This is a genomic window from Streptomyces sp. NPDC004732 (assembly GCF_040609235.1).
In the GTDB taxonomy this organism is placed as follows: Bacteria; Actinomycetota; Actinomycetes; order Streptomycetales; family Streptomycetaceae; genus Streptomyces.
On record NZ_JBEXJR010000020.1, the window covers coordinates 1 to 57671 of the forward strand.

General features: G+C 71.7%; 45 protein-coding genes, 1 tRNA gene, 1 other RNA gene and 1 pseudogene (1 of these 48 running past the window's edge). 12 read left to right on the top strand and 36 right to left on the bottom strand.

The window, feature by feature from the left end; genetic code table 11:
* Positions 1–253: 253 nt before the first annotated feature.
* From ABZV77_RS38710 to ABZV77_RS38720, 3 genes are all read left to right on the top strand, one after another.
* Positions 254–328, top strand: a tRNA-Cys gene (locus tag ABZV77_RS38710).
* Between the two features lie 101 nt (positions 329–429).
* A complete protein-coding gene (locus tag ABZV77_RS38715; protein WP_356267406.1) occupies positions 430–1167 on the top strand; it encodes a hypothetical protein in 738 nt (245 codons plus the stop codon).
* A 243-nt stretch (positions 1168–1410) separates the two neighbouring features.
* Positions 1411–4671, top strand: a complete 3261-nt coding sequence (locus ABZV77_RS38720) for a S8 family peptidase (RefSeq protein ID WP_356267568.1) — start codon at positions 1411–1413, stop codon at positions 4669–4671.
* Between the two features lie 25 nt (positions 4672–4696).
* On the opposite strand, the gene ABZV77_RS38725 is transcribed toward ABZV77_RS38720, so the two are convergent.
* The 7 genes from ABZV77_RS38725 to ABZV77_RS38755 form a co-directional block, all read right to left on the bottom strand.
* On the bottom strand, positions 4697–5236 hold the full coding sequence (locus ABZV77_RS38725; RefSeq protein ID WP_356267408.1) for an AAA family ATPase: 540 nt from the start codon (positions 5234–5236) through the stop codon (positions 4697–4699).
* Positions 5233–7536 carry a molybdopterin cofactor-binding domain-containing protein gene (locus ABZV77_RS38730; protein WP_356267410.1) on the bottom strand — a complete coding sequence of 768 codons (2304 nt, stop codon included), beginning with the start codon at positions 7534–7536 and terminating at the stop codon, positions 5233–5235. Before ABZV77_RS38730 ends, ABZV77_RS38725 begins: the two co-directional genes overlap by 4 nt.
* A complete protein-coding gene (locus ABZV77_RS38735) occupies positions 7533–9359 on the bottom strand; it encodes a (2Fe-2S)-binding protein (protein WP_356267412.1) in 1827 nt (608 codons plus the stop codon). Before ABZV77_RS38735 ends, ABZV77_RS38730 begins: the two co-directional genes overlap by 4 nt.
* Positions 9356–10261 carry an FAD binding domain-containing protein gene (locus ABZV77_RS38740; RefSeq protein WP_356267414.1) on the bottom strand — a complete coding sequence of 302 codons (906 nt, stop codon included), beginning with the start codon at positions 10259–10261 and terminating at the stop codon, positions 9356–9358. Before ABZV77_RS38740 ends, ABZV77_RS38735 begins: the two co-directional genes overlap by 4 nt.
* A 281-nt stretch (positions 10262–10542) precedes the next feature.
* Positions 10543–12171, bottom strand: coding sequence for a beta-N-acetylhexosaminidase (locus ABZV77_RS38745; RefSeq protein WP_356267416.1), 1629 nt, complete (start codon positions 12169–12171; stop codon positions 10543–10545).
* Between the two features lie 144 nt (positions 12172–12315).
* Positions 12316–12612: a DUF3039 domain-containing protein gene (locus tag ABZV77_RS38750; protein ID WP_356267418.1), complete on the bottom strand. Its 297-nt coding sequence runs from the start codon at positions 12610–12612 to the stop codon at positions 12316–12318.
* A gap of 15 nt (positions 12613–12627) precedes the next feature.
* On the bottom strand, positions 12628–13812 hold the full coding sequence (locus ABZV77_RS38755; RefSeq protein ID WP_356267570.1) for an MFS transporter: 1185 nt from the start codon (positions 13810–13812) through the stop codon (positions 12628–12630).
* Positions 13813–13923: 111 nt separating this feature from the next.
* Here ABZV77_RS38755 and ABZV77_RS38760 point away from each other — a divergent pair, with 111 nt between their 5' ends.
* Positions 13924–14802: a LysR family transcriptional regulator gene (locus tag ABZV77_RS38760; RefSeq protein ID WP_356267419.1), complete on the top strand. Its 879-nt coding sequence runs from the start codon at positions 13924–13926 to the stop codon at positions 14800–14802.
* Here the strand turns inward: ABZV77_RS38760 and ABZV77_RS38765 are convergent.
* Complete coding sequence (locus ABZV77_RS38765; RefSeq protein ID WP_356267421.1) at positions 14775–15392, bottom strand: YqgE/AlgH family protein; 618 nt, start codon at positions 15390–15392, stop codon at positions 14775–14777. The two genes, ABZV77_RS38760 and ABZV77_RS38765, sit on opposite strands and share 28 nt — an antisense overlap.
* A 255-nt stretch (positions 15393–15647) precedes the next feature.
* Between ABZV77_RS38765 and murA the strand changes: the two genes are divergently transcribed.
* On the top strand, positions 15648–16991 hold the full coding sequence (murA, locus tag ABZV77_RS38770) for a UDP-N-acetylglucosamine 1-carboxyvinyltransferase (protein ID WP_055566701.1): 1344 nt from the start codon (positions 15648–15650) through the stop codon (positions 16989–16991).
* A 79-nt stretch (positions 16992–17070) separates the two neighbouring features.
* On the opposite strand, the gene ABZV77_RS38775 is transcribed toward murA, so the two are convergent.
* The 10 genes and pseudogenes from ABZV77_RS38775 to ABZV77_RS38820 all read right to left on the bottom strand — a co-directional run bounded on the left by ABZV77_RS38775 (position 17071) and on the right by ABZV77_RS38820 (position 27779).
* Positions 17071–17352 (bottom strand): HU family DNA-binding protein, encoded by a 282-nt coding sequence (locus ABZV77_RS38775; RefSeq protein WP_016645140.1) that lies wholly within the window; start codon positions 17350–17352, stop codon positions 17071–17073.
* A gap of 299 nt (positions 17353–17651) precedes the next feature.
* Positions 17652–19082, bottom strand: a complete 1431-nt coding sequence (locus tag ABZV77_RS38780; protein WP_356267423.1) for an NAD-dependent malic enzyme — start codon at positions 19080–19082, stop codon at positions 17652–17654.
* A gap of 411 nt (positions 19083–19493) precedes the next feature.
* Positions 19494–21845, bottom strand: a complete 2352-nt coding sequence (locus tag ABZV77_RS38785; protein ID WP_356267425.1) for a UvrD-helicase domain-containing protein — start codon at positions 21843–21845, stop codon at positions 19494–19496.
* An 88-nt stretch (positions 21846–21933) separates the two neighbouring features.
* Positions 21934–22728 (bottom strand): zf-HC2 domain-containing protein, encoded by a 795-nt coding sequence (locus tag ABZV77_RS38790; protein ID WP_356267427.1) that lies wholly within the window; start codon positions 22726–22728, stop codon positions 21934–21936.
* The gene (locus tag ABZV77_RS38795) at positions 22725–23300 is read right to left on the bottom strand and encodes a sigma-70 family RNA polymerase sigma factor (RefSeq protein WP_150218265.1); all 576 of its coding nucleotides are present in this window, start codon (positions 23298–23300) and stop codon (positions 22725–22727) included. The genes ABZV77_RS38790 and ABZV77_RS38795 overlap by 4 nt, the downstream gene beginning before the upstream one ends.
* A gap of 161 nt (positions 23301–23461) precedes the next feature.
* On the bottom strand, positions 23462–24055 hold the full coding sequence (locus ABZV77_RS38800) for a CGNR zinc finger domain-containing protein (protein WP_356267429.1): 594 nt from the start codon (positions 24053–24055) through the stop codon (positions 23462–23464).
* Between the two features lie 143 nt (positions 24056–24198).
* Positions 24199–25353, bottom strand: coding sequence for a uroporphyrinogen-III synthase (locus ABZV77_RS38805; RefSeq protein WP_356267431.1), 1155 nt, complete (start codon positions 25351–25353; stop codon positions 24199–24201).
* A 179-nt stretch (positions 25354–25532) separates the two neighbouring features.
* Positions 25533–26873 (bottom strand): nitrate/nitrite transporter, encoded by a 1341-nt coding sequence (locus tag ABZV77_RS38810; RefSeq protein WP_356267572.1) that lies wholly within the window; start codon positions 26871–26873, stop codon positions 25533–25535.
* Between the two features lie 164 nt (positions 26874–27037).
* Positions 27038–27205: pseudogene (locus tag ABZV77_RS38815) on the bottom strand (hypothetical protein); the annotation flags it as partial.
* A 58-nt stretch (positions 27206–27263) separates the two neighbouring features.
* A complete protein-coding gene (locus tag ABZV77_RS38820; protein ID WP_356267433.1) occupies positions 27264–27779 on the bottom strand; it encodes a MarR family transcriptional regulator in 516 nt (171 codons plus the stop codon).
* Between the two features lie 144 nt (positions 27780–27923).
* On the opposite strand from ABZV77_RS38820, the gene ABZV77_RS38825 reads away from it, so the two are divergent.
* Together ABZV77_RS38825 and ABZV77_RS38830 are read left to right on the top strand one after the other, a co-directional pair.
* Entirely contained in the window at positions 27924–28892 is a 969-nt protein-coding gene (locus ABZV77_RS38825) for an EamA family transporter (protein ID WP_356267435.1), read from the top strand.
* 49 nt (positions 28893–28941) lie between these two features.
* Positions 28942–29589, top strand: a complete 648-nt coding sequence (locus tag ABZV77_RS38830; protein WP_356267437.1) for an NAD(P)H-binding protein — start codon at positions 28942–28944, stop codon at positions 29587–29589.
* Here the strand turns inward: ABZV77_RS38830 and ABZV77_RS38835 are convergent.
* The 6 genes from ABZV77_RS38835 to ABZV77_RS38860 all read right to left on the bottom strand — a co-directional run bounded on the left by ABZV77_RS38835 (position 29583) and on the right by ABZV77_RS38860 (position 36880).
* Positions 29583–30020, bottom strand: coding sequence for an Imm50 family immunity protein (locus ABZV77_RS38835; protein ID WP_356267439.1), 438 nt, complete (start codon positions 30018–30020; stop codon positions 29583–29585). The genes ABZV77_RS38830 and ABZV77_RS38835 overlap by 7 nt on opposite strands.
* A 105-nt stretch (positions 30021–30125) precedes the next feature.
* On the bottom strand, positions 30126–30722 hold the full coding sequence (locus ABZV77_RS38840) for a hypothetical protein (protein WP_356267440.1): 597 nt from the start codon (positions 30720–30722) through the stop codon (positions 30126–30128).
* A 358-nt stretch (positions 30723–31080) separates the two neighbouring features.
* The gene (locus tag ABZV77_RS38845) at positions 31081–32346 is read right to left on the bottom strand and encodes an acyltransferase (RefSeq protein ID WP_356267442.1); all 1266 of its coding nucleotides are present in this window, start codon (positions 32344–32346) and stop codon (positions 31081–31083) included.
* A complete protein-coding gene (locus ABZV77_RS38850) occupies positions 32343–34463 on the bottom strand; it encodes a glycosyltransferase (RefSeq protein ID WP_356267444.1) in 2121 nt (706 codons plus the stop codon). The genes ABZV77_RS38845 and ABZV77_RS38850 overlap by 4 nt, the downstream gene beginning before the upstream one ends.
* 469 nt (positions 34464–34932) lie before the next feature.
* A complete protein-coding gene (locus ABZV77_RS38855; protein ID WP_356267445.1) occupies positions 34933–35682 on the bottom strand; it encodes a hypothetical protein in 750 nt (249 codons plus the stop codon).
* 214 nt (positions 35683–35896) lie between these two features.
* Positions 35897–36880 (bottom strand): LysR family transcriptional regulator, encoded by a 984-nt coding sequence (locus ABZV77_RS38860; RefSeq protein WP_356267447.1) that lies wholly within the window; start codon positions 36878–36880, stop codon positions 35897–35899.
* A gap of 113 nt (positions 36881–36993) precedes the next feature.
* Between ABZV77_RS38860 and ABZV77_RS38865 the strand changes: the two genes are divergently transcribed.
* On the top strand, positions 36994–38238 hold the full coding sequence (locus tag ABZV77_RS38865; protein ID WP_356267449.1) for an MFS transporter: 1245 nt from the start codon (positions 36994–36996) through the stop codon (positions 38236–38238).
* Here the strand turns inward: ABZV77_RS38865 and dacB are convergent.
* From dacB to ftsE, 8 genes are all read right to left on the bottom strand, one after another.
* Positions 38159–39754: a D-alanyl-D-alanine carboxypeptidase/D-alanyl-D-alanine-endopeptidase gene (dacB, locus tag ABZV77_RS38870; protein WP_356267451.1), complete on the bottom strand. Its 1596-nt coding sequence runs from the start codon at positions 39752–39754 to the stop codon at positions 38159–38161. The genes ABZV77_RS38865 and dacB overlap by 80 nt on opposite strands.
* 126 nt (positions 39755–39880) lie before the next feature.
* Positions 39881–40687 carry a collagen-like protein gene (locus tag ABZV77_RS38875; RefSeq protein WP_356267453.1) on the bottom strand — a complete coding sequence of 269 codons (807 nt, stop codon included), beginning with the start codon at positions 40685–40687 and terminating at the stop codon, positions 39881–39883.
* Positions 40684–40956, bottom strand: a complete 273-nt coding sequence (locus tag ABZV77_RS38880; RefSeq protein ID WP_356267455.1) for a hypothetical protein — start codon at positions 40954–40956, stop codon at positions 40684–40686. The genes ABZV77_RS38875 and ABZV77_RS38880 overlap by 4 nt, the downstream gene beginning before the upstream one ends.
* Positions 40957–41185: 229 nt before the next feature.
* Positions 41186–41574: a transfer-messenger RNA gene (ssrA, locus tag ABZV77_RS38885) on the bottom strand.
* A 137-nt stretch (positions 41575–41711) separates the two neighbouring features.
* On the bottom strand, positions 41712–42233 hold the full coding sequence (smpB, locus tag ABZV77_RS38890; RefSeq protein WP_356267457.1) for an SsrA-binding protein SmpB: 522 nt from the start codon (positions 42231–42233) through the stop codon (positions 41712–41714).
* A gap of 18 nt (positions 42234–42251) precedes the next feature.
* Positions 42252–43469, bottom strand: a complete 1218-nt coding sequence (locus tag ABZV77_RS38895) for a S41 family peptidase (protein ID WP_356267458.1) — start codon at positions 43467–43469, stop codon at positions 42252–42254.
* A gap of 78 nt (positions 43470–43547) precedes the next feature.
* The gene (gene ftsX / locus ABZV77_RS38900) at positions 43548–44465 is read right to left on the bottom strand and encodes a permease-like cell division protein FtsX (RefSeq protein WP_356267460.1); all 918 of its coding nucleotides are present in this window, start codon (positions 44463–44465) and stop codon (positions 43548–43550) included.
* A 52-nt stretch (positions 44466–44517) separates the two neighbouring features.
* Positions 44518–45207: a cell division ATP-binding protein FtsE gene (gene ftsE / locus ABZV77_RS38905; RefSeq protein WP_055569411.1), complete on the bottom strand. Its 690-nt coding sequence runs from the start codon at positions 45205–45207 to the stop codon at positions 44518–44520.
* A 274-nt stretch (positions 45208–45481) separates the two neighbouring features.
* Between ftsE and ABZV77_RS38910 the strand changes: the two genes are divergently transcribed.
* A complete protein-coding gene (locus ABZV77_RS38910; protein ID WP_150168511.1) occupies positions 45482–45673 on the top strand; it encodes a hypothetical protein in 192 nt (63 codons plus the stop codon).
* A gap of 111 nt (positions 45674–45784) precedes the next feature.
* On the opposite strand, the gene ABZV77_RS38915 is transcribed toward ABZV77_RS38910, so the two are convergent.
* The 4 genes from ABZV77_RS38915 to ABZV77_RS38930 form a co-directional block, all read right to left on the bottom strand.
* Positions 45785–46459, bottom strand: coding sequence for a hypothetical protein (locus tag ABZV77_RS38915; protein WP_356267462.1), 675 nt, complete (start codon positions 46457–46459; stop codon positions 45785–45787).
* Between the two features lie 283 nt (positions 46460–46742).
* Complete coding sequence (gene prfB / locus ABZV77_RS38920) at positions 46743–47849, bottom strand: peptide chain release factor 2 (protein ID WP_356267464.1); 1107 nt, start codon at positions 47847–47849, stop codon at positions 46743–46745.
* 750 nt (positions 47850–48599) lie between these two features.
* Entirely contained in the window at positions 48600–49841 is a 1242-nt protein-coding gene (locus ABZV77_RS38925) for a serine/threonine-protein kinase (protein WP_356267466.1), read from the bottom strand.
* Between the two features lie 130 nt (positions 49842–49971).
* Positions 49972–51639, bottom strand: coding sequence for a serine/threonine-protein kinase (locus tag ABZV77_RS38930; RefSeq protein ID WP_356267468.1), 1668 nt, complete (start codon positions 51637–51639; stop codon positions 49972–49974).
* A gap of 437 nt (positions 51640–52076) precedes the next feature.
* Between ABZV77_RS38930 and ABZV77_RS38935 the strand changes: the two genes are divergently transcribed.
* The 3 genes from ABZV77_RS38935 to ABZV77_RS38945 form a co-directional block, all read left to right on the top strand.
* Positions 52077–55535: an FHA domain-containing protein gene (locus tag ABZV77_RS38935; protein ID WP_356267470.1), complete on the top strand. Its 3459-nt coding sequence runs from the start codon at positions 52077–52079 to the stop codon at positions 55533–55535.
* Positions 55536–55749: 214 nt separating this feature from the next.
* On the top strand, positions 55750–57141 hold the full coding sequence (locus ABZV77_RS38940; protein ID WP_356267472.1) for an extracellular solute-binding protein: 1392 nt from the start codon (positions 55750–55752) through the stop codon (positions 57139–57141).
* A gap of 73 nt (positions 57142–57214) precedes the next feature.
* On the top strand, positions 57215–57671 hold the 5' end (the start) of the coding sequence (locus ABZV77_RS38945) for a sugar ABC transporter permease (RefSeq protein WP_356267574.1). The gene runs 824 nt beyond the window's last position; 457 of the gene's 1281 nt are visible here — the first part of the coding sequence; its start codon is at positions 57215–57217; its stop codon lies beyond the right edge, outside the window.

Genomic DNA, 57671 nt, shown 5'->3' on the forward strand with positions numbered 1-57671 from the left:
CAGCCGACGCGACGCAGGAGCGCCCTTTACTCCCGGCCCGGAACCGCCACACTCCGCAAAAAACCGGGCGGCCCCGGCAACCATCAAAGACACCGAGCGGCCACGGTGACAGCAGCGGTCGCGGTACGACCAGGTCACCCCTTTCGTGAACGCCGTATGGCAGTCCCATTGCGGCACCCCGTGATCGCTTGAGGCGGCCGCAGGGCCACGGCTACGTTCAACGAGTCAGGTCGACGAGTTCAGTCGGCGACTTGGCCGTGTGCCCGAGAGGCTCAGGGGCTGGACTGCAAATCCAGTAACGCGGGTTCGAATCCCGCCACGGCCTCCACAGCGGCGTCATCGCGCCGCACCGCAGCAACCGAAGGGGTGGTCCCTCACAAGGGGCCACCCCTCTCGCGTTTCCCGCGTCAGTATGGGACGGGGGTGCCTGTGGAAACTGGGGACTACATCGCGGCGGGCAGCGCATTGGTGGCCGCATCCGCGGCCTGTATCGCCTCCTGGCAGGTCGTGGTGGCCAGACAGGCCTCCCGCGCGGCCGACCTGCAGGCCCGCGCGGCACTCGCCCAAGTGGAGCTACTGCGCGAGCAGTTCACTCACGAGCGCGTCATGCGCGACCAGGCCGACAGCCCGGTCTTTGCCGTCCGGGAGACCGACGTCCAGCACGGCAACGGCTCACCGGACATCATCGCCGTCATCAAGCAGACCGGCGGCTCACCCGTGGCCGAGGCCCGCGTATCGGTACATCTGAACGGCGAGCCCGCCGACATCGTCGACGCCGCCGACGACGGCGTACTGACCTGGCGGCACACCGCGCCCGGCGCCACCAGGACCCTGAAGATCCGGACGGCGGACCGGCACCGGGGCGAGCTGGAGATCCGCGTCGACCTCCAGTGCCGGGAGGGGGACGACGACGGGCGGGAGTGGTCGTGCCGCGTCATCGGATACGCCCGCGAAGGCTGGCGCAGGAACGACTGGACCGCGGGCTACACGCATTACGGCAGCGAACCCCGGCTGCTCGAACTGGCGGTCGCGCGGCCCGGGCCGGACGAGTACCGCATCTCGGCGGTGGCGCATCCCGAGGATCGCGGGCTCCTGTCGGTGACGCCGGTGGCGGTCCCGCCGTCCGTCCTGAGCGCCGCGGAGTTCATGGACGAAGAGATCTGGTAGCTCGCCCGGGGACGCGTGGCGGGACGGGCCCGAACCCACGGGTTCCCGTGAACCATCTCTCAGAATCTCATGGGAACCACACGGACGTGTAACCCCAACTAGCCGATTCGGTAACGGAGTTCGGCACGCGGCCCGGCGCTCTGCATACTCCCCGGACAGCACCTCGGACCACGATTCCAGGGGGAGAACTTGCGCAACCACGCCAAGAGAGCGGGCGCGGCCACCGTCGCCGCGGCCGCCGCCATGGCCCTTGCCGCGGGCACGACCGGCCCCGCGTCGGCCACACCGACGACCACCAAAGCCCCGGCGGCAGGGGCAGACCTCACAGGGCCCACAGAGACCACAGAGACCACAAACCTCACCCTCCTCACCGGCGACCGCGTCACCCTCGACCGCTCGGGGCGCGTCACCGCCTTCCGGCCCGCGAAGGGCCGTGCGCACATACCCGTGCGGACCCAGCGCCTGCCGAACGGCCACACACTCGTCCTGCCCTCCGACGCACGGCGCCTGATCGCCGAAGGCACGGTGGACCAACGGCTGTTCGACACCGCCGAGTTGAAGAAGTTCAAGAGCAGCCTCAAGCTCATCGTCGGCTACACGGGATCCCGCACCGCCGTCACCACCGCCAAGGCCGACGTCCGCGCCGCAGGTGACACCACCGTCCGCAGGACCCTGAAGACGCTGAACGCCGAAGCCCTCACCACCCCGCCCCAGGACGCCGCCGCCCTGTGGAAGGCGCTCACCAGCAGCAAGGACGGCATCAGCCACGTCTGGCCCGACGCCACCCGTAAAGCCACCCTCGACAAGAGCGTCCCGCAGATCGGCGCCGACAAGGCGTGGGCCGCCGGGTACGACGGCAAGGGCGTCAAGATCGCCGTCCTCGACTCGGGCGTCGACGCCACGCACCCCGACCTCGAGGGCCAGATCCTCGCCGAGAAGAACTTCTCCACCTCTCCGGGCACCGCGGATCATTACGGCCACGGCACCCACGTCGCGTCCATCGCGGCCGGGACGGGCGCCAAGTCCGGCGGAAGGCTCAAGGGCGTCGCGCCCGGCGCCAAGCTGCTCAACGGCAGGGTCCTCGACGACGCGGGCGAGGGCGAGGACTCCGGGGTGCTCGCCGCCATGGACTGGGCGGCCGCAGAGGGCGCCGACGTCATCAACCTCAGCCTCGGCGGCTACGACCAGCCCGGCATCGACCCCTTGGAAGCCGCGGTCAACAAGCTCTCCAAGGACAAGGGCGTCCTCTTCGCGATCGCCGCGGGCAACGACGGCGCCGCCAAGACGGTCAACTCCCCCGGCAGCGCGGACGCCGCCCTCACCGTGGGCGCGGTCGACGACAACGACAAGCTCGCCGACTTCTCCAGCCAGGGCCCGCGCAACGGTGACCGCGCGATCAAGCCCGACGTGACCGCGCCCGGCGTCGACATCACGGCCGCCGCCGCACCCGGCTCCGTCATCGAGAAGGAGGTCGGCCAGAACCCCGACGGCTATCTCACGATCTCCGGTACGTCGATGGCGACCCCGCACGTGGCGGGCGCCGCCGCCCTGCTCAAGCAGCAGCACCCGGAGTGGAAGCACGACGAGCTCAAGGGCGCGCTCACCGGTTCCACGAAGGGCGGCAAGTACACGCCGTTCCAGCAGGGTTCGGGACGTATCGCCGTCGACAAGGCCATCAAGCAGACCGTCGTCGCCGAACCCGTCTCCCTCAACTACGGCCTCCAGAAGTGGCCGCACACCGACGACAAGCCGGTCACCAAGAAGGTGACCTACAAGAACCTCGGCAAGGACGACATCACCCTCGACCTGACGACGACCGCCACCGACCCGAAGGGCAACCCCGCCCCCGCCGGGTTCTTCACCCTCGGCGCCAAGAAGGTGACCGTCCCCGCGGGCGGCACCGCCTCCGTCGACCTCACCGCGGACACACGACCCGGCGGCACCGTCGACGGCTCCTACTCCGCGTACGTCGTCGCGGAAGGCGGCGGCCAGACGGTCCGTACCGCCGCGACCGTGGAGCGCGAGATCGAGCGGTACGACGTGACGCTGAAGACGATCGGCCGCGACGGGCGGCCCACCGCGCACCACGACTCCTCGATGTCGGCTATCACCGGCAAGGACAAGGGCCTCAACCTCTTCCCACAGGGCACCACCACCAAGGTCCGGGTGGCCAAGGGGAGTTACCTCCTGGACTGGTCGATCCACGTCGACCCGGACGACGCCGACAAGGGCACCGACTGGCTCCTCCAGCCCCGCCTGGCCGTCGACAAGAACATGACGGTGACGCTCGACGCCCGCAAGGCGAAGCCCGTCGACATCACGGTCCCGGACCGTGCCGCCAAACCGGTGTCGGGCGAGCCGCGCTACCTCTACAAGGGCTACGAGTCCTCCCCCACCAACGCCACGTTCAAGGGCCTGCGCACCGCCCACCTCGGCCCCGAGGTCCCCGAGGGCTTCAGCGAGCAGTGGCTCGGCACCTGGACGAAGGGGGCGGGCACCCGCTACGACATGCTCGTCGGCGGCATGGTGAAGAAGCTCTCGACGGGTTACACGAAGCACCTGAAGCGCGCCGACTTCGCCACGGTCAAGGTCCGTTCCGGTGCCTCGGCCCCGGGCCGGTCGGGCTCCCTCGCCGTCGCCGGATACCTCCCGGAGGCGGGCGGGATCTCGCACATCTTCGACCCGGAGAAGCTGCCGCGCACCACGACCGTGCACGCGACCGCGCTCGGCGCCACGAAGTGGGGCATCGGCTTCGATCAGTACGGCGACAAGGACGAGGACGGCGAGCCGGCCTTCGAGGGCTTCTACGAGATGGCTCCCCGGGCCCTCAAGGCGGGCCGGAGCTATACGGAGACCTTCAACACCGGAGCCTTCGGGCCCGCCCTGAACGCCCCCGACGACGGCATCTTCCGCGAGGGCAACAAGCTGGGCGGCCGCATCCCCGTCGTCGCCGACGGCCAGGGTCACCCGGGCTGGAGCGCGTACTCCGCGGAGAAGTCGACGCTCTACCGCAACGGCACGAAGATCGCCGAGAACAAGGACGCGGTGACCGGCGCCGAGACGTTCGAGGTGCCTGCGGGCGACGCCGAGTACCGGCTGACCGCGTCCGTGCGGCGTGACCCGAAGGTGGCCACGGCCTCCTCACGCGTCGAGGCCTCCTGGACGTTCCGCTCCGCGAAGACGGCGAACCGCACCGAACTCCCCGCCTCCACGGCACGGTTCACCCCGAAGCTGGACCTGGCGAGCCGCGCCCCGGCGGGGGCGACCCAGTCCGTCCCGGTGACGGTGGAGGGCGCGGCGGCAGGTCCCGGGAACCTCAAGTCCCTTGCCGTGTACGTCTCGTACGACGACGGCCGCACCTGGAAGAAGGTCACCGTCCGGGACGGCAAGGTCTCCGTGCAGAACCCGGCGAAGGGCAAGGGCGTCTCGCTCCGCGTCAGGATCACGGACAAGGACGGCAACAAGTCGTCCGTGTCCCTGCACAACGCCTACTACGGCAAGTAACACGCACGACGGGGCCCGGGTGGAGTCACACCACCCGGGCTTCGTCGAGCCCCGCGAGAATCGCGTCCACGGCCTCCTCGACCGTCAACTCCGTGCTGTCCAGCCAGAGTCCGAGCCGCGGCGTCCGCTCGCGCAGGATCGCGTCCAGGTCCTCGACCGTCCACGCGCCATACCCCGTCTTGCCGCGCGCGTCCTCGCGGGCGGCGACCGCTTCGGGGCGCGGGGCGAGCACGACGACGTACGCAGGGCGGGTGCGCACGAGGTCCACGTACGTCTTCAGCTCCTCGCCCAGGATGACGTCCTGGACGACTGCGGTGAATCCCGCGTCGGCGTACGCGTCGGCGGTCGACGCCGACAGCCGGTAGCGGAGCCGGAGTTGGGCCTCGCCCGCACCGCCCGGCACACCCTCGTACGGCACCCCGCCCGACACGATCATCCGCCGGAACGCGTCGCCCCGCACGTGCACGGCCTTCGGCAGCCGCTCGGCCAGGGCCTGCGCGACCGTGGACTTGCCGGACGCCATGATGCCGGTGACGACCAGCACCGCGCTCCCGGGGAGCGTCACGTCGCGACCGCCGCCTGCGGGCGGATCGGGAGGCGGTTGACCGGGCGGCCCGTTGCCGCGCGGACCGCGGAGGCGATGGCCGCAGGTGACGTCACGACCGGGATCGCGCTGGCCGCCTTCGCGCCGAACGGCGCCACGACGTCCCGCTCCTCGACCAGCTTCACGATGCGGATGTCCGGCGTGTCCAGGGCGGTCGGCAGCGCATAGCCGGTCAGGTCCGGGTGGCGGACGAGACCGCGGGGCGTGCGGAGGTTCTCCGTGAGCGCCGCGCCCACGCCCTGGGTGACGCCCGCCTCGATGCGGGCCTTCAGCTGGGCGGGGTTGAGGATGCGGCCCACGTCCTGCGCGACGGCCAGCTCCACGACCCGCACGGAACCGATCTCGATGTCGACGTCGACGACCGCGCGGATCGCGCAGAACGCCATGCCCACGAAGGCGTCGCCCTGCCCGGCCTCGTCCAGCGGCTCGGTCGGATGCGGGCGGCACTGGGCCGTGGCCCAGAGCTCCTTGCCCTCCAGGGCTTCGGTGACGGTCGTGGAGAGCACGCCGTCGTACGAGGTGATCTTGCCGTCGGTGATCTGGAGCAGCTCGGTCGACATCCCGAACTTGTGGGCGAGCGGCTGCAGGAGCTGGGTGCGGACCATCTTCGCCGCGCGCTCCACCGCCCCGCCCGACACCCAGGTGTGGCGGCCGCGGCAGCTCGGGCCCGCGGGCGGCTGGTCGGTGTCGACGGGCGCCACGCGGACGTCCTCGATGCCCAGCGTCTCCTGGACGATCTGGCGGGCCAGCGTGGTGAAGCCCTGGCCGGTCTCGACGGCCGCGCAGATCACCGTCGCCCCGCCGTCGTGGACCTTCACGGTGGCCGTGGAGACCTCGTCCGTGCCCTCGGCGCCCAGGAGCTGGACCATGCCGAGGCCGTAGCCGACGCCGCGCCGGACGGCGGCCGGTTCGCCCGCGCCCTCGGGACCGCCGGGCAGCAGCCACTCGTCCTCGGGGGTGTCCTTGGGCAGCTCGGGCAGCGGGGCGTCCCGCACGGCGGCGAGGAGTTCGGCCACCGGGGCGGGGCACGTCACGGTCTGCCCGGTGGGCAGGATGTCGCCGGTCGCCATGGCGTTGCGCATCCGCAGCTCCGCCGGGTCGACGCCCAGCTTCTTGGCGATCTTGTCCATCTGGGCCTCGTAGGCGGCGCACACCTGCAGTGCGCCCTCGCCACGGACGTGCCCGGAGGGCGGGTTGTTCGTACGGACCGCCCAGCCCTCGATGAAGGCGTTCGGCACGACGTACGGACCGCAGGCGAAGGAGACCGCCGCGGCCAGCGCCTCCGACGACGTGTCCGCGTACGCGCCCGCGTCGAGCAGGATCTGCGCCTCCACCTTGACCAGACGGCCCTCGGCGTCCGCGTGGTGGCGGTAGCGCAGGAGCGTCGGGTGGCGGTGGGCGTGGCTGAGGAAGGACTCCTCGCGGGTCGCGGTGAGCTTGACCGGGCAGCCGGTGCGCAGCGCCAGGAGGCCCAGCGGAAGCTGGAAGCCCGCGTCCTCGCGGTCGGCGGTCGCGCCCGGCACACCCGTGACGACCACCTTCACGCGGTCCGGGCTGATGTCGAAGCAGGCGGCGGCCCGGTCGCGGTCGGCGTGCGGGTCGGTGGAGGCGATGTACAGCTCCACGCCGCCGTCGGGGCGCGGCACCGCGAGGCCCGCCTCCGCGCCGATCGGCGCCGGGTCCTGGCGGCCGATGCGGTACAGGCCCTCGACTACGAGCTCCCCCGCCGCCTCGGCGTCGCCGTGCCGCAGCGGGATGTGGCGGATGAGGTTGCCGTCGGGGTGCAGCGGTTCGGCCTCGAAGGCCTTCTCCGGGTCGGTGACCGGTTCGAGCACCTCGTACTCGACGATGACGGCCGCGGCGGCCATCCGTGCGGTGTCGGGGTGGTCGGCGGCCACGGCGGCGATGGGCTCGCCGTGGTGGCGTACGACATCGGAGGCGAAGACCGGCCGGTCCGCGGTCCTGCGGCCGTGCAGCTGCTCGCCGGGGACGTCCTCGTGCGTGACGACCGCGCGGACACCCGGCATTTCCAGGGCGTGGCTGGTGTCGACGGAGACGATGCGGGCGTGCGCGTGCGGGGAGCGCAGGACCGCCGCCCACAGCAGGCCCTCGGCCCACAGGTCGGCGGCGTAGGGGAAGGTGCCCTCCGTCTTCACGCGGGACTCCGCGGACGGCAGCGAGGCGCCGATGCCGCGCGGCGGCGGCTCGGCCGCCTGACGGTCGGGGGCGGGCGTGGTCGCGGTGGTGGCTTCGGTGCTCACGCGTGGCCTCCGTCCTGGCCGTAGGGGCCCTGCGGTCCTTCGGGTCCGGGTCCGGGTCCGCCGTCGTACGCGGTCGGGTGGACGCCGCCGTCGCCAGGGCCTGCCTGGTGCGGGATGCGGGCGTCCGCATGACCGTGCCCGTGCCCGTGCTCATGGCCGTGGTCGTGCTCGTCCTGCGCCGAGGCCTCGGCCGCGGCGGTCGAGGTCGCCTCGCGCTCGGCGACGACCTCGCGCACGGCGTCGAGGACACCGCGGTAGCCGGAGCAGCGGCAGAGGTTGCCGCACAGGGCGCGGCGGGCCTCCAGGTCGCTGGGAGCGGGGTTGCCCTCCAGGAGGTCGTGCACGGTCATCGCCATGCCCGGCACGCAGAAGCCGCACTGCACGGCTCCGCACGCGGCGAGCGCGCGCTGCACGTCGGAGGGCTGCCCGTCGGCGGCGAGGCCCTCGACGGTACGGACCTCGCTGCCCGCGGTGGTCGCGGCGGGGACGAGGCAGGAGGCGACGAGACGGCCGTCCACCTGGACGTTGCAGGCCCCGCACTCGCCCTGCGAGCACCCGTCCTTGGCCCCGGCGAGACCGAGCCGCTCCCGCAGGACGTAGAGCAGGGACTCGCCGATCCACGCGCCGGTGACGGGACGGTCGGTGCCGTTCACACGAAGGACGTAGGAGACGAGGGGGTGGTCGTCGTGGAGGGGGGTGAGGGCGGGCTCGGGGTCGGGGTCGGGCTCCGTGGCGTCGAGCTCGGCGGGGTCGGGGTCGGTGACGACGGAGGCTTCGACCTCGGCTTCGGCTTCGGCTTCGGCTTCGGTGGTCTCGTCCGGGGCGGTCGCTTCGAGCGCTTCGAGCGCTGCGTCCGCTTCGACCGGTGCGTCGAGTACGTCGGGTACGTCGAGTACGTCCTCGGGCTCGACCTCTTCCGGGGCTTCCACGGTCGGCTCGGGGTCCGGTACGACCTCGACCGGCTCGGGCTCCGGCTCCGGCTCCGCGACCGGCGGCTCCTCCGACGGCACCCTGATCGCCCGCAGCAACTGCGTCTTCTCGAACCGGCTCTCGGCCTGGGGCTCCTGCTCCGCGACCGGCTGGGGCTGCGGCTCCGGCTCCTGGACGTAGCTCTCCTGAGGAACGTCGAGGACGGGCTCGTGCACGACCTCCTGCGACTGCGTGCTCCAGGGCGCACCGGCGCCCGCCCCGGTCGCCCAGGGCGCGGCCGCGCCGCCGGGCAGCGTCGCGGGCGGCGTGCCGCCCCACTGCGCGGCGAGCGAGGACGCCGTGAACTCGCCCGATTCGTCCGGCAGATCACCATCTGCGACGGGGATCGACCACTGCCCGGTGACGTCGGAAACCCCGGGCGCGGGAGCCGGTGCCGCCTGGCCGTACTGGTGGCCGTACTCCTGCCCGTAGGCCTGCTGCTGTCCCGCGGGCTCCGCCTCGGGGAAGCTCCACTGGCCGGTCGCCCGCGGGTCGTACCCGTGCGGATCCGCGTGCGCGTGCGGATCAGCGTGCGCGTGCGGCTCCGCGTGCGCGTGCGGCTCCGGCTGCTCCTGGGCCGTGCCCGCGCCCGCCTCGGGCCAGCGGACCGCGCCCGTCACCTCGGGCGGCATGACCCAGGCGCCGGTGGCCGCCGGGTCGGTGGCGGCCGCGGTGGTGGGGTTGACCGTTATCTGCGGCGGTACGTAGCCGTGCCCGGGGGCGGCGAGCGGGGCGTCCAGCATGCCTTCGGGGAGTTGTACGAACGCCGTGGCGTCCGAGTCGTACTCGCCCTGCGGGTGCGGCTGCCAGCCGCCGCCGTCGGCCGTGTTCTCATCGTGCCGGTCGTCGCTCACGACAGTGCCCTCCCCAGTGCTCGTCGGGCCAGCGCGGCGACGGTGCGCCGCAGGTGCAGTACGGCGGGCGCCAGCGGCTGTTCGGTGCCGTCGGCCGCCGGGGGGTGGTCGGGGATGCACGCGGTGGCCACGTACTCACCGAAGGCGGTGACCGCCTCCGGGACGAGGCTGCCCCGCTCCCCGTCCCAGTCGATCAGGGAGGCCACCCACTCCTCGGCCTCCAGCGGCCGCAGCGGCATGGGCGCGATGGCGCCGACCGCGCACCGCACCCCGCGCCGCGCGGGGTCGAGGACCAGCGCGACGGAGGCCGAGGCCCGGCCGGGGCCGGTGCGTCCGGTCGCCTTGAGGAAGACCTGGGGGGCGTGCAGCAGCGGCACGCGCACGAAGCCGATGAGCTCGCCGGGGCGGAGCATCTCCATGCCCGCGAGCAGGTGTGAGACGGGGATCTCGCGGCGGGCGCCGCCGGGTCCCGCGATGATCAGCACGGCTTCCAGCGCGGCGAGGACGGGCAGCGCGTCGCCGGTCGGCGCGGCCGACGCGATGTTGCCGCCGAGGGTGCCCGCGTTGCGGATCTGGGGCGGCCCCGCGGCGCGCGCGGCGGCGGCCAGGGCGGGGATCAGCGCGGCGAAGTCGGGGCGGCCCATGCGGGCGTGGGTGAGACCGGCGCCGAGCAGGGCGTGGCCGTCCTGGTACTGCCAGCCGCGGATCTCACTGATGCGGGCGAGGCCGACGAGGGCGGCGGGGCGCAGCTGTCCCGAGTTGACCGAGGCCATCAGGTCCGTGCCACCGGCGACGGGCACGGCGGCGGGCATGGCGGCGAGTGCCGCCACTGCCTCGTCCAGCGTGGCGGGCAGCGTCACCGATTGCGGTGTCTGTGCCGCCTGCGGTGCGTGCGTGCTCAAAACCGGCTGCCCCTTCCCGATGCCCGGCCGCGTACTCCACGTACATCGCGTAGGTGAAGCGCTCGCCGTTTCGCGACGTGTCACCGTTACGCCTGTTCCGCCGTACGGTACGTGCTCACAACCCGGACGTGGCAACTCTGGCACATCTTCCCCGGGCCCCGACGCGGGGGTCCGCTAGGAGGCATTCGTCCGCGAACCAGGCGGATGTGGCGATTTCGCACGGCTTCCGGCGGCGCGTGCTCCCGGCGTGGGCCGCCGGGAGCACGCGCCCGGGGCCCTGCTCACAGGTTCGGGGGCGGCCCCTCGATCGGGCGTCCGAGCACGCCGGGGCGCTGGTGCCGCGGCAGCGGACCGCTCGGCGGCCGGTAGTCGACGCCCAGGGCGTCAAGTCGCGGGTAATGGGCGGCCATTCGCCGCTCGAAGTCGGCGAAGTCCCGTTCGGCGGGGGCGGGCAGCTTCCGCCACGCCACTTCGCAGAAGGCCGCGAGGCGCGGGAACACCTGATAGTCGACGCGTCCCTGGTGCTCCATCACCTCGGTCCAGACGTTGGCCTGGGTGCCCAGGACGTGGGCAGCCTCCTCCTCGGTGAGCTCGTCGGGGACGGGCTCGAAGCGGTAGACGTCCTCCAGGGTGCGGACGTACGCGATGGGCATCGGCTCGTCGGGGCCGCCGTCCTCCCGGAAGTTCAGATACACCTGCTGCTCGGGGCACATGACGACGTCGTGGCCCGCCTTGGCCGCGTCGATGCCGCCCCGGTAGCCGCGCCAGGAGGAGACGGTGGCGCCTTCGGCGAGGCCGCCCTCCAGGATCTCGTCCCAGCCGATGAGCCGCCGCCCGCGGTCGGCGAGCCAGCGGTCGAAGTGCCGGATGAACCAGCTCTGCAGCCCGTCCTCGTCGCCGACCCCGAGCTCCTTGATGCGGGCCTGCGCGGTGGCCGAGGCCTTCCACTGGTCCTTGGGGCACTCGTCGCCGCCGACGTGGACGAAGGTGGAGGGGAAGAGGTCGAGGATCTCCTCGAAGACCCCTTCGTAGAAGCGGAGTACGTCTTCGGTGGGGGCGAGGACGTTCGGGCTGACGCCCCAGCTGTCCCAGACCGTCATCGCCTCGGTGTCGACGACGTCGCTGTTGCCGAGGTACGGGTAGGCGGTGATGGCGGCCTGCGAGTGCCCGGGGATGTCGATCTCCGGGACGACGGTGATGTGCAGGGAGTCCGCGTACGCGACGATCTCGCGGATGTCGTCCTGGGTGTAGTAACCGCCGTGCGGGTGCTCCGTCCAGAGGGGCGAGGCGCGGTGGCCCCACCTGGTGCGGGACCGCCAGGAGCCGACCTCGGTGAGCCTGGGGTGGCGCTTGATCTCCACGCGCCAGCCCTGGTCGTCGGTGATGTGGAAGTGGAAGACGTTGAGCTTGTGCGCGGCGAGCAGGTCGAGGTAGCGCAGGACCCCGTCCTTCGGCATGAAGTACCGGGAGACGTCGAGCATCATGCCGCGCCAGCCGAAGCGGGGCGCGTCCTCGATCACGCCCGCGGGAACGGACACCTCGGCGCCGCCGGGCCGCAGCCGGGCGCGGCGGAAGGCGTCGGGGCCGACGAGCTGACGCAGCGTCTGGGCACCCCAGAAGACACCGGCGGCCGCGCCGCCGCGGATCTCGACGCGGTCGCTGTCGATGGTGAGCCGGTACGCCTCCGGCTCCAGGGAGTCGTCGACGCGCAGGGCAAGGGAGTTGGCGGCGCCGTCGGAGCCGTTGTGGAGGGACAGACCGAGCGCGCCGCCGAGCGCGGCCCGCAGCCACCGCTCGGTGGACTCGGTGCCGGGCCCGGCCCAGAGGGTCGTGGCGGCGTCGATGACGAAGGACGAGCTCTGCGTGGCCTCGGCGCGTGCGGGCGCCGGGATGAGGTGCTCAAAGGTCATGAAACCGTAGGCTGTCACGCGATTGCACAACGCAAAAGGGGCGTTGCGGCAGGCGCAACGCCCCTCGGGCGAGTGGCCTCGTCGGGTGACCGGAACCGGTCTCGTCAGGGGCCGTGAAGGGGTCTCGTCAAGGACCGGAAGGGACTACTTCTTGCCGTCCTTGCCGCCCTTGTCCTTGTCGCCGCCCGCACCCATGGACTCGTAGATCTCCTTGCACATGGGACAGACGGGGTACTTCTTCGGGTCGCGGCCGGGGACCCACACCTTGCCGCAGAGCGCCACGACGGGCGTGCCGTCGAGCGCGCTCGCCATGATCTTGTCCTTCTGGACGTAATGCGCATAGCGCTCGTGGTCGCCGTCACCGTGCGACACCTGCGGCGCCGGCTCAACGAGGGTCCCCGTACCTGCCCCGCGCTCGGGCTCGGGCTCAAGAGTGCTCATAACGGCCAAGGGTACTCACGCCCGGGGCGTCCCGGCAGCGGCAGTGTCGGGTGAGGCGGCGGCCGGGGGCTGCGCGGGGGCCCGGTGCAGCAGGTGCAGGGCCAGGCCCGCCGCCGCCACCGCGGCCGCCGCCCAGGGCAGGTACTTGGGTGCGAGTCCCCCCGCGAGGGCGAGCCCGGCCGCCCCGGAGCCGACCGCGCTGCCCAGATAGAGCGCGGAGTTGTTGAGGGCGAGGGCGACCGTGCCGCGTCCGGCGCGCAGGGCGAGGAGGCGGTGCTGCTGCGGGACCTGGAACGCCCAGCCCGCGGCGCCCCAGACGACGAGCGCGGGGTAGGCGGCGGCGCCGAGCAGCGGCAGGACGCCGATCGCGACGACGAGGGTGGCGACGATCCCGGTCACCAGGGCGAACACCCGTCCTGTGCGGTCCACGAGCGGCCCGGCGACGACGCTGCCGAGCACGCCGCCGATCCCCCACGCCCACAGGTACGGCGCCACCTGCCCCTCGCCCACGCCGCCCGACGAGTCGAGCACCGGCGCGAGGTAGGTGTAGAGGCCGAGGCTCGCCACCGCGCCCAGGAAGGAGACGCCGACGACGGGCAGCACCTTCCGGTCGGTGAGCGCCGCGAGCCGCGCCCGCATCGGCACCGACGGCGCGGCGGGCACCTCGGGCAGCCCCACCGCGAGACCGCCGAGTGCGACCGCGCCGAGCCCCGTCACCAGCCACATCGTGGCCCGCCACGACGTGTGGTCGGCGAGCAGCACGCCGAGCGGCACCCCGAGGACCGTGCCCGAACTCATCCCGCCCATCACCAGCGCGAGCGCCCGCCCGCGCCGCTCCTCCCCCGCGAGCGAGGCGGCGGCCGCGGTGGACAGCGCCGAGTAGACCCCCGCGCCGACCCCCGCCACCGCACGCGAGACGAGCAGCACGGCGAGCCCCGGCGCGAGCGCGGTGAGCCCGTTGCCGAGCGTGAAGACGGCGAGCGAGGCGACGATCAGCACGCGCGGCCGCACCCCGGAGAGCAGCCCGGCGACGAGCGGCGCGCTCACCGCGTACGCGAGGGTGAAGACGGTGACCATCTGCCCGGCGAGCGAGACGGTCGTCCCCAGGTCGTCGGCGACCACCGGCAGCAGCCCCGCCATCACATAGGCGTCGAGCCCCAGCGTGAAGGACCCCACCATCAACAGCCACACCTTGCGCACAGCGCTCAACTCCCCTGTTTCCTCGCGCCGCTTCGGGCGACGAGTGGGAAACGTAGGCACCCTCCGCATCCCGGGGGAAATGCCTGCGGCGCTCATTTATGCTGGGGCGGCATGGATCACGTACCGGACGGTGTCGAGCTGCGCCACCTGCGAGGCTTCCTCGCCGTCGCCGACGAGTTGAGCTTCACGCACGCCGCCGCGGCCCTGCGCATCGGGCAGCCCGCGCTCACGCGGACCGTGCGGGCCCTGGAGGACGCCCTCGCCACCCGCCTCCTGGAGCGGACCACCCGGCGCGTCGAACTCACCGAGGCAGGCAGCCGCCTGCGCGACGAGCTGGCGCCGCTGCTCTCCCGGATCGACGGGGCGCTGCGCACCGCGGGCAGCGAGCCGCCCCTCCTGCGGCTCGGATTCACCTCGCTCCTGCCGCAGGCCTGCGCCGAGCTCGTCCACGCCTTCAAGGCGGCGACCGGCGCGGGGGTGCGGCTCGTGCGGCGCGACGAGCCGCTCGCCGGGCTCCTGTCGGGCGCGTGCGACGTCGCGGTCGTACGGGGCGACGTGCCGTCCGGCGCCGCGGTCCGCACCCGGGTGCTGCTGCGGGAGCCGCGCGTCGCCGTCGTCGCGCGCGGGGCCGCGGAGCTGGCGGGGCGCCGCGTGGTCGACTGGTCGGAGCTCGCCGATCTGCCGCTGGTCGTGAACACGGTGACCGGCACGACAAGACCGGAACTGTGGCCCCCGGAGCGTCGGCCCCGGCTCGCCTGCACCGCCGACAACCTCGACGAGTGGCTGGAGGCGGTGGCCGCGGGGCACGGGGTGGGCATCGCCCCCGAGCCGGTGGCCCGCAGGAACACCCACCCGTCCCTGCGCTGCGTACGCCTGAAGAACGCCCCGTCCGTCACCGTGCACCTGGCGATCCCCGCCAGGGACGCCCATCCGCTGGCCGAGCGGTACCTGCACCAGTCCCGTCAGTTCAGCGACGGGTCGTCCGGATAGGTCGCCACCATCGCGAGCTCGCTGCGCTGGCGCCGCAGCACCGCCCGCCACAGCCGCTCCGGGTCCGGCGACGAGACGTCACCCGGCTCGGACTCGACCACGTACCAGGCGCCGTCCGCCAGCTCGTTCTCCAGCTGCCCGGGGCCCCAGCCCGAATAGCCCGCGAAGATCCGCAGGGAGCCGAGGGCCGCGGCGAGGAGCTCCGGCGGGGCCTCCAGGTCGACGAGGCCGATCGCGCCGTGCACACGGCGGAAGCCGATGGGGTCCGCGGGGACGGGGGACCGCGCACCGGTCCGCCGCCGGGCGGCGCGCGGCGGCGCCCCCTTCTCACCGGGGATCACCGCGATCCCGAGCGCCGAGTCCAGCGAGACGGGACCGCCCTGGAAGACCACACCTGGCGCGCCCGCCAGCTCCCCCCAGCCCTCCAGGATGTCGGCGACGTCCACCGGCGTCGGGCGGTTCAGGACAACGCCGAGCGAGCCCTTCTCGTCGTGGTCGAGGAGCAGCACCACCGCGCGGTCGAAGTTCGGGTCCGCCAGGGCCGGTGTGGCCACGAGCAGCCGGCCTGTGAGCGAGGACACCTCGGTCATGGACCACATGATCCCGCATCTTTGCCCTGCGCGGGGAGGCAATGCGCATACCGGAGTGAATGCAGCTCAGGGCCCGGAAGAGGCGGCCGGGACGCACGTCGCGGGTGGTGACCCGGTGTGTCCGGTTCCGCACGGTTCGTGTTGTCACGAACTCATGACGTGGTTTGTGCGTCCGCAGCCTTACGGAAGGGGGGTACGCGGCCATTACGCTTGGCCCTTTGGTCCCCCCGTCCAGCCAATCGGAACGCGAGATTCATGACCGTCACCGATGATGTCCTGCTTGTCCATGGCGGTACCCCGCTCGAGGGCGAGATCCGTGTCCGCGGCGCGAAGAACCTCGTGCCAAAGGCCATGGTGGCCGCGCTGCTCGGCAGCGCCCCGAGCCGGCTGCGCAATGTCCCCGACATCCGTGACGTACGCGTCGTGCGCGGCCTGCTGCAGCTGCACGGCGTCACGGTCCGCCCCGGCGAGGAGCCGGGCGAGCTCATCATGGACCCCTCCCACGTGGAGAGCGCGAACGTCGCCGACATCGACGCCCACGCGGGCTCGTCGCGCATTCCGATCCTCTTCTGCGGCCCCCTGCTGCACCGCCTCGGGCACGCCTTCATCCCCGGCCTCGGCGGCTGCGACATCGGCGGCCGTCCGATCGACTTCCACTTCGAGGTGCTCCGCCAGTTCGGCGCCACCATCGAGAAGCGCGAGGGCGGTCAGTACCTGGAGGCCCCGCAGCGCCTGCGCGGCACCAAGATCCGTCTGCCGTACCCGTCCGTGGGCGCCACCGAGCAGGTCCTGCTCACCGCCGTGCTCGCGGAGGGCGTGACCGAGCTCTCGAACGCCGCGGTCGAGCCGGAGATCGAGGACCTGATCTGCGTCCTGCAGAAAATGGGCGCGATCATCGCCATGGACACGGACCGGACCATCCGGATCACCGGTGTCGACAGCCTCGGCGGCTACAACCACCACGCCCTCTCGGACCGCCTGGAGGCCGCCTCCTGGGCTTCCGCGGCCCTGGCGACCGAAGGCAACATTTACGTCCGCGGCGCCCAGCAGCGCTCGATGATGACGTTCCTGAACACCTACCGGAAGGTGGGCGGTGCCTTCGAGATCGACGACGAGGGCATCCGCTTCTGGCACCCGGGCGGCTCGCTCAACGCGATCGCCCTGGAGACGGACGTGCACCCCGGCTTCCAGACCGACTGGCAGCAGCCGCTCGTCGTGGCCCTGACGCAGGCCGCGGGCCTGTCCATCGTCCACGAGACGGTCTACGAGTCCCGGCTCGGCTTCACCTCGGCGCTCAACCAGATGGGTGCGCACATCCAGCTCTACCGCGAGTGCCTGGGCGGCTCCGACTGCCGCTTCGGCCAGCGGAACTTCCTCCACTCGGCGGTCGTCAGCGGCCCCACGAAGCTCCAGGGCGCCGATCTGGTCATCCCCGACCTGCGCGGCGGCTTCTCGTACCTCATCGCGGCCCTGGCGGCGCAGGGCACCTCCCGTGTCCACGGCATCGACCTGATCAACCGCGGCTACGAGAACTTCATGGAGAAGCTCGTGGAGCTCGGCGCGAAGGTCGAGCTGCCCGGCAAGGCCCCGCTGGCCTGACGCCGAGCACGACAAGCACCACGGCACGCGAAAGGGGCGGCCACCCGAATGGGTGGCCGCCCCTTGGCGCTGCTCGGGGCTACTTGCCCTTCGCCGCTTCCTTCAGCTTGGAACCAGCCGAAACCTTGACGCTGTAACCGGCCGGGATGTTGATCGGCTCGCCGGTCTGCGGGTTGCGGGCGGTGCGAGCGGCACGGTGGGTGCGCTCGAAGGTCAGGAAGCCGGGGATGGTGACCTTCTCGTCGCCCTTGGCAACGATCTCGCCGACGGTCTCGGCGAACGCGGCCAGCACGGCGTCGGCGTCCTTGCGGGTCACCTCGGCGCGGTCGGCCAGCGCGGCCACCAGCTCACTGCGGTTCATGTTTGTACTCCCGTGTTCTTTTGCCGTTGAGGCGTGCCACGCGGCAGAGCCGCATGATGGGCACAGCGAAGACGATGCTGCCAGGGTCCTCGGACAGTCCCCGGACCCGGGTCTGACCTCAGACCCTCGCGCCCGATTACGCATCCTGCCCCCACCTGCGGCGGGAAAGCCAATCCGGCGCCCTTGGGGGTCACACGAAAAGCGTCCGCCGCCCCTGAAATGCCGGGGGCCGGGGGGCTGTCTGCCAAGCCACCCTAGAGGGGCCCCGTGGGGCCCGGGTCCTTCGACGCGCCGTGTCCCTAGGCCGTGGCGCCTGTCACAGCGCCGCCGGCGGCCTTCGCGGCGGTGCGCACGGCGTCGGCCACGGCGGGTGCGACCTTGTCGTTGAAGACGCTGGGGATGATGTAGTTCCGGTTCAGCTCGTCCTCGGCGACGACGTCCGCCAGGGCGCCCGCGGCGGCCAGCATCATCTCCGTGTTGACCGTGCGCGACTGGGCGTCCAGGAGGCCGCGGAAGACGCCGGGGAAGACCAGGACGTTGTTGATCTGGTTCGGGAAGTCCGAGCGCCCGGTGGCGACGACTGCCGCCGTCTGGCGGGCGATCGCCGGGTCGACCTCGGGATCCGGGTTCGCGAGCGCGAACACGATGGCGTCATCGGCCATCGCGGCGACATCGTCGCCGTTCAGCACGTTGGGAGCCGACACGCCGATGAAGACGTCGGCGCCGACGACGGCCTCCTTGAGGGTGCCCGTGAGGCCCTCGGGGTTGGTGTTGTCGGCGATCCAGCGCAGCGGCGAGTCCGCCTCGGCGCCCACCAGGTCCTCGCGGTCGGCGTGCACGACGCCGTGGATGTCGGCCACGACGGCGTTCTTGACGCCCGCGGCCAGGAGGAGCTTGAGGATGGCCGTACCGGCCGCGCCCGCGCCCGACATGACCACGCGCACGTCGCCGATGCCCTTGCCCACCACGCGCAGGGCGTTGGTGAGGGAGGCGAGGACGACGATGGCGGTGCCGTGCTGGTCGTCGTGGAAGACGGGGATGTCGAGGGCCTCGCGCAGCCGGGCCTCGATCTCGAAGCAGCGGGGCGCCGAGATGTCCTCCAGGTTGATGCCCGCGAAGCCGGGGGCGATGGCCTTGACGATCTCGACGATGGCGTCGGTGTCCTGGGTGTCCAGGCAGATCGGCCAGGCGTCGATACCGGCGAAGCGCTTGAAGAGGGCCGCCTTGCCCTCCATGACGGGCAGCGCGGCCTTCGGGCCGATGTTGCCGAGGCCCAGAACGGCCGATCCGTCCGTTACGACCGCAACGGAGTTGCGCTTGATGGTCAGACGGCGCGCGTCCTCGGGGTTCTCGGCGATCGCCATGCAGACGCGGGCGACACCCGGCGTGTAGACCATGGAGAGGTCGTCACGGTTGCGGATGGGGTGCTTGGACGCCATCTCGATCTTGCCGCCGAGGTGCATCAGGAACGTACGGTCGGAGACCTTGCCGAGGGTGACGCCCTCGATGGTGCGCAGCTGCTCGACGATCTCGTCGGCGTGCGTGGTGGAGGACGCCGCGATCGTCACGTCGATCCGCAGCATCTCGTGGCCGGAGGCCGTGACGTCGAGGCCGGTGACCGAGCCCCCGGATGACTCGACGGCCGTGGTGAGCTGGGAGACCGCCGTTCCGCTCGCGGGCACCTCCAGCCGGACCGTCATCGAGTAGGAGACGCTGGGCGCCGTTGCCATGGCCGACTTCCTCTGCTTTCACCTTGTAGCTCTTGCCGTCCGATGGTCGCACCTACCGCCGAGTACGTGGTAGCCGCCCCGGATTGAGAACGTTTTGTTCACCGGCCAGTGCGCTGCGTTTTTGGAAACTTGTTTCCACCATACGAGAAGTTGTCCAAAACAGAAAGAGGCCCACGTCACTTGGTGACGTGGGCCTCTCGAACGCTTATGACACCGACCCGCCATGCTCGCCTCGCGGCAAGTGGTCGCTCGTAGCGACGATGGTTGGGCCCGGGGGCTTGGATCGAGCCGGTGCCACGTCCAAGGTAACAAACGAACCCCGTAAGGCAATTCCCGTCCCGGGCATCCGTGCGTTCTCTTTGCGATCGGCCCCCCGAACGCCTCGCGGCCGGTGCTCCGAACGCCTCGCCGTCAGTCCCTCAGGAGGTCCGGCACGCCCTCCGCGTCCGGCTCGTCGCGCTCCCCCGAAAGGACCGTGAGCTGCTGCGTCGCACGGGTCAGCGCCACGTACAGCACCCGCAGGCCCGCCGGTGACTCGTCCGCGATCTCCGCGGGCGAGACGACGAGCGTCGCGTCGTACTCCAGGCCCTTGGCCTCCAGACTGCCGAGCGCCACGACCCGGCCGCCGAGCCCCGCGAGCCAGCGCGCCGCCTGCTCGCGCCGGTTCATGGCCACCACGACACCGACCGTCCCGTCGACCCGCTCCAGGAGCCGCGCCGCCTCCTCGCGCACGGACGCGGCGAGGTCCCGGTCCCGTACGACGGCGTAGCGGGGCTCCACACCGGTCGAGCGGACCGCCGACGGGGACTCGGCGCCCGGCATCGCCAGGGCGAGCACCTTGGCGGCGAGCTCCGCGATCTCGGCGGGGTTGCGGTAGTTGACGGTGAGGGTGAAGCGGCGGCGCGGCCGGGTGCCGAGGGCCTCGTCGCGCGCCGCGCCCGCCTCGTCCGGGTCCGACCACGAGGACTGCGCCGGGTCGCCGACGACGGTCCAGGTGGCGTGGCGGCCGCGGCGGCCGACCATGCGCCACTGCATGGGGGTCAGGTCCTGCGCCTCGTCGACGATGACGTGCGCGTACTCGGTGCGCTCCGCCGCCAGGCGCTCGGCGCGCTCGCGCTGGGACTCCTCGCGCTGCGGCATCAGCTCTTCGAGCCCGGTGAGCAGGTCGAGCGGGTCGAGCTCCTTCTTCTTGCGCGGCCTGTGCGGCGTGCCGAGGATCGCCTGGAGCTCGTCGAGGAGCGCCACGTCGTGCACGGACAGGGCGTCGCGGCGCAGCGAGCGGGCGACCTTGCGGACCTCGCCCGGGTTGAGGATGCGGCGGGCCCAGCGGCCTAGGCGCTTCTCGTCGCTCATCGCGGTGAGCACCCCGCGCGGGGTGAGCTCCGGCCACCAGGCGTCGAGGAAGTGGATGAAGTCGTCCTCGGACGTGATGTCGTCGTCGAAGGAGGAGCGGAGTTCGGCGGCGAGCTCGGGGTCGCTGTGGCGTCCCGCCGCGCCGGACTGCGACCACAGGGCGTCCAGGAGGAGCTTGCGGGCGCGCGGGCGCAGCAGGTTGACGGGGGCGGTGCCGCTCAGGGCGTTGCGGCGGATGCGGTTCAGGTGGTCGGCGTCCAGTTCGAGACGGCGGCCGAAGGCGACGACGCGGAGGCGGGTGGGGGTGGCGGGCGCGGCGGTCTGCGGCTCGGTGGGCTCGTCGCCGAAGGACAGCTGGCCGTCCTGGGGGGCCGGGGCCCGGACCGGGGCCGCCACCCCTTCCAGGGCCCCGCGCGCCGCCTTCCGCAGCACGTTCAGCATCCGCGACGAGCCCTTGGCCCGCGCCACCGCGGGGCTGTCGTACTCGGTCGCCTCCACGCCCTCCACCAGCGAGCCGACCGCGCGGATCGCGACCTGCCCCTCCTCGCCGAGGGACGGCAGCACGCCCTCCGTGTAGGCGACCAGGAGCGGGGTCGGGGAGACGATGAGGATGCCGCCCGCGTACCGGCGGCGGTCCTGGTAGAGCAGGTACGCGGCCCGGTGCAGGGCCACCGCGGTCTTGCCGGTGCCGGGGCCGCCCTCCACGTACGTCACCGACGCGGCGGGCGCGCGGATCACCATGTCCTGTTCGGCCTGGATGGACGCCACGATGTCGCGCATCGAGTGGCTGCGGGCCTGGCCGAGCGCCGCCATCAGGGCGCCGTCGCCGATGACCGGGAGCACCTCGCCCGCGAGGCGTGCGGTGAGCTCCGGGCGCATCAGGTCGTCCTCGACGCCGAGGACCTTGCGGCCCTTGGAGCGGATGACGCGGCGGCGCACGACCCGGCCGGGGTCGACCGGGGTCGAGCGGTAGAACGGCGCGGCGGCGGGTGCCCGCCAGTCGATGACCAGCGGCGAGTAGTCCGCGTCGAGGACGCCGATGCGGCCGATGTGCAGCGTCTCCGCGATCTCCGCGTACTTGCCGCTCTCGTCCTCGCGGACCGCGCCCTCCGCGGGCTCGATCGCGGTGTACGCGCCGTCGGGCCCCTTCTTGCCGTCCTTGCCCTGGAGCAGGTCGATACGTCCGAAGAGGAAGTCCTCGAACTCGTTGTTGAGCCGGTTCAGATGGACACCGGCGCGGAAGACCTGCGCGTCACGCTCGGCGAGCGCACCCGGCGTACCGACCTGGGAGCGCTTGGCCGCGTCGTTCATCAGGAACTCCGCCTCGTGGATCTTCTCCTCGAGACGTCGGTAGACCTGGTCGAGATGTTCCTGTTCGACGCTGATCTCGCGGTCGCGTACGTCGGCCACCGAGGCCCCTTTCACACCGTGCTGCTGCCCCAACCGAGCAGCCGTCCACCTTAGGCGAAAGGGGCCCATCCTGTGCACTTGTCGTGCGCTACACGTCCACCTTGACCAGCCGGTCACCCTCGAACGTGGTCACCTCGAAGTGGTCGATGTCGTTGCGGTCCATGGCTGCGCCCCCGTGGACGTACAGCGGACCGCGTGCCCATTTGTCCGGGCTGCCCTTGATTCCGTACCCCCACGCGGGCACCGACCAGCTGCTGACCGTCTCCTTCTCGCCGTCCTTGCCGACCGCGATCAGCGAGCACTTCAGCGGGCCCTTGACGTTCTTCAGCTCCAGGACGGTGTGCGTGCCCCAGGGCTTCTCCTCCGTGCCGACCGTGGCGCTGACCTTGGTTATCGGGTCCGTGGCCCGCGCCTTCTGCGCCATGTGGTGGAAGAAGGCGTCCTCGGCGGGGCTGGTGGGGTGCGGGTCGGCCGCCACGTCCTGCGAGCCGCCGTCACCGGTCGCCGCGAGGACCGCGAGCGGACCGCCGACGATCAGCGCGACCGCCGCCGCCACCAGGTACAGGCCGCGCCTGCGCCCGCGCTCCCGCTTGACGGACACCTCCGCGACGAGGCGCTCGGCGAGGCGGGGGCTCGGCCGGGCGGCGAGCTGCTCGCCGATCGCCGGTACGCCGCGCGGGCCGGGGAAGTCCGCGAGCGCGGCCAGCATCGGTTCCATGCCGGAGAGCTCGTCCAGCTGCTCCCTGCACGGCCCGCATCCGGCGAGATGTGCCTCGAACCGCGTGGCCTCCGCGTCGTCGAGCACCCCCAAGGCGTAGGCACCGACCGTCTCGTGGAGGTCGTCGTCATGGTGCGCGCCGTGGTGGCTGTGGAAATCGGTCATGCCGTCACCCCCCGCTCCTCAAGCGCCAGCTTCATCGAGCGAAGCGCGTAGAAGACCCGTGAACGGACCGTCCCACTGGGTATGCCCAGCGTCTCGGCCGCCTCATTGACCGTACGCCCTTTGAAGTAGGTCTCGACAAGTACCTCCCGATGTGCGGGAGTCAGGTCCTCCAGTGCGTCCGAAAGCGTCATCAGCCACAGCGCCCTATCGATCTCGTCCTCCGCGGGGATGACCTCCAGCGGCGACGGATCGACCTCCTGCGGCCGGGCCTGCCGGCTGCGGTGACCGTCGATGACGATGCGCCGGGCGACCGTCACCAGCCAGGGGCGTACCGAACCGGTCGCCCTGTTGAGCTGACCGGCGTTCTTCCAGGCACGGATGAGCGTCTCCTGCACGACGTCCTCGGCGCGCTGCCGGTCGCCCGCCACCAGCCTGAGCACATAGGCGAGAAGGGGTCCCGCGTGCTCCTGGTAGAGGGCGCGCATCAACTCCTCGTCCGGGCCCGGGGGCCGGCCGAGGCGATGGCGGTGCGGCTGCGGGCGCTCATCGGCCACGGCGGAATCCTTGCGCACGCGTACCTCCGGTGTCCGCACTTTCGGCGGGTCGGGCTGGTCTCACGACGGAGGTACGTAGGAGGGGAGCGGGGCGTTCAACGGCTGCGTACGTTCGTACGGTTGGGGCGTGCGGGCAGGGAGGGAGTCGTGCGTGGGGCGGAGCGGGAGCGGGGCCCGGCTCAGGGCCGGGCGAGTGCCGCCCTCCGGCGGTGTCTGGCCACCCGCTCGCGGTTGCCGCACACCTCGCTCGAACACCAGCGGCGACGGCGGCCGCGGGACGTGTCGAGGTACACGATCGGGCAGTTGTCGCCCTCGCACTGCCGGAGCAGGGCGCGGGCGACCGGGTCGGTGAGCAGGTCGACGGCGTCCCTGGCGACGGCGGCGACGAGCGCCGCGCAGCCGGGTTCGCCCCGCAGAACGCGGATCAACGTGCCGTCGGCGGCGCGAACCGCACACGGGGCCGGGGGTGCCGCGGCGGCCAGCGCGTTGACGCGGTCGAGCGCGGCCGCGGCGGCGCGGGGACGGCCCTCGATCTCACCGCACACCAACTGGCCTACGTGGGCGCGCAGTTCATGGAAGGCGGCGAGCCACTGCGGGCCCGCGCCGTGCAGTAACGCTTCCGCGGGGACGAGGCCCGTGCCGACGAGCCAGGCGCGCAGCCGCGCCACGGAGTCGAGCCGTTCCACGGGGTGGTTCGTCGCCACGAGGTCCAGACAGCTCCGCCCGGAGTCGAATCGCAGCTCGTACGGAGCCGGGGCCGTGCCCAACGCCATGCGCGTGTCACCGCCTTGGGGGTTACCGGTGAGTGAATGCCGTTGCGTACCCCTACAGTGCCCTTCCCCGGCCGGGTCCGGAACCCGGCGCACCAGGTTCCCCCAAGAACCCACACCCCCGGTCGCCGGGGGCCGCAGGCGCCTCACCCCGCGTACTTGGACCCCGAAGACGGGTCGATCGCCAGCCGGTACCCGCGCTTCACGACCGTCTGGATCAGCTTCGGCGTGCCGAGTGCGGTGCGCAGGCGGGCCATCGCGGACTCCACCGCGTGCTCGTCGCTGCCCGCGCCCGGCAGTGCGCGCAGCAGCTCGGCGCGGGCCACCACCCAGCCGGGGCGGCGGGCGAGCGCGCCGAGCAGCGACATGCCCGCGGGCGGCACGGCCCGCAGCTCGTCGTCGACCAGGACGGCGTGTCCGCGGATCTCCACGCGGTGTCCAGCAACGGTCAACGCCCTGGCCCGCCCCGGCAGTTCCCGGCACAGCACCTGGACGAGCGGCCCGAGCCTGAACCGCTCCGGCTGCACGGTGTCGATGCCAAGGGACTGCAGGGGCAGCGCGGTGACGGGCCCCACGCAGGCGGTCAGCACGTCGTGGCGCAGGACGGCGAGGAGCTCGTCCGTCATGCCGCGCTCCGCGGCGCGGGCGAGCAGGGACGCGGCGGCGGGCGCGCTGGTGAACGTCAGCGCGTCGACGCCCCGCCCGACGACCGCGTCGAGCAGCCGGTCCACGGGCGTGAGGTCCTCCGGGGGCAGCCACCGGTAGACGGGCACCATGACGACCTCGGCCCCACCGGCCCGCAGCGCCTCGACGAAACCGGGCAGCGGCTCCCCGTGCAGCTGCAGGGCGACGCGCCGCCCTTCGACCCCCTCGCCGAGCAGCCGGTCCAGCACCTCCGCCATGGATTCGGACGAGGGGGACCACTCCTCGGTGAGCCCGGCGGCACGCACGGCCCCCTTCACCTTCGGCCCGCGGGCGAGCAGTTCGACCCCGCGCAGACAGCGGAGCAGCGCATCCCCGTACCCCCAGCCGTCGGCGGCCTCGATCCAGCCGCGGAACCCGATGGCGGTGGTGGCGACGACGACGTCGGGCGCATGGTCGATCAACTGCTTGGTCGCGTCGAGCAGTTCGCTGTCGTCGGCGAGCGGCACGATGCGCAGGGCGGGCGCGTGCAGCACGGTGGCGCCGCGCCGCTCAAGGAGCGCGCCGAGCTCGTCGGCGCGCCGGGCGGCGGTCACGCCGACGGTGAACCCGGCGAGGGGGCTGGGGGCGGTCGGGTCGTTCCTGGCTGGGCCGTGCATAAGCGACTCTCGTTTCAAGTCCTGTCAGTCCCGTCAGTCCTGTCAGTCCCGTCAGCGCCAAAAGTCTCGCCGGTCCCATCAGTCCCATCGGTCCCGCTTGTATTGCGTGGACGGCGGACGACCGAGCCTGTCAACGGCGCGTGACGGGCCCGGTTCGCTCCGATGTCCGCCGTGTTACGTCACACCTCGGCGTAGCTGAGCTGCGACTTCTCCTCAGTGTCGGTCGTCGCGGCCGTACGGGCGACCGGCCGCCGAAGGTATACGGCCCAGGTGACGCCCGCACACACACCGTAGAAGGCGAGGAAGGCGACGTACGCGCCGGTACCGGAGCCCACCGTCTGGAAGGACTGCCGCAGCGCGAGGTTGATGCCGAGCCCGCCGAGCCCGCCGACGGCGCCGATCAGCCCCATGGCCGCCCCGGAGAGCCGCCGCCCCTGGGCCGCGGCCGCCTCCCCCACGAGCCCCGCGGCCTCCGCCTTGGCCTGGAAGATCCCGGGGATCATCTTGTACGTGGATCCGTTGCCGAGCCCCGTCAGTACGAACAGTGCGACGAAGGCGCCGACGAACAGCGGCAGCGACTCGCGCAGGGACGCGATCACGACGACGCCGGTCGCGGCGCCCATCCCGAGGAAGTTCCACAGGGTGATGGGGGCCCCGCCGAACCGGTCGGCGAGCCGTCCGCCGACGGGCCGGACGAGCGAGCCGAGCAGCGGCCCGACGAAGGTCAGCTGCGCGGCCTCCAACGGCGTACGCCCGAACTGCGTCTGCAGGACGAGCCCGAAGGCGAAGCCGTACCCGATGAACGACCCGAACGTCCCCACGTACAGGAGCGACATGATCCACGTGTGCGCGTCCCGCGCCGCGGCCTTCACCGCGCCCGTGTCATTGCGCACGGAGGAAATGCTGTCCATGAAGAGGAACGCACAGACGGCGGACACGACAATGAGCGGCACGTACACCCCCAGCACGGCACGCGGCCCACCCCCGCCCCCGATGACGGCAAGCCCCACGAGCTGCACGACGGGCACGCCGATGTTGCCGCCCCCCGCATTGAGCCCGAGCGCCCACCCCTTCTTCCGCAGCGGGAAGAAGGAGTTGATGTTGGTCATGCTGGAGGCGAAGTTGCCGCCACCGATGCCGGTGAGCAGGGCACACAGCATGAACGTGCCGTACGAAGTCCCCGGCTCCATGACGACGAAGGCGGCGACGGTGGGCAGCAGCAGGAGCGCGGCGGCGATGACGGTCCAGTTCCGCCCCCCGAACCGCGCCACGGCAAACGTGTAGGGAACCCGGACGACAGCCCCGACCAGGGTCGCCATCGACACGAGGAAGAACTTCCCGGCCGCGTCGATCCCGTACTCGGGCCCCATGAACAGCACCATCACCGACCACAGGCTCCACACGGAGAACCCGACGTGCTCGGACAACACGGAGAACGCCAGATTCCGCCGGGCGACCTTCTCCCCGCCCTCCTCCTTCCAGAACCTCTCGTCCTCCGGTTCCCACCGCTCGATCCACATCTCACGCCTCCAGGGGTAGTCCGCGGGCAGCGGCCGACGGTCCCGAAGGTAGGGAGATCGCATTTCAGCCTTGTGCCGCGCGATGACCACGGCGGAACGTTGCTCTCACGGGGGTGGGGGTGGGGGCGGTGAGGGGGACGAACAGGGGCGACGCCTGGTGCCGGTCACCGGTTGATGGACTGCACCTCTTCGACCTCGACCTGCTGGTCCGCGCCGAACCGTCCGTCGGGAAGGTCACCGCCCGCGCCCGTGGTGCTGGTCCAGGTGATCTTCCAGGTGACGGTGGCCTGCAGGTTGTACGAGTCGCCCCCGGAGGACCGCAGATACCTCACGAGCAGTTCGTCGTAGGCGGCCCCGCACCCTCAGTCCCGCGCCCTCACCCTCGCACCCTCAGCCCAGATGCGTGTCCCCCAGCGAAACCAGCAGCCGTCGCAGCACCCCGTCGATCGTGGCGCGCTCCTCCGGGGACAGGGCGGACAGCATGCTCTCCTCGTTCGCGATGTGGTCCACCACCGCACGGTCGACCAGGTCGCGGCCGGACTCGGTGAGGCGGACGCGGATGGCGCGGCGGTCGTTGGGGTCCGGGTTGCGTTCGATCAGGCCCTTGCGTTCCAGCTTGTCGAGGCGGTTGGTGATGGCGCCCGAGGTCACCATCGCGGTCTTGAGGAGGCCGCCCGCGGTGAGTTCGTGCGGGGCGCCGACGCGGCGCAGCGTGGCGAGGACGTCGAACTCCGCGAACTCCAGGCCGTACTCGACGAAGACCCGCTTCATGCCCTTGCTCAGCAGGTGGTCCGCCCGCTTGATGCGGCCGACCAGGGCCATCGCGTCCAGCTGGGCGAGATCCAGGTCGGGGCGCTCGCGGCGCCACTGGCTCCGCAGTTCGTCGATGGCGTCGTCCTCGGGCATCGTGTCTCCGCTCCTGGCTGGCGTCTCGGGCTCCGTCAACGCGAATCTCTCAACGTTGAGATACTTGACGTTCGTAGACCTGGGGTCCATATTTATCTCAACGTTGAGAATAACAGCGTTCAGGGGAACGACGAGGGGAACGTCATGTCCAATACCAGGACCAAGAGCACCAGGATCAGCACACCACTCCCGGCGCAGGGTTCAGGTGTGAACCAGCACCTGACCGCCCCGCCCTCCCGCTCCCCCGCCAAAGCCGCCGCAGGCTTCGCCGCGCTCGCCGCCATCGGCCCCGCCACCTGGGGCACCACCTACGTCACGACCACCGAACTCCTGCCCCCGGACCGCCCGTTGCTCGCCGCCGCCCTGCGCGCGCTGCCCGCAGGACTCATCCTGCTCGCCCTGACCCGGCGACTGCCCAGCGGCGACTGGTGGTGGAAGGCGGCCGTGCTCGGCCTCCTCAACTTCGGCGCCTTCTTCCCGCTCCTCTTCTTCGGCGCCTACCACCTGCCCGGCGGCGTCGCCTCGACGGTCAGCGCGGTCATGCCGCTGCTCGTGGCGGGCTTCGGCATCGGCGTCCTGAAGGTGCGGCCCACCCGCCGTACGTTGATCGCGGGCCTGGTCGGCGTCGGCGGCGTCGCCCTCCTCGTCCTGCGCGGCAGCGCCACGGTCGACCTCGCGGGCATCGTGGCCATGCTGACGGCCACCACGCTGATGGCCCTCGCCGTCGTCCTCAGCAAGCGGTGGGGCCGCCCCGAAGGCGTCTCGCTGCTCGCCCTCACCGGGTGGCAACTGACCGCGGGCGGACTGGTCCTCGCACCCATCGCCCTCACCGCCGAAGGCCTCCCGGACCACTTCACCGGGGCCAACCTCGCCGGATACACCTACCTCGGCATCATCGGCACGGCCCTCGCGTACGCCCTCTGGTTCCGCGGCATCGAACGCCTGCCCGCCTCCTCCGTGTCCTTCCTCGGCCTGGCCAACCCGGTCGTCGCCACGCTCGCCGGGCTGGTGATCCTGGGACAGACACTCACCGTGTGGCAGGTCGTCGGACTCGTCCTCGTCCTGGGCAGCGTGGTGCTCGGCCAGGGCCGCCGCCAGCCCCGCCGCGCGTAACTCAGCACGCCCTCACCGGTAACCCCTCACTCACTCAAGGAGCCCACCCATGCGCATCACCGTCTTCGGAGCAGCCGGAAACGCCGGAAGCCGCGTCGTCACCGAGGCCCTCGCCCGCGGCCACGAGGTCACCGCCGTGGTCCGCGACCCCGCACGCTTCACCGAGCTGCACCCGGAAGCCACGCACCGCACGGGCGACGCCGAAAACCCGGACCAGGTCGCTGAGTTGAGTGCCGGACAGGACGTCGTCGTCAACGCCACCAGACCCGCCCCCGGCCGCGAGCGCGAACACCCCGCGATCACCAGGTCGCTCCTGTCCGGCCTCGCCCGCACGGACGACGTACGCCTCATCGTCATCGGCGGCGCGGGCAGCCTGACGGTCCCCGGCACGGAAGGCCGCCTCGCCATCGACGACCCGCGCTACGTCCCCGCAGCCTGGCGCCACATCGCCGAGGCGTCCAACGCCCAGTACGCGGCGCTCCACACGGCGGACACCCGGGTCGCCTGGACCTACCTCAGCCCCTCGGCCCACTTCGAACCCGGCGCGCGCACGGGCGAGTTCCGACTCGGCAAGGACGAACTCCTGGTGGCCGCGGACGGCACCTCGTCCATCTCCATGGAGGACCTGGCGGTGGCGCTCCTGGACGAAGCGGAATCCCCGAACCACCACCGCGCCCGCTTCACGGTCGGCTACTGAGCTCCTCGATCGGCCTGTTCACCTTGCCGGTCCTCAAGTCCTTGGGGCACGTCCGCGTACGCGGAGAGATCCGAGATGTACGCGGATTGCGCTGATGCGCGGACCTGCACGTCCGCCGACATGACCTCGAGGGACAGCCTCGCACCGCCGGTCAGAAGGATGTCCCCAACCGGGTCGACGGAAAAGCCTCGCAGTTCCACGTCGTCCAGCCCGCCGAACGACAACTCGACCTGGACAGTGTTGAACCGCTGAGCAGCCCACTTCTTGGGGGCCGCCTCCGGATACTCGCAAAGGTCGAACCGCACCCGAAGCTGCGGACCGTCCCTGTCCAGTACGACGGAATGGATACGCACACCGGTCAACGGCGGCACGGCCCCGCCGTACACCGAAGTGATCCCCTCAGGGTTCCGCACCAGGGAAGTCCAGGTCATGACGGTCGACCGCTCCCAGCAACACACACGTCCGGGCATCGCCACAGATCGCGATGCCCGGACCACCGAACCCTGCCGTACACGGCAGTTACCTACACGCCACCGCTACTTCCCGGCGACCTTCCAGGCGATCTGCTTGCCGTCCTCCTTGGCGGACCAGCGGACCTCGAGGTCCTTCGAGCCCTCGGGGATCAGGTAGGTCTCGCAGAGGGTGTGGGTCTCGCCCTTCTTCCAGCCCTCGAGCTCCAGCTCGTCCTCGCAGCCCGGCGCGTCCTCGGCGGCGCCGATGAGCAGGCCGCCGCGGGTGCCGTCCGCGTAGATCTCCGTCGTCTCGGCCACGTTCGGCGTGTCCGTGAGCGGGGCGCCGGCCTTGTGCGTGATCTTCATGTGGGCGGTCGCCACGACCAGGCCCTTCGCCTGCTTCGGGTCCGAGACCAGCTTCTTGGTCTCGGCAGCCGTGCCCACGTCGATCTTCTCGGCGGCGACGTCGTAGGTGACGTTGCCCTTCTCCTCCTTCACCTCACCCGTGGTGGTCTCGCCGGCCTTCAGGGTGGACGGCTCCGCGGGCTTGTTCTGGGAGCTGGGGGCGTCCGCCTTCTTGTCGTCCGACTTCTTGTCGTCACCGCCGCCGCAGGCGGTCAGCGCGAGGGCGAGTACGGCGGCGGGCGCGGCGACGCGCAGCGCGGTCTTCCTGTAAAGCAAAGGGAGCTCCTGGCAGAGGTGGGCCCGCCGCACGGCATGCGGTCGTCCGGCGCGAGCAGCGGGAAGAGCCGTCAGCTTAGGAGTCGGCTACACGCAGCGTCGAGATCATTACGGCCCATGATCACCATCGCGTTGGCACATGCAACGCATGGGGCGCGTGTCGGCACCGTGCCGCCTCGGGCTGCGGCTTTGCGTGCGCATGGCGTTCGCGAGAGTGAATCTTGACGTCCGGGACGGCGGGTCGAACGCCGCCCCGGACGTGCCGAACGCCTGGATTTACAACGGCATTTCAAACCATTGCGGGCGCACACTTGCACGTAACATTCACGCAACGCATTGGGGGGTTACGCCGTTTCTGTCAGGGTCGCCGTGGGGATTGGCGGGGAGATTGCCAAGGAGATTGGCGGGGGGATTGTCCGGGTGGTCGCCGCGGAGGAATCGTGCCGGTCGGCCACAGCCTCGGCCGCCGCCTCGCCGCCAGGTCCTCCACCCAGCCCACCGCGACCACCATCAGGCCGATCAACGGCCAGACCAGGACGGTCATCCACACCATGTACGTCGTGTCGAGCGCCGAACTCCAGCGTTCGTCCTCCATCAGCGGCAGGTCGTACGCCATGTCGATGATCGGGACCGTCGCCATGATGAGGAAGTTGTGCCAGAGGTAGATCGTGACCGCGCGGTTGTTGGACAGCGTGACCAGCTTGTCCCACTTCGCCAGTCTGCCCGGGAGCTCCTGCCAGGACGGCGCGTACTGGAGCAGGATGACCACGAAGCCGAACGACCACGCCGCCTGCGCCAGCGGGATGTCGTTCAGGTCCCAGCCGTCCGGGCCCGGATGACCCGACGCCCACCACAGGCCGAACGCCATGACGAGGGCCGAGACCGACACCGCGAGGTAGCGGGGCACCTGCGCCAGCAGCCCTTCCTGGTGTGCGAAACCGAGCACCCAGCAACTCCCGTACACCGCGAAGTCCGAGATCGTGTTGCCCGTCTCGCCGGGGATCGTCACGACGCCCGTACCGACCACCGCCGTCAGCACGAGCGGCGCGAACAGCGTCGCCCACGGCGCCTTGCGGAACGCCCGGAGGAGGAATGGGGACGCCACGACGAACCACAGGTACGCGCGGATGTACCAGAGCGGGCCCACCGCCTGCGCGGGCCAGGTGTCCTCCAGGAGGCCCGCCTTGTCGCCCAGGTTCCACGGGAACGGCGGGGCGCCCACCGGGAACACGTAGTTGAGCGTCGACACCAGGCCCCACGTGCCCCCGTGGTCGGGGTCCTCGGAGACGTCCCAGCCGCCCGCGAGGAGCAGGAAGAGCGCCGCCGCGCCGAACACCCACATGGGCGGGAGCAGTCGACGGATGCGGCCCTTGATCACGCCCCACGCGGGACGCTTCAGCGAGCGCGCCATCAAGGAGCCCGCCAGCGCGAACATCACGCCCATGGAGGGGAACAGGATCGTCAGCCACGCCCAGCCGAACAGGTGGTAGACGACGACGCGGACGAGCGCGAGCGAGCGCAGGAGGTCCAGATAGCGGTCGCGGCCCGGCTTCTTCGAGGCGGCGGCCGGAGCCGGGGTCGGAGCCGGGGTCCCGGTGGTCGCTGCGGGTACGTGGTTACTCATGCAACCGTCCTCCGGTCATGGCTGCCCGCCCGCTGTCGCGGAAGGGCGCCGGGCGTCCCCACCCCTCCCGTGCGCCGCAGCTTCTGCCAGCGCAGGCGGCCTCCGGTGAGGGCGGTTATCCAGGACTGCAGCAGCACGACGTACATCAGCTGCCGGTAGAGGATCTGCTGGAGGGGCAGCGAGATCAGGTGGGTCATGCGTTCGCGGTCCAGATGGAAGGCGTACGCCGCGCAGACCGCCTGCACCGCGAGCACGCCCAGCCACGCGGCGACGGTCCGCTGGGTGGGGCCGAAGACCAGGCCGTAGAGCAGGAACACATCGATGAGGGGGGCCAGGAGCGGGGCGAGCACCATGAAGAGTGAGACCAGCGGGAGGCCGATCCGGCCGAAGCGGCCCGACGCACCGCTCTCCACGAGCGCGCGGCGGTGCTTCCAGATCGCCTGCATCGTGCCGTACGACCATCGGTAGCGCTGCGACCAGAGCTGCTGGACCGACTCCGGGGCCTCGGTCCAAGCGCGTGCCCGCTCCGCGTACACGACCCGCCAGCCCTCGCGGTGCAGCGCCATCGTGATGTCGGTGTCCTCGGCGAGCGTGTCGTCGCTCATGCCGCCGACCCGGTCCAGGGCGCAGCGCCGGAACGCGCCGACCGCGCCCGGGATGGTCGGCATGCAGCGCAGCACGTCGTACATCCGGCGGTCGAGGTTGAAGCCCATCACGTACTCGATGTGCTGCCAGGCGCCGATCAGCGAATCCCTGTTGCCGACCTTCGCGTTGCCCGCGACGGCGCCCACGCGGTGGTCGCCGAAGGGCTGCACGAGTTCTCGGACGGTGGACGCCTCGAAGACGGTGTCGCCGTCCATCATCACGACGATGTCGAAGCGGGCGTTGGCCATGCCTCGGTTGAGGGCGGCCGGCTTGCCCGCGTTCTGCTGGCGCACCACGCGTACGTTCGGCAGGTGCAGGCCCTCCACGATGCGGGCCGTGCCGTCCGACGAGCCGTCGTCGATGACGACGACCTCGATGGGGTGGTCGCTCGCCATCAGGGAACGGACCGTCGCCTCGATGCACTTGGCTTCGTTGTAGGCCGGGACCAGGACGGAGACGGGCTCGGTGACCGGCAGGCCCCAGCGGAAGTCCCGCCGCCGCACCCGGCGCGCGTGCACCGCGGAGAGCAGCAGCATCAGGCCGAAGCGGATGAAGACGAGGACGCCGATGACGGCGAGGGCGACGACGAGGCCGTCGGTGATGTGCTCGGCGGCGCCGACCAGGAAGACCCAGGCCCTGCCCTTCCACAGCTCGACGCCGGTGACCTCGGTGTGCGCGCTGGGTGCGTCCAGCGCCTCGGTGAGGGTCCCGAACTCATAGCCCCGCTTACGCAGATCGGGCAGGAAGCGGCCGAGCGCGGCGACGGTCTGGGAGCGGTCGCCGCCGGAGTCGTGCATGAGGACGACGGCGCCCTTGCCGCCCCGGGGTGTGGCCCTGCGGATGATCTCGTCGACGCCGGGGCGCTGCCAGTCCTCGCTGTCGGTGTCGTTGACCACGGTGAGGTAGCCACGTCGGCCGATGGCCTTCGTCACGGGGTACGACTTGTCGTCCATCGCGTCGGCGAAGGAGGAGTACGGCGGGCGGAAGATCGAGGTCCGGATGCCCGCCGCACCGGCGAGGGCGAGCTGGTTCTGCGAGAGCTCCCAATCGATGCGGCTCGCGGACTGGTAGGAGAGGTCGGGGTGGTTGAAGGTGTGCAGGCCGACCTCGTGGCCCTCGTCCACCATGCGCCTGACCAGGTCGGGATGGCGCGAGGCCATGGTGCCGGTGACGAAGAAGACGCCGTGGGCGTGGTGTTCCTTCAGGACGTCGAGGACCTTGGGGGTCCACTCCGGGTCGGGGCCGTCGTCGAAGGTCAGCACGATCCGGTGGTCGGGCACGCTCAGCGTGGTCTCGCGCCCGTTCCGCGTGTCGATGACCGGGCCGCCTTCAAGGATCTTCCGCGGCACGTGGTCGGTCGGCGCGGGCGGCCTGACGCGGTGGTCGGCGAGGATCTCGCTGTGCACGTACCCGCGCAGCATCAGCATCGCGAGCAGCGCGACGAGGAGCAGCGAGGGCAGCAGATGACGCATGGGCAGTCGGCGGCGCCGGGGCCGAGGGCTGGGCTGGGGGCTGGGCCGGGGCCGGGGGCTCGCGGGTGGCTTGGCGCGGCGCCTTCCGCGGCGGTTCTGGACGTGACTGTTCCCGGGGCGGTCCGACCGGCCCCTGGTGGTGCGGGTGTTCATCGCGGTGCGTCCTCCGGGGACGGCTTCGTGTCCGGCTAGGACGGCTGAGTTGTCCGGCTAGGACGGCTTCGTGTCCGGTGAGGGCTGTGGAGTTGTCCGGCCAGGGCTGCTGTGCTGCCCGGCTGGGACTGCTGAGTTGTCCGGCCCGGGCTGCTGAGTTGTCCGGTGAGGACGGCTTTGTATCCGGCTAGGGCTGCTGAGCTGTCCGTTCAAGACGGCTTCGTATCCGGTTTGGACTGCTGAGTTGTCCGGACACGACTGCTGGGCGCCCGTTCAAGACCGCTGAGTGCCCCTTCAGGACCGCCGAGTTGTCCGGTCAGGACTGCTGGGTGTTCGTGGAGGACGGCTGCGTGTCCTCGGAGGGCTGCTCGGCGGGTGAGGTGTATCCGACGGGGACTTCGACGCCGCTCCCGCCGCCTCCGCCGTTGCCGCCACCGCCCCCGCCACCGCCACCGCCCCCATTGCCGCCACCGCTTCCGCCGGACTGCGACGGCTGTGTGGGCAGGACGGTGGGCGGGTCGACCGAGGCGGTGGGGGCGGTGCCGGGGTTTCCGGGGCCGCCGGTCGGGTCCGCGCCGGGGTCGCCGCCGTCCGTGGGGTCGGGGCCGGGGTCGGGCCTGGCGCCGCCGCCGGGGGCGGAGTCGGGGGCCGTGCCCGGCCGGTCGCCGTCGTCCCTGCTGCGGGCGGGTCCGGGCCCGTCGTCGGCGCCGGGCCCGGGCGTCGCTCCCAGGGCGTCCGTCGCGCCGGGCGACGGCGACCGGCCGGACGAGGCGGACGGATCGGCGGCAGCCGCGGGTCGGCTGGGCGCGTCCGCCTTGCTCGCGGGCTTCTCGGCCTTGGGGCCCGGCATGGGCAGCCAGGGCGCGCTGGAGCTGCCGGAGAGCAGCGTGCCTGCTATGAGCGCCGCGTAGACCGCGCAGGCGCTGCCGACAGCCACTCCCAAGCGGCGGAACCTGCGGCTGCGGCGGCCCGTCGCGTCGACGAAGACAGGACCCTCGGCCACGCCCTCACGGCCGGGCTCCGCGGACAGGTCAGCAAGCTGGTGCCCCAGGCCGTCGATCTGCACGGTGACTTCGTTCGGATCATGAGTATGTCCTGGTAGAGCGTCTTCTCGCCACGTTTCCATGCGTACGCACAACCCCCCACATCACTGACTCGGGTGCGCGCACGACCCCAAATGCCGCCGTCCGAACCGGGCCCCCACCCGGTCCGCGCGCTCCCTTTATCACACTGCACTCGAGCCACGAACGTAGCGGACCGGAGGCAGGTGTGGTCCTCAGTCAGTTGTGACTCATCATGATGAGTGCATCTGTGGCGGGAAGCCATCCATTCGCGGGCTTCTCCAGCCACCCTTCCTCCGCGGCAAGGCCCGCGGCGGCCGTCCGCAAAGCGTCAACACCCGGATGAACCAACCCCTTTCGCCACACCAGCGATACGGGGGACAGCGGGACGGGATCGACGAGCGGCCGCAGCACGGCTCCCGGCATGGCCGGAAAGTCCACCACGGCGAGGACCGGATTCCGGTTCTTCGCCATGACGCGTTCGAACTCCTCGGGGCCGACGGCGAGGGGCGCGGGTGGCGCGATCCCGATGCCGCGCCCCTCGAAGAGCAGACGCGCGAGGCCGGTCCACTCCGGCGTCCTGGGGTTGCCCGCCCCCGCGTACACGGTCTCCCCCGCGAGCGCGTCGAGCGGCACCGCGTCGAGCTCCGTCAGCGGATGGCCGGTCGGAAGCAGCACCGCCATCGGCTCGTACCGCACGGGCTGCTGGTCGAGCCCGGCCCGCAGCGCCGGGTCGAGTCCCGCGTACCGCCCGAAGGACGCGTCGAGCCGACCGGCGACGATCTCGGCGGCGGATCCGGTGAGGCCGCTCTCGAAGCGGGCCATCAGCTCACACTCCGGGACCAGCGCGCGGGCCCGCTCCAGGATGCGCCCGAAGGCCAGGCCCGGGCTGTTCACATCGACGAGCAGCGGACGCGCCGCGCCCGTGGCGGCGGCGACCAGGTCGTCCTGGGCCGCGAGCACGCGCCGCGCGTACGGCAGCAGCCGCTCGCCGTCGGCGGTCAGCGTGACCTGCCGCGTGCTGCGCGCGAAGAGCACGGCCCCCAACTCTCGTTCGAGGCGCCGGACATCGCGGCTCAGCGCCTGCTGCGCCACGTACAGCCGGGTGGCCGCGCGGGTGAAGTGCAGCTCCTCCGCCACGGCGACGAAGGCGCGCAGCAGCCTGGGGTCCACGTCACGGCGTACGACTGGTTCTGCGGTCATCGCAGGAACCTACAACGCAGGATCCGACAACGGAGGAATCTACAACGGAGGTGCGTGAATTGGCACTCAGAAGGTGTTGGACCCCAGCAGGCGCCCCCGGTCAGGGTGGCCGCATGCCCCACAACCCGTACGCCCGTCTCTTCGCGATACCCGGCGCCACCGCCTTCACCCTCGGCAACCTCGTCGCCCGGCTCCCCATGGGCATGTTCAGCGTGAGCGCCGTCATCATGATCTCCGGAGCCCGCGGTTCGTACGCGCTGGCAGGCGCCGTCACCGCGACCGGCCTCGCGGCGACCGCAGTCGTGGCGCCCTGGACGGCGCGGCTCGTCGACCGCCACGGCCAGGCCCTCGTCGCCGTCCCCGCCACCGTGATCGCCGCGCTCGGCTCGCTCTCCCTGCTGCTGTGTGTGCGCTACGGAGCGCCCGACTGGACGCTGTTCATGTCGTACGCGGCCACCGCCACGACACCCAACACCGGCGGCATGTCCCGGGCCCGCTGGGCCCACCTCCTCAAGGGAGACGCGCAGGCCGTGCACACCGCGAACTCCTTCGAACAGGCCGCGGACGAGCTCTGCTTCATGCTCGGGCCCGTCCTCGCCGCGCTCCTGTGCGGCACGCTCTTCCCCGAGGCGGGCACCCTGATCGGCGTGATCCTGCTGCTGACCGGCGTGCTCGTCTTCGCCGCCCAGCGGGCGACTGAGCCTCCGCCGCAGGACCGCACGGACCCGTCGGCCGGGACGAAATCACTGCTCCGCGCGCGCGGGATCCCCGCTCTGCTGATCGGTTTCCTCGCCACCGGTGCCGTCTTCGGCTCCCTCGAAGTCGTCACGATCGCCTTCGCTGACGAACGAGGGCACAAGGCGGCCGCGGGCGTCGTCCTCGCCCTCCAGGCCGCGGGTTCCTGCGCGGCGGGGCTCGTCTACGGAGCGGCGCGGCCGCGCGGGCCGCTGGGCCGCCGCCACCTGCTGTGCGCCGCGGCGATGGCGGCGGCGATGACGCTGCCCCTGCTCGCGGTGGTGACCACCGGCTCGCTGATCGTCCTCTCCGGAGCGCTGCTTCTCGCGGGGATGGCGACCGCGCCCACGATGGTCACCGCGATGACGCTCGTCCAGCGCCGCACCCCCGAGGGACGGTTGAACGAGGGCATGACCCTCGCCGTGACCGGCCTCCTCGGGGGCATCGCCTGCGGCGCGGCGGGCGGCGGCTGGGCGGTGGAGCACCTGGGCACCGCCGCGGGCTACGGGGTGCCGGTCGCCGCCGCCTGCTGCGCCCTGCTGCTCAGCAGCGCACGGGCTTGCGCCACGAGCACTCCAGCTCGCCGCCGTCCCGCTCCGCCGCACGTGTCGAAAGCGGCTTGACCAGGACCGCCTTGTCCTCCGTCGAGGAGGCGAGGGTCACCACGATGGCGTCCTCCAGGGCCTTCACCGAGGAGGGCAGGTAGTTGTTCAGGATGATGCTGAAGACCAGCTCCCGCCCGTTCTTGTCCTTGACGTAGCCGGACAGCGCGGACGCGCCCGTCAACGTCCCGGTCTTCGCGTGGACGTTGAGGGCGGCGGGGGTCCCGCACATCCGCGTGCGCAGCGTGCCGCCGACGAACTTGTCCGGGGCGCAGGCCACCGGCAGGGCCGTGTACCAGTCGGCGAACCACGGCTCGCCCTTCGCCGAACGCAGCAGCTTGATGTACTGCTCGGCCGCGACGTTGTCCTTGCGCGAGAGCCCGGAGCCGTCGACCTGGCGGATCTTGCCGGGGTCCACGCCCGCGGTCTTCAGATAGCCGCCGATGGCCGCGATGCCGTCGTCCCAACTCCCGGCGCGTCCTGTCGCCTTGTGGCCCATGGCCTTGGTGAGGCTCTCCGCGTGCATGTTGTTGGACAGCTTCATGAAGGGGATCAGTAGGTCCTTCAGCGGCATGGAGTCGTTCGTGGCGAGCTCCCGGGCCTTCTTCGGCGTGGCGAGTCCGGCCCTGGTCGGCCCGCTCACCTTCACGCCGTGTGCGGCCAGGGCGTCCCTGAAGACGGCGGCCGCGTACCCGGTGGGCTCCCAGACGGTGGCCCACTCCTTGGTGGTGTCCCCGCCGACGGGGACGGTGCCGCTGACGGTGATGACGTTCTTGCCGTGCTGACGTTCCACGGCGATGGTGTCGCTGCCGCCCGCCGCGACGGTGGTCGCGCGCAGATCGATGTCTACGTAGTCGGTCTTCGGCGTCACGGTCACCCTCGGCTTGGCCCCGGCCCGCGCCCCCGGCTCGACCTCGACGATGACTGTCCCGGTGTCGTAGTCCGTGTCGGGCGCGACGCTCAGCGCGCTGATCTGCGCCGCGTAGTACGCGGACTCGTCATCGCCGCCCCACGTGTCGCCGATGCGCTTGCTGTCGAAGCGGGTGTCGTCGGCGACGAGCCGCCCCGAGACCCGCTCGATCCCCGAGTCGGCGATCTTCGCGGCGAGTTGGTCGTAGTCCTTGGCGAGCGTGGTCGGGTCGCCGGTGCCCCGCAGGTACAGGTCGCCCCGGAGCACGGAGCCGTGCCGCTGGGCGGTGGTGCGGACGTCCGTGGTGAACCGGTGGTCGGGGCCGAGGAGTTCCATGGCCGCGGCCGAGGTGAGCAGCTTGGTGTTGGAGGCGGGCATCAGGCGCCCGCTGGGAAGGTGCTGGTACAGGACGTCACCGGACGCGGAGTCGGCGACCACGACACTGGCCGCGCCGCCCTCCATGCGCGGGTCGCCCAGAATGGCGTCGATGGCTTCGGGAAGCCCCGACCGGTCGGAGTCCGCCCCGGCCGGAGACCCGGCGGAGAGCCCGGCCGCCGCGACGGCGAGCACGGCGGGCCAGATCCAGTGGCGCATGCGGGTGTTGACGCGTCTCACAGGTCTACTCATGACCCTGGAGCATCCCGGACTCGGCCGCCCCGCGACAGACCCCACTCCGAGCCATGCGAGACGGGGCCCGGGACGGCCGGACAGACCCCAATTCCGGAACGTACGACACCGCACCCGCGTCGCCCCTCAGTGCTCCTGCCCCTGCAGACGGCGACGTTGCGGCGGAAGGGCCGCCAGCAAGGTCAGGGCCGGGCCCGGAGCCGTCGGGCCGCCGCCCGTTCGGCGGCAGATCAGGGCGTCGGGGTCGCCGGACGGCTCCTGGAGGCTGTAGCCGTCCGGGCAGGCGGAACCCGGGGCGCCCTTCTCGCCGCGCTCCCCCTTCTCGCCTCTGGGGCCCTGCTCGCCGCGGGAGCCACCGGTCCCGGGGGCGCCGTCCGTACCAGGAGGGCCGGTCGGGCCCGCCGGTCCCTCCGGGCCCGTCTGCCCCTGCTCGCCGCTGCGGCCGTCCTGGCCCGCCGCCCCCGGCTCACCGGGTTTTCCCGGCTCTCCGGAGGCACCCGCCGCGCCCGGCTCCCCCTGGGCGCCCCGGTCGCCCCGCTCCCCGGACTCGCCCTGCGCTCCCCGCGTGCCCTGCCTCCCGCCGGTGCCCTGCGCCCCCTGCTGACCGGGCTTCCCGTCCTCGCCGGGTGTTCCGGGGGCGCCTGTGGGGACCCGTACCCGGGCCAGCAGGTCGTCGATGGCCTCGGAGGGGTCCGGTGCGGCGGGGGTGTCGCCGTGCGCGCGGACCTGGGCGCGCAGGGTGCGCACGTCGCGGGCGAGGGTGGACACGGCCGCACCGCGCCGGTCCGCCTCCGTCGCAAACCGGTCGGCGCGGCGGTCCCCGGCGTCGATCCGGGCCCAGAGGATCACCGCGACGCCGGAGAGCGCGAGCAGCACACAGACCAGGAAAACCGTGCGCCAGCGGTGGGCCAGGAGTCGCTCGAGCTGAATCACGGCGTGCCTCCGAGCCGTTCGTTGTCCATGAGCAGCCGGGCGATCTCACTCTGATCGTGCGCGTGCAGGGCATTCAACTCGGCCAGCTTCGCGTCCCGCTCGGCGACCTGGCGTTCCAGCCTGTCCCGCTCGATCTGGAGTTTCTCCGTCAGACTGGAGAAACCCATGAGCGCGTTCTCACCACGCTTGCCGAGATACGCCACCACAGCCGCACCCAGGACCCCCAGGGTGGCGAGCACGGAGCCGAAGAGAGTGACGGTGGCATCCAAGCGACTGCCTCCTGCTCCTGCCTACTCGGCCCGGGCGCTGTACCGCACGGCCGCTGCGAACCTGCACTCGTTGCCCTAACGAGTCACATGACCGGAGGATGTGCCCTTTTCGCCGATCGCCGGTCCAACAGCCTTTCGATATAGGGGAGTTGACGCGCACCGGGCCGCCGTCCGGGCATGGAAAAAGCCCCCTGGCCTGGGGCCAGAGGGCTTTCGCCGCACATGGGAATTGTGGAGATGGCGGGAATCGAACCCGCGTCCAACGGTGCAAAAGGAGGGCTTCTCCGAGCGCAGTTCGCTTCGATTTTCTCGGCCCCGGTGATCTCGCGAACAAGTCTCCGACGGGCCCAGTCACTGTTTGATTTCCCATCGAACCCCGTGACCGGGCTCGATGGTTTAGTCCCCTAGATTATGCCAGGATCCGGGTCGGGAACACTCCCGGGCTGACACCCATTAAGGGTCCTTCAGTCACTGCTTATTAGGCAGCGAGGGCGAAGGACTGGGAATCGCGCTTAGAATTGGCGATTATTGGTTGCGACATATGGTTTACGAGATCATTGCCGCTTCCTCGGCTCGCTTCCCCTGCTTCGACATCCGCTGTCGAAACCGATCATCCCCATGTTGACCGCTATTGAATTAGATACTGCTCAAAGCACGCACCTGCTGTGAGGTGCAGTACCCATCGTACGTGACCAACGCACGACGGTGCCAGCCAATTCCCGCGCGGCCCGCCGGGGACCCACGGGGCCCGCGGGCTAGGCGCCGCGCTGACGGCGCTTGGCCGTCTCGATCGCGCGGTTCGTCTCGCGCAGGTCCTGCTTCTCCTTGAGCGCCTGCCGCTTGTCGTACTCCTTCTTGCCCTTGGCCAGCGCGATCTCGACCTTGACCCGGCTGTCCTTGAAGTACAGGGCCAGGGGCACGATCGTGTGACCCGTCTCCTGGGACTTCGACTCCAGCTTGTCGATCTCCGCGCGGTGCAGCAGGAGCTTGCGCTTCCGCGTGGCGGAGTGGTTGGTCCAGGTGCCCTGCACGTACTCCGGGACGTGGATGTTGTGCAGCCACGCCTCGCCGCGGTCGATGTGCACGAACCCGTCCACCAGGGAGGCACGGCCCAGCCGCAGCGACTTGACCTCGGTGCCCATCAGGACGAGGCCGCACTCGTACGTATCGATGATGTGATAGTCGTGCCGCGCCTTCTTGTTCTGCGCGACCATCTTCCGGGCGGGTGCCTTCTCAGCGGCCTTCGCGGCCTTGCGCTTTACCTTTTCCTTCGCCATAGTGCGGCCATTTTCGCACTACGAGGGGGGTCCGAGGCCAGTCAATACTGTCTCGGCCCGCTTCTCGGCCCCGTCCTCGGCCTCCAGGTCGGGGGTGATGCCCTGTCCGTCGACGGCACGCCCCGAAGGAGTGCGGTAGTGGCCGACGGTCAGCTCGGCCACGGAGCCGTCGGGCAGACGGCTCGGCATCTGGACCGAGCCCTTGCCGAAGGTCCTGGAGCCCACCACGACGGCGCGGCCGCGGTCCTGGAGGGCGCCGGTGAGCAGCTCGGCCGCGCTCATCGTGCCGCCGTCGACGAGGGCGACCACGGGTCTGTCCGTGTCGCCGCCGCGCTCGGCGTGGAGCGCCTTCTGCTCGCCCCGCACGTCGTACGTCGCGATGAGGCCGCCGTCGACCAGGGCGGAGGTGGCGGTGACCGCCTCCGACACCAGGCCTCCGGAGTTCCCGCGCAGATCGAGCAGGATCCCGGCACCCTGGGGAGCCTCGCGCACCGCGGCCCGCACGGCCTCCCCCGAGCCCTTCGTGAACGCGTCGACCTTGATCAGGACGGCACCGCCCGGCACCTCGGTGACGGTCACAGAGTCCGTGGAGAGCCTGGCCCGGTGCAGTTTCGCGCGCCACGCGCGCGTGCCGCGCTCCATGCCGAGGACCACCGGGGTGCCCTCGCGCGCACCGCGCGTGCCCTCGCGCTCGCCGCGCAGCAGGGAGAGGACCTCGGTCACGGGGCGGCCCGTGACGCGCTTGCCGTCGACGGAGCGCAGCCGGTCGCCCTCGCGGATCCCGGCCCGGCCCGCGGGCCCGTCCTCCTGGACCCGGGAGACCTCGATGTGTCCGTCGGCCGCGCGCCGGGCCCACAGGCCGACGCCCGTGTAGGCGCCGCCGAGGGCCTTCTCGAATTCCTGGAACTCCCCCGGCGAGTACACCGACCCCCAGCGGTCCCCGCTGCGGCTGACGGCCTCCTCGGCGGCCTTCTTGCCCGACTTGCCGTCGGCCATCGCCTCCGCGGCGGCGTCGGCGGCCTCGTCGGCGGTGCCGGGGTCGCCCTCCGGCGGCGCGAAGGCGTCGGAACGCACCGAAGGAGGGGGCTCATTCCGGCCGTCGTCCGCCGCGTCGCTCCAGGAGCCGGTGGCCGCGCCGGTGACGAGGACGCTCGCGAAGACCAATGTCAGGGTCGCCCCGCGGCGGATGCGGCGGGGCCCGGGGAACCTCTCGGCGAATCGGTCGAGGCCTGACATGACGGTGAGTCTAGGACAACGAAGGGCGCCGTACGGTGGGTTGAACCGCACGACGCCCTGACACGCTGGGGGCTCTTGTCACACCTTCAGGTACTTGCGCAACGCGAAGAATGCGGCAAGCGCGGGCATGAGCAGACCGATGGCGAGGACCAGCGGCAGCTTGGCGAGGACCGCGTCCCAGCCGATGAAGTTGATCAGGTTGATCTTCTCGGAGAGCTCGAGACCGTGGTCGATCATGAAGTACCGGCCGATCAGCAGCATTCCGCAGGCGAGGCCTCCGCCGATGAGACCGGCGACCGCGGCCTCCATGATGAACGGCATCTGGATGTAGAAGCTCGACGCGCCGACGAGCCGCATGATGCCGGTCTCGCGTCTGCGGCTGAACGCCGAGACGCGCACGGTGTTGACGATCAGCATCAGCGCGACGACGAGCATCAGCGCCATCACCGCCACGGCCGCCCAGTTCATGCCGTTCAGGAGCCCGAAGAGGTTGTCCAGATAGCCCTTCTGGTCCTGCACGGCCTGCACGCCGTCACGCCCGGAGAAGGCGGTCGCGACCACCTGGTACTTCTCCGGGTCCTTCAGCTTGATGCGGAACGACTCCTGCATCTGGTCCGGCGTCAGCGAGCTGGACAGCGGGGAGTCGCCGAACTGCTCCTTGTAGTGCTTGTAGGCCTCGTCGGCCGACTCGTGGGCGACCTTGTCCACGACGGGCATCTTCTTCAGATCGCCGAGGATCTGGTCCTTCTGCTCGTTCGTGACGGCGCCCTTGGCGCACTTGGGGTCCTGCTCGGCGTCGGCCTTGTTGCACAGGAAGATCGAGACGTTGACCTTGTCGTACCAGTAGCCCTTCATCGTGCTCACCTGGTCACGCATGAGCAGCGAACCGCCGAACAGGGCGAGCGAAAGCGCTACGGAGACGATGACCGCGAAGGTCATCGTGAGATTTCGGCGGAGACCGACGCCGATCTCCGACAGGACGAACTGGGCGCGCATGGCGGCCTTTCAGTGGATCAGGTGGATCAGACGGTACGGGCGAGCTGGGCCGTCAGTGCTGGTAGCCGTACACGCCGCGCGACTGGTCGCGGACGAGACGGCCCTTCTCCAGCTCGATGACCCGCTTGCGCATCTGGTCCACGATCTGCTGGTCGTGGGTGGCCATCACGACGGTGGTGCCGGTCCGGTTGATCCGGTCGAGCAGCTTCATGATGCCGACGGACGTCTGCGGGTCGAGGTTGCCGGTCGGCTCGTCGGCGATGAGGAGCTTCGGGCGGTTGACGAACGCGCGCGCGATCGCGACACGTTGCTGCTCACCGCCGGAGAGCTCGCCGGGCATCCGGTCCTCCTTGCCGCCGAGTCCCACGAGATCGAGGACCTGGGGCACGGACTTGCGGATCTCGCCGCGGGACTTGCCGATGACCTCCTGCGCGAAGGCGACGTTCTCGCCGACCGTCTTGTTGGGCAGGAGACGGAAGTCCTGGAAAACGGTGCCCAGCTGGCGGCGCATGTGCGGCACCTTCCAGTTGGACAGGCGCGCGAGGTCCTTGCCGAGGACGTGCACCTGGCCGTGGCTGGTGCGCTCCTCACGCAGGACGAGCCGCAGGAAAGTGGACTTTCCGGAGCCCGAGGAGCCCACCAGGAAGACGAACTCGCCCTTCTCGATCTCTAGGGAGACGTCCCTGAGCGCTGGGCGGGTCTGCTTCGGGTAGGCCTTGGAGACGTTGTCGAATCGGATCACGGATGCACCACGGGTTGCCGGGGGTAGGTGAGCGTGACCATACGCGAAGGCGGTACGCGAGCGCAGTCGGCGTCCTGAGTTGCGCGAATTGTCACGGAAGCACCGGGGCACGAAACGGACGGTGAGGCTCCCCCGATGCGCACGGAGCGCCGTCGGGAAGCCGCGGAAAGCGGCGGGCCGCGCCGAAATCCGCGGAAGCTGGCACAGTGGTAGGGGGAACGATTGGGTTCCCTCTAGCGTTGGGCAGGCTGAGACTGTGCGGGAGGAGAAGCGCATGACCCTGGATCGGTTGGTATGCGCGAACTGCGCAGCGCCCGTGAGTGAAGGCCGCTGCCCCGTGTGCCGGGCCAACCGCGAGCGCATGCAGCAGGAGGGCCCCTTCGCGGGGCTCAATCCCGCGGCATTGATAGCGCTGCTCGTGGTGCTGATCGCGGCGGTCGCGCTGCTGGCACACCAGTCCGCGTAGACGGCACACAGAGAGTCACGGCGCCGACACCGGCGTCACACGGAAGGGCCCGGAGCTTCGTGAAGCTCCGGGCCCTTCTTCATGCGTACGTGGCGTACGGCACCGCCTGGATCAGGCAGCGGCGCCGCGGTTGCCGACGAGACGCGGCAGGATGCGGAAGCCGATGCCACCGGCGATCATCGTCGCGGCACCGATCAGCAGGAACGTGGTCTCGGTGGCGCCGGTCTCGGCCAGCTCACCGTTGTCGGCCTTGTCGGCGTTGCTGCCGCCCTGCTCGACCGGCTTGGAGCCGGTGTCGCTCAGGCTGTCCTTGCCCTTGCCCTGCTCGACGGGGTTGGAGCCGCCGGCGGGGTCGTTGTCGTTGCCGCCGTTGCCGCCGCCGTTGCCGTTGTCGTTACCCGGGTCGGTCGGGTCCGAGGTGGGCGGGTCGGTGGGGTCGGTCGGGTCCGTCGGGTCCTCGGTGGGCTCCGTCGGGTCCGTCGGGTCCTCGGTGGGCTCCGTGGGCTCCTCGGTGGGCTCGGTGGGCTCCTCGGTGGGCGGGTCCGTCGGGTCCTCGGGGCCGGGGATCGTCGGGTCGTCGCCCGGAGGGGTCTCGTCGCCCGCGCCCGGAACGTCCACGTCCACACCGACACCGCTCTCGTCGGCGTGAGCACCCGCGCTCACACCACCGAGGTCGACGCCGACGTCGAGGGCCGAGGCGGCACCCGCGGCGGTCAGCGAGGCACCGGCGGCGATCACCGCACCGGCGGCTATGCGCGCGACACGGATCCGCGTCTTCTTGGTCATCTGGCTGCTACCCCCAGTAGCTGAATCGTCAGTGAGGCAGCGTCCGGGGCTGCGCTCACCGCCGGAGGCATTCGATCGGCCCCCACAGATCCCACGCGCCCCAGAAATACGCATGCCGCGCGCTAGCCTTTCCACTTTTCACAGCAGCGTCAAGGTCGTTGCGGGCGCGATGTCCGAAATTAGGGGAGTTGACCGGCGTACGGAGATCTGACTGTGACGAAAAAGGTAACTGTGGCCTCTGAGGCCACAGTTACCTTGTCGATAAAGCCGTTCTCGGCGGCTTTTACTTCTCCTGCTGCTTGCGCCAGCGAATTCCGGCTTCCAGGAAGCCGTCGATCTCGCCGTTGAAGACGGACTCGGGATTGCCGACCTCGAACTCCGTACGCAGGTCCTTCACCATCTGGTAGGGGTGCAGGACGTACGAACGCATCTGGTTGCCCCAGGAGTTGCCGCCGTCACCCTTGAGGGCGTTCATCTTCGCCTGCTCCTCCTGGCGGCGACGCTCGAGGAGCTTCGCCTGGAGGACGTTCATCGCGGTCGCCTTGTTCTGGATCTGCGAGCGCTCGTTCTGACAGGAGACGACGATGCCGGTCGGCAGGTGGGTCAGCCGGACCGCGGAGTCCGTCGTGTTGACGCCCTGGCCGCCGGGGCCCGAGGAGCGGTACACGTCGATGCGCAGCTCGCTCTCGTCGATCTCGATGTGGTCGGTCGTCTCCACCACGGGGAGGATCTCGACACCGGCGAAGGAGGTCTGGCGGCGGCCCTGGTTGTCGAAGGGCGAGATGCGGACGAGGCGGTGGGTGCCCTGCTCGACGGAGAGCGTGCCGTACGCGTACGGCACGTTGACGGCGAAGGTGGTCGACTTGATGCCGGCCTCTTCCGCGTACGACGTCTCGTAGAGCTCCGTCTTGTAGCCGTGGCGTTCCGCCCAGCGCAGGTACATGCGCTGCAGCTTCTCGGCGAAGTCTGAGGCGTCGACGCCGCCGGCCTCCGCGCGGACGGTGACGACGGCCTCGCGGGAGTCGTACTCCCCGGAGAGGAGGGTCCTGACCTCCATCTCGTCCAGCGCCTTCTTGACGGCCGTGAGCTCGGACTCGGCCTCGGCGCGGGTGTCCGGGTCGTCCTCCTCCTCGGCCATCTCGAACAGCACGCCGAGGTCGTCGATGCGCCCACGGAGCGCCTCGGCCTTCCTGACCTCCGCCTGGAGGTGGCTCAGCTTGCTGGTGATCTTCTGCGCCGCATCCGGGTCATCCCAGAGGGACGGTGCGGCCGCCTGCTCCTCGAGCACGGCGATATCGGCCCTCATCTTGTCGAGGTCCAGGACGGCCTCGATCGACTCCATGGTCGAGGAGAGGGACTTGAGCTCTTCGGATACATCGACGACTGCCACGACTCCAGCGTAACGGCTTCGGCAAGCGGGGCTGGCCGGGTGGGTTCTCCCCCGGGGTCCCTTGGGCCCGCTGCGGGCCAGGGCGGCGCACTTTCCCTGCGGCTCGGGGGTGGCATCCCTGTCCCGCCGCTGCGCGGCGGATGCCTCCCACCCACCCACCCGTTCACCCGGCACCGCACGGGTCTGTAGGAGCAGCACGACGACTGGGCGCGGCCCGGCTGCGGAGGGGCTGGGCCGGTGGGTGGGTGGGAGGGAGGGAGGTGAAGGAGCCGCCAACCCGCGCGGGCTACCCGCGCCGTCCGGTGCCGGGCGAACGGCCGGGCGGCAAGCGTCTGCCGCGGGGCGACGGGACGGGACACCCCCACCCCCAGCGGTCAGGCGAACAAACACACCAGCCAGGGCGGGCTACGCGCACCCTTCGGCGCGGGGCAAACGGGCGGGTGGGTGGGAAGCATCCGCCGCGCAGCGGCGGCACAGAACACCCACCAGCGGCCGGAGAAACACAGCAACCGCCACGGGCTACCCGCACCCTCCGGTGCCAGGTGCACAGGCGGATGCCACCCACCGGCGGACGGCGTGGAGAAGCACGGAAAGTGGCACGGGCTACCCGCACCCTTCGGCGCCGGGTAAACGGGCGGGTGGGTGGGAAGCATCCGCCGCGCAGCGGCGGGACAGAACAGCCCCACCGGCGGACGGCACAGAGAAGCACAGCAACCGGCACGGGGTGTCCGCGGCGTTCGGTGTGGGGCGCTACGGGGCCGGGGGAGCCGAGTTGTGGGTGTCGGAGGGGGACGCGTCCGAGTCGTCGCCGCTCGTGGCGGCCCACGTGCCGACCCCCGCCGCGGCGACGATCACCACCCCCGCCACCCCCAGCGTGATCCGCCGCCGCCGCGCCGAGGAGCGGTGCTTGGCGGAGCCGGGCCGGGCCGCACCGGCGGTGCGGGGTGCGCGGGCCGTGCCGCGGGCGCCGCCGGACAGCTCGTCGGGGCCGGGGACGCGCATCGACGTGTGGGTGTCGCGGTTGGAGTCGGCGGAGGCCGAGCCGGGGACGAGGGGGACCGCGCCCCGCCGGGGAGCGGCCTCCCGGGGCTCGGGGTCGGCGTCCTCGTACGCCTCCTCGGCCGGCGAAGGCTCCGTGTCCGGCTCGTCGACGTCCAGCGGCGGCATCCCCGCGACCAGCGGCAGCAGCTCCCGCAGCCGCGCGGCCAGCTCAGAGGCGCGCAGCCGGGACGCGGGCGCCTTGGCCAGGCACTGGACGAGGAGCTGCCAGAGCTCCTCGGGGATGCCGGGGAGCGGGACAACCGTTTCGGTGACGTGGCGGCGCAGGACCGCGCCGGGGTGCCCGCCGCCGAAGGGGGTGAAGCCCGCGAGCAGCTCGTACAGGACCGTGGCGAGCGCGTAGATGTCGACGGCCGCGCGCGGCGGCAGGCCCTCGATGATCTCGGGCGCGAGGTAGTCCGGGGTCCCGATGATCTTCGTCGCGCGGGTGCGGCGCGGCGAGTCGATCAGCTTGGCGACGCCGAAGTCGGTGAGGAGGGCGGGGTGGGAGCCGCCGGGGCCGAGGGGACCCTGCATGTCCAGGAGGACGTTCTCGGGCTTGACGTCACGGTGCACGATGCCCGCGGCGTGCGCGGCGGCGAGGCCGTCGGCGACGTCCGCGACGATGGCGACCGCGGCCTCGGGGGCCATGCGCCGCTCGCGGTCGAGGCGGGTGCGCAGGTCCGTGCCGCGGACGAGGTCCATGACCAGAGCCAGGTCGTTGCCGTCCACCACCAGGTCGTGGACGCCCACCACGCGCGCGTGGTCGAGGCTGAGCAGAGCCGTGCGCTCCTGGACGAAGCGGCCGACGAGTTCCTGGTCGGAGGCCAGGTCCTCGCGCAGCAGCTTGATGGCGACGGGGCCTTCGGGCCCCTCGCCGAGCCACACCGTGCCGGCACTGCCACGGCCCAGGATCTGGTGGGCGGTGTACCGGCTGCCGATCTTGCGCGTCAAGACTGCTCCTACGGATGCGTGTTGGCGACAAAACTACGCGGCCTTGCCGCCAACCTTCACTCCGGGAGCAGAAATCACTCTGCAGATGTCGACAAATCCCCAAGGTCGTAGAGGGGTTGCGGCACTTCGGCTAGTTGCCGTTGAGCTTGCCGAGCCACTCGCTGACCTTGTCGTACCCGTCCGAGAGCTGGCCCCAGAAACTCTTCGTCGTGCCGATCCAGTCCTGCAGCGGGCTGAACTCCCAGACCAGCCAGCTCGCCACGAAGAGGATGACGACGGTGAACAGACAGCCCTTGAGGCAGCCGAGGCCCGGGATCTTCATCGGGTTGGCGCTGCGCTGCCGGGGCTGACGCGGCTCGCGCGCGGGGCGCGGGGCGGGCTGCTGGGGCGGCGCCGCCTGCGGGGGCGCGGCGTACTGCTGCGGCTGGTGCTGGGGCTGGTGCTGCTGGGGCGCGTACTGCTGCTGGGGACGCTGCCCGCGCGGCTGCTGCGGCGCGTACTGCTGCGGGCGCTGCTGCTGCGGCGGCTGCTGGGGCCTGGCCACCTGGCGCTGGGGGCGGCGGCGCAGCGGGTCGTCGTTCGGGTCCAGGTGCGCCTGGTACTGCGTCTGTTCGTTGCGGTCGCGGGCCGCGGCCATCTGGCTCTGCCAGGGGTGCGGGTCGTTCGGGTCCGCCCCGGGGCCGTTCGGCGGGACCGGCGGCATGACCGCGGTCGGGTCGGCGTTGCCGCCGCGGTTGTTCGGCAGTACGGACGTCGGGTCCGCGTCGCCGTGGCCGCCGGTGCTCTGCATGACGCTGGTCGCGGCGTTCGGGTCGTACGAGCCCGCGTTGTTCGGCAGCACCTGCGTGGGGTCGGCCGCGCCCGGGGTCTCCGGGACGTGGGCCGGGGCCGGGTCCGGCATGAGGAGCGCGCCCACGCCCTCCGCGGCGGCGATCTGCGCCGGGGTGGAGTGCACGCCGACGCCCTCGGCGACGGCGCGCAGGCCGCGGGCGAGGTTCTCGGCGCTGGGGCGGCGGTCCGGGTTCTTGTCGAGGCAGCGCTCGATGACCGTCCACAGCGGGTCGGGGACGGTCGAGGGGCGGCGCGGCTCGGCACTGAGGTGCTGGTGGAGGACTTCGAGGGCGGAGCCGCCGGAGAACGGCGGACGCCCGGTGACCAGCTCGTACAGCAGGATGCCCGCGCCGTAGATGTCGACGGCGCTGGTCTGGGGGCGGCCTTCGGCGGACTCCGGCGCGACGTACGCGGGCGTGCCGACGAATTCGTGGGTGCGGGTCAGGCCCGGGGAGTCCGCGAGGCGCGCGATGCCGAAGTCGGTGAGCATCGGGTGCATGCCCTGGCCGTCCTGCTTGAGCAGGACGTTCGCGGGCTTCAGGTCGCGGTGCACGACGCCGTCGGCGTGGCTCGCGGCGAGCGCGTCGGCGATCTGGGCGGTCAGCAGGGCGGCCGCGACCGGCGTGAACGGACCGTTCTCGCGCAGGTAGCGGTGCAGGTCGGGGCCCTCGACGAGGTCCATGACCAGAGCGAGGAGGTCGCCCTCGACGACCAGGTCACGCGTCCGGACGATGTTGTCGTGGGTGAGCCTGAGCAGGACGGACCGCTCTCTGAGGAAGCGCATCACGACGTCCGCGTCGTTGGCGAGCTCTTCCTTGAGGACCTTGATCGCGACGGTCTCGCCGGGCTGGCCGGGAACGGCCGCCTCGGCACCCGCGGTCTCCCGCTGGCGGGCTCGCCAGACGGTGCCCGTGGCGCCGCGCCCGAGCGGCTCCTCGAGCAGGTACTTGCTGCCTACCGGCCGCACGTCATGCGCTCCCTGCTGGTCTGGCTGGTCCCATCCGGACGCTGGTCCTGTCCGGGGGTCTGTCCGATGGTGTTCCGACCCACTGTAATGCCGTCGAACACGGCACCGGCCGGTCGGATTCCGCCCGGCCTTTTGTTTCCGGGGCGTTCCGGATCGTTGTTCGGTGGAAAGACGCTCGCCCGTGGCCATTGGTTGCCGAGTGGTCCCGAATTGACCTTTGCTCGAGAACGCCCGGAGATATCCGCAACGGTCCAAGCAGGCACTTTTCCGAGCAGAGCCGACCAATCAAGATCACTTACAGTTGGCCGCCGGGCGTGTTGTCAGTGGCAGGTGACAGGATGCCTCCAGTACTGGCCGACGTGCCCGTGTGCGGTGGGGGGAATCACAGCGCGTGCCCCCGTGCCGGGCGCCCAGCGCAGAAGGGACCGCTGACGGCGATGCAGATCCGGCTGACCGTCCTCGGGCCGCGCAGCGGCCAGACCGAGCAGCAAGACCGCCCCACGGCGGCGACCGGGGCCCACGGCGTCTGTGACGTCCTGGTCACCGCCCCCGCGGGGACCGCGCTCGCCGCGGTGGCGTCCGGCCTCGCCACGACCGTGGCGGGCAGCGACGCCCCCCTCGTGCTGTACGCGGGCCCGGAGCGCCTCGACGCCCAGCGCTGCACGCTCGGCGAGCCCCCCTTGATCGACGGAGCGGTGCTCTCGCTGGGCGCCCCCGCCGAGCCCGGTCCCGAACTGGCCGGGGCGGCCGCCCAGTTGCACGTGGTGGCGGGTCCGGACGCGGGCGGTGTCCATCTGCTGCACGGCGGCCGGATCCAGGTCGGCCGCTCCGCCGACGCGGACGTCCCGCTGGACGACCCGGACGTCTCCCGCATGCACTGCTCCGTCACGCTCACCGCGGACGGCCGGGTCACGGTCACGGACCTGGGCTCGACGAACGGCACGGCGGTGGACGGCAAGGAGATCACCGACCGCCCGGTGCGGCTCTCCCCCGGTTCCCTGCTGCGCATCGGCGAATCCGCGCTCCGCCTGACGGACGGCGGTGGCGGCCCCACGTCAGGACCGGGCACGCCGCTCGCGACGGCGCCGGACGGCGAGGGCCACGTACGCGTGCGCACCACGGGTTCGGCGCCGCCCACCCTCGTGGAGGCGGCACCGGCAGGCCCCGCGGCCCACCATGCGTACGGCTCGGGCGGCTGGGGCGCCGCCACCGGCACGAGCGGCGAGGGGGCGTACGGCTCGAAGGATGCACACGCCCCGCAGGGGGCGTCCGAGAACCGCCCCGCGCCGGTCGAGCACGACGCGCACGGGGCGTACCGGCCACGGGGCACGCACGGCGGCCCCACCGGCGCCGAGACCCCCGTGGTGCCGCACCAGGGCAGCGCCCCCGACGCCGAGCGGACCCGCACCGGGACACCCGCGCGCGGCACGACCGTGCCCCGCGGCCTGCGCAAGCGCGGCGGGCTCTCGGCCTGGGCCCGGCGGCTCACCGGCGGCAAGGACGGCGGCCAGGCCCACGATCCGTACGACGGCCCGGACGGTCCCGACACCTTCGACGAGTACGACGGTTACGAGGGGCAGGAGGGGTACGGAGAACACGAGGGCTCAGCAGACGGCGCAGCAGGCGCGGACGGCGCCCCCGCAGGTGCCCCCGGGCGCGGACCGTCGGCCCTCTCCCCGGAGGACCTCGCCATAACCGCTGCCGCCCGCACGCCCGAGGCGTGGCCGGATCCCGCCGCCCTGCTGCTCACCGCGCTCGGCCCCGGCCCCCGCCTCTGGGAGCGCGGGCCCGGCCACCCCGAGGCGCTCGCGGTGCGGCTCGGCACGGTCGACCGCGCCCTGCCCGCCGCCGACGGACGGGAGGGGCTGCTGCCCGCCGTCCCCGTCACGGTCGGGCTGCGCGAGGCCGGTTCGCTGGGCCTCGCCGGGCCACGGGACCGGCTCACCGGACTGGCCAGGGCGGTCGTCGCCCAGCTCGCCGCGCTGCACTCCCCCGACTCCCTGGAGATCGTGCTGATCAGCACGGACCGGGCGCGCCCGGTGGCCGAGCGCACCGCCGAGTGGGCCTGGCTCGGCTGGCTCCCCCATCTGCGGCCCACCCACGGCCAGGACTGCCGCCTCCTCCTCGCCTACGACCGCGACCAGGCGGCGGCGCGCACGGACGAGCTGATCCGGCGCCTCGACGACCACATCGCCGACGGCGGCGCGGAGGCCACGGGCACCGCCGCGACCGGCGCCCGCACGGTCGTCGTCGTCGACGGCGACCCCGGGTCCGCCGGGCTGCGCGAGTCCGCCGTCCGGCTCGCCGGTGAGGGCGCGCGGGCCGGGATCCACGTCGTGTGCCTCGCCGAGACGGCCGCCGCCTCACCCGCCTCCCCGGTCCTCGATACGTACGAGGCGGCCTGCTCGGTGTCACCGGCCTTCCGCGCGTGCGGTGCGGCCGCGCTGCTCAGCGGCGACGTGGCGACCGCGCTGCGGCTGCTGCGGACGGCGGGCGGACGGCCCGCTGGCCACGGCACCGTCGCCGCCGTGGACGCCGTGTCGGCGGCCTGGGCCGAGCGGTTCGCGCGGGCCCTCGCGCCGCTGCGGACGGACGGCACCTCCGGCGAGGGACACACCCGTGTCTCCGCGCCGCTGCCCCAGTCGGCCCGGCTCCTCGACGAGCTGGGGCTCGCCAGGGCCACGCCCGCCTCGCTGATGGCGCGGTGGGCGGCGGCGGCCGACGACCCCGAGGCCCTCGGCGGGCGCGCCACGGCCGTGCTCGGCGCGGGACCGCGCGGTCCTGTCGTCGCCGACCTCGGCGCCGACGGGCCGCATCTGCTCGCCGAAGGCCCCGCGGGCAGCGGCCGTACGGAACTGCTGCGCTCCGTTGCCGCCTCCCTCGCCGCCGCCGAGCGCCCCGACCGGCTCGGCATCGTGCTGGTCGACGGGCGGGACGGGGTCGGCGCGGGCGGCGCCGCGGCCGCCGGGCGGCAGGGGACAGGGCTCGGGGTCTGTACGGACCTGCCGCACGTCACCACGCACCTCGTGGTCAACGACCCGGTGCGGATGCGGGAGTTCGCGCAGTCCCTGGCCGCGGAGCTGAAGCGGCGGGCCGAGCTGCTCGGCAGGCTCGGGTTCGCCGAGTGGCACACGCAGCGGGCGGTGTCGGGGCGACTGGTGGCGCAGCGGTCGCAGTCGTCCGCGCCCTCCGCGGCCTCGGCATCCTCGACGACGTCCGCAACTGCCGGGACCTCTGGGGCCTCTGGGGCGTCGGCCCTCTCCGACACACCTCCCTCCGCCCCCGTGACCGCGCAGGGGCTCGACGGCGACCTCGATCCGCCGCCCAGCGCCACGATGCGGCTGCGGCCCGCCGCGGCGCGGCAGCGGGTGGAGCCCGGGCCGCCGCTGCCCCGCCTCGTCGTCCTCGTCGACGACTTCGACGCGCTGCTCTCGCCCGCGCTCGGGTCCCCCGGGCGGCCCGCGGCCGGTTCCGTCGTCCGCGCGCTGGAGGCGGTCGCACGGGACGGGGAGCGGCTCGGCGTGCATCTCGTGGCGGCCACGGGGCGCAGCGAGCGGGTCCTTGAGACCGAGCTGGGCCAGCGGGCTTCGCTCCGTGTGGTGCTTGACGCGGTGGCCTCCGGACCCGAGGAGCCCGCGCCCGGGCGGGGCGAGCTCCGCTCCCCCGACGGGCGGGCCACGGCGTTCCAGGCGGGCCGGGTCACGGGCCGGATTCCGCGTACGGCGACGCTGCGGCCCACGGTGGTCCCCCTGGAGTGGGAGCGGATGGGTGACCCTCCGGCCCGGCGCCCGGTGCGCGAGCTCGGCAACGGACCGACGGACCTGGCCCTGCTGGCCAGCGCGCTGGAGCGGGCGGCCCGCTCCGTCTCCGCGGACCAGGTGCCGTCCCTGCTCTGACCGCATGCCCCCATGCCGCCGTGCCCCTATGACCGTGCGCCCCGCTAACAGCCCACTTGCGCACAGTCCGTGCAGCTCACCCCAAACCCCATGACGCCACGTCACAACGCCATCACGATCAGCGAGTTGACAGCGCAGGCGCTCTTGCCGCCCCTCCCCGCGCGGGCGTAGACCAGACCGCACGGGACTCGCCAGGGAAGAGAACGGGGCAGTGATGCGCAGCACTCTTCGTACACGCAGGGCACCGCTACATCGGCGTACCACCGCCAAGATCGCCTCAGCCGTCGTCGCGGGCGCGCTCGCGTTCACCGTCACCGCGTGCGGCGGCGACAACGACGACGGGGACAAGGGGAACAACGGCTCGGACAACGACACCGGGGCCGCGCTCCAACTGCCGAAGCTGGACGGGGAGAACGTGTCCGTGGCCGCCGTCTGGGGCGGCTCGGAGCGCAAGGTGTTCCTGAAGGTGCTGGACGAGTTCGAGAAGAGGACCGGCGCCCAGGTCTCCTTCGTACCCGCCCAGGACCCCATCATCAGCTTCCTGGAATCGAAGGTGGCGGGCGGCCAGCCGCCGGACGTCGCGATGCTGCCGCAGATCGGCGCGATCGATCAGGCCGTGGCGAACAAGTGGGCCAAGCCGGTCGGCGCCGAGGCGCAGAAGCAGCTCGACAAGAACTACGCCACGGGCTGGAAACGGCTCGGGGTCGTCGACGGCAAGCAGTACGGCGTGTACTTCAAGGCCGCCAACAAGTCGCTGGTCTGGTACAACACGAAGGTCTTCGAGAACGCGGGTGTCAAGGCGCCCAAGAGCTGGGCCGAGTTCATGAAGACCATGCAGACCGTCTACGACTCCGGCGTGCCGCCGATGTCCGTGGCGGGCGCCGACGCGTGGACCCTCACCGACTGGTTCGAGAACATCTACATCTCGCAGGCGGGCCCGGACAAGTACGACCAACTCGCCCAGCACAAGATCAAATGGACGGACCCGTCCGTCAAGAAGGCACTGACCACCCTCGGGCAGGTCTTCGGCACGAAGGGCTTCGTGGCGGGCGGCTCGAAGGGCGCGCTGCAGACCGAGTTCCCCGCCTCCGTGAAGCAGACCTTCACCGGCGGCGACCAGCCCAAGGCGGGCATGGTCTTCGAGGGCGACATGGTCTCGCTGGCCATCTCGGAGACCAAGGCCGTGGTGGGGGAGGACGCCAAGGTGTTCCCCTTCCCCGTGGTCGGCCAGACCTCCCCCGCCGTGGTCGGCGGTGACGCGGCCGTCGCGCTGAAGAACACCAAGGGCGCGCAGGCGCTGCTGACGTTCCTCGCCTCGCCGGAGTCCGCGAAGATCTGGGCGGAGGCGGGCGGTTTCATCTCGCCGAACAAGAACCTGCCCCTGTCCGTGTACCCGAACGACGTGCAGCGGGCGATCGCCAAGGCCATGCTCGCGGCCGGTGACGACGTCCGGTTCGACATGTCCGACCAGGCCCCGCAGTCCTTCGGCGGCACGCCGGGCAAGGGCGAGTGGAAGGCGCTGCAGGACTTCCTGTCGAACCCGAAGGACGTCGCGGGCACGCAGCAGGCGCTGGAGACCGCCGCGGCCAAGGCGTACAAGGACTGACGCGGTGGCGTCCGCGAACGCCGGGGGTGCGCCAGAGGTGGCGCCGCCCCCGGCTCCGACCCCGCGCAAGAGCGTGACCGGCACCCGCAGGACCATGGCGGTGCTCTTTCTGCTGCCCGCCCTGGTGCTGCTCGGCGCGCTCGTCCTGTACCCCATCGGGTACTCGTTCTTCCGCAGCTTCTTCGACGACTCGGGCGACTTCACCGCGTTCGGCAACTACAAGACGCTCTTCACGGACGACAGCATCCGGACCGCCATCAAGAACAACGCGATCTGGGTGGTCGTGGCGCCCACGGTCGCCACGATCCTCGGCCTGATCTTCGCCGTCCTCACCGAACGGGTGCGCTGGGGGACGGCGTTCAAGCTCATCATCTTCATGCCGATGGCGATCTCGATGCTGGCCGCGGGCATCATCTTCCGGCTCGTGTACGAGTCCGACCCCGACCGCGGTGTCGCCAACGCCGTCATGGTGAGCGTGCACGACACGTTCTCCGAGTCGTCGGCGTTCCCGCAGGCGCATCCGAGCACCG

Excerpts from the sequence above, each read along its gene's own strand:
- ABZV77_RS38720 (WP_356267568.1), top strand. The coding sequence starts at position 1,411 with ATGGCCCTTGCCGCGGGCACGACCGGCCCCGCGTCGGCCACACCGACG.
- ABZV77_RS38745 (WP_356267416.1), bottom strand. The coding sequence starts at position 12,171 with ATGACCTTTGAGCACCTCATCCCGGCGCCCGCACGCGCCGAGGCCACG.
- ABZV77_RS38750 (WP_356267418.1), bottom strand. The coding sequence starts at position 12,612 with ATGAGCACTCTTGAGCCCGAGCCCGAGCGCGGGGCAGGTACGGGGACC.
- ABZV77_RS38760 (WP_356267419.1), top strand. The coding sequence starts at position 13,924 with ATGGATCACGTACCGGACGGTGTCGAGCTGCGCCACCTGCGAGGCTTC.
- ABZV77_RS38765 (WP_356267421.1), bottom strand. The coding sequence starts at position 15,392 with ATGACCGAGGTGTCCTCGCTCACAGGCCGGCTGCTCGTGGCCACACCG.
- murA (WP_055566701.1), top strand. The coding sequence starts at position 15,648 with ATGACCGTCACCGATGATGTCCTGCTTGTCCATGGCGGTACCCCGCTC.
- ABZV77_RS38775 (WP_016645140.1), bottom strand. The coding sequence starts at position 17,352 with ATGAACCGCAGTGAGCTGGTGGCCGCGCTGGCCGACCGCGCCGAGGTG.
- ABZV77_RS38780 (WP_356267423.1), bottom strand. The coding sequence starts at position 19,082 with ATGGCAACGGCGCCCAGCGTCTCCTACTCGATGACGGTCCGGCTGGAG.
- ABZV77_RS38790 (WP_356267427.1), bottom strand. The coding sequence starts at position 22,728 with ATGACCGATTTCCACAGCCACCACGGCGCGCACCATGACGACGACCTC.
- ABZV77_RS38800 (WP_356267429.1), bottom strand. The coding sequence starts at position 24,055 with ATGGCGTTGGGCACGGCCCCGGCTCCGTACGAGCTGCGATTCGACTCC.
- ABZV77_RS38805 (WP_356267431.1), bottom strand. The coding sequence starts at position 25,353 with ATGCACGGCCCAGCCAGGAACGACCCGACCGCCCCCAGCCCCCTCGCC.
- ABZV77_RS38810 (WP_356267572.1), bottom strand. The coding sequence starts at position 26,873 with ATGTGGATCGAGCGGTGGGAACCGGAGGACGAGAGGTTCTGGAAGGAG.
- ABZV77_RS38820 (WP_356267433.1), bottom strand. The coding sequence starts at position 27,779 with ATGCCCGAGGACGACGCCATCGACGAACTGCGGAGCCAGTGGCGCCGC.
- ABZV77_RS38825 (WP_356267435.1), top strand. The coding sequence starts at position 27,924 with ATGTCCAATACCAGGACCAAGAGCACCAGGATCAGCACACCACTCCCG.
- ABZV77_RS38830 (WP_356267437.1), top strand. The coding sequence starts at position 28,942 with ATGCGCATCACCGTCTTCGGAGCAGCCGGAAACGCCGGAAGCCGCGTC.
- ABZV77_RS38835 (WP_356267439.1), bottom strand. The coding sequence starts at position 30,020 with ATGACCTGGACTTCCCTGGTGCGGAACCCTGAGGGGATCACTTCGGTG.
- ABZV77_RS38845 (WP_356267442.1), bottom strand. The coding sequence starts at position 32,346 with ATGAGTAACCACGTACCCGCAGCGACCACCGGGACCCCGGCTCCGACC.
- ABZV77_RS38850 (WP_356267444.1), bottom strand. The coding sequence starts at position 34,463 with ATGCGTCATCTGCTGCCCTCGCTGCTCCTCGTCGCGCTGCTCGCGATG.
- ABZV77_RS38860 (WP_356267447.1), bottom strand. The coding sequence starts at position 36,880 with ATGACCGCAGAACCAGTCGTACGCCGTGACGTGGACCCCAGGCTGCTG.
- ABZV77_RS38865 (WP_356267449.1), top strand. The coding sequence starts at position 36,994 with ATGCCCCACAACCCGTACGCCCGTCTCTTCGCGATACCCGGCGCCACC.
- dacB (WP_356267451.1), bottom strand. The coding sequence starts at position 39,754 with ATGAGTAGACCTGTGAGACGCGTCAACACCCGCATGCGCCACTGGATC.
- smpB (WP_356267457.1), bottom strand. The coding sequence starts at position 42,233 with ATGGCGAAGGAAAAGGTAAAGCGCAAGGCCGCGAAGGCCGCTGAGAAG.
- ABZV77_RS38895 (WP_356267458.1), bottom strand. The coding sequence starts at position 43,469 with ATGTCAGGCCTCGACCGATTCGCCGAGAGGTTCCCCGGGCCCCGCCGC.
- ftsX (WP_356267460.1), bottom strand. The coding sequence starts at position 44,465 with ATGCGCGCCCAGTTCGTCCTGTCGGAGATCGGCGTCGGTCTCCGCCGA.
- ABZV77_RS38910 (WP_150168511.1), top strand. The coding sequence starts at position 45,482 with ATGACCCTGGATCGGTTGGTATGCGCGAACTGCGCAGCGCCCGTGAGT.
- ABZV77_RS38915 (WP_356267462.1), bottom strand. The coding sequence starts at position 46,459 with ATGACCAAGAAGACGCGGATCCGTGTCGCGCGCATAGCCGCCGGTGCG.
- ABZV77_RS38935 (WP_356267470.1), top strand. The coding sequence starts at position 52,077 with ATGCAGATCCGGCTGACCGTCCTCGGGCCGCGCAGCGGCCAGACCGAG.
- ABZV77_RS38940 (WP_356267472.1), top strand. The coding sequence starts at position 55,750 with ATGCGCAGCACTCTTCGTACACGCAGGGCACCGCTACATCGGCGTACC.